This is a genomic window from Massilia sp. (assembly GCF_046293535.1).
Classification (GTDB): domain Bacteria; phylum Pseudomonadota; class Gammaproteobacteria; order Burkholderiales; family Burkholderiaceae_D; genus Telluria.
In genome coordinates this window covers 1-56,299 of record NZ_JBKBOV010000015.1, presented here as the reverse complement: position 1 = coordinate 56,299, position 56,299 = coordinate 1, and the positions used below count along the sequence as shown (strand labels likewise).

Here is a 56,299-nt window from a genome sequence, read left to right as displayed (position 1 = left end):
TTTTTTCTTCGCACGGTATACACGTCGGTTTTTTTTGCAGGTATAGTCTCCTTATCCCATTGCCTTCGGGCATCAAAACAATACCAAACGTACACGTTTGGACTACAAAGCGGCCGCCACGCGCCGCACGCCGATCCCGCGAGAGACCACGCCGGCACGGCTCCCAGAAGTACCGCTGTCCGACAACTTTGCTAAAGATCAAACGATGCCGAATTTCGCCCAACTTCAGATTGCTTTCAAGAACGCATTCAAGAGTATCTACGTCCGCATTTCGCTGGCGGCGCTGCTCGGTGTGATTGCGGCGGTAGCAATCTGGAAATCGACCGTGCCCCAGAATCCGAATCCTGTGGTGCAGTCACAAAATATTGCCGAGATCACCGAACTGGCTGCCCAGAAAGAGCGCCTGGAATACCTCCTGATCGCCAAGCCGCTGTCGGAGTCGCCGCGCTACGTCTACAAGTTCAAGGATGCCGACGCGATCCACGTGGTCAAGGTGCCGAGCACCTCGCACCTGTCGCTCGAGCGCGAGGTACTGCTGAAGAACGCGATCCCGTATTCGATCGCCAAGGACGACTACCTGGCCAGCCACAAGGCCGTGATGGACGACGGCGCCACCGCGCTTGATACCGCCGGTACCTTCCTGAAAAATTACGGCCTGACCATCGGCGTGCTGCTGCTGGTCCTGTACCTGCTCAAGTTCGGCGTGCCGGGCATGGGCATGAGCGCCTCGGTCATCACCCCGGACAAGCTCAAGGGCAGCATGGACGACCTGATCGGCATGGACGACATCAAGCAGGAAGTCCTGCACCTGGAAGACATGATCCGCAACCGCGACGAATACCAGTCGCACAACATCGACAAGCCCTTCAACGTGATGCTGACCGGTCCGGCCGGCACCGGCAAGACCAAGCTGGTCGGCTACCTGGCCAAGCGCCTCGACATGCCGCTGATCTCGGCTTCGGGTTCGGCGCTGGAGTCGGGCTACGTCGGCGGCGGCTCGAAGGCGCTCAACGCGCTGTACAAGAAGGCTTGCGCCAAGGGCAAGTGCATCATCTTCCTGGATGAAGCCCAGACCCTGTTCATGCCACGCGGCCGCAGCGAAAAGAAGTGGGAAGACGATACCGCCAACACCCTGCTGGGCCTGCTGGACGGCGTGAAGAGCGACAAGGGCCAGGGCGTGATCTGGGTGGTCGCCTCGAACTTCGACGACTCGAACACCGAGATGGACGAAGCGATGCTGCGCCGCTTCTCGGTCAAGATCAACTTCCGCCTGCCGAACAAGGGCGAGCGCAAGGAATTGCTGCGCAGCTTCCTGGCCCGCAAGAAGGAAGGCCTGGTCGACTGGAGCGACACCAACCTGGACCAGGTGGCGGAAATCACCCAGAACCTGAGCCCGGCGTTGCTGGAAACCGTGGTCGAGCGCGCGTCGATGCTGTCGATCCAGGAAAAGACGATCATCAACACGAACCTGCTGTTCCGTGCCTATGAGCGCGCCACCATCGGCCTGACCGACCGCGCCACCACGGCCGAGAAGACCAAGCAGCGCGAGCGCATCGCCCTGCACGAACTGGGTCACTTCTTCATGCAGATCGATCCTTACCTGCGCGCCGGCATGAGCCTGGCCGAAGTGAAGGAAAAGTCGCACCTGCTGAAGATCAGCACCGAGGCGGTGTCGAAGATCGGCGCGCTGGGCTACGTGCTGCAGTCGGGCCAGGACATGTCGCTGCGCACCCTGGAAGAACTGGAGCGCGACGTGATCGGCCTGTACGGCGGCGTGGCGGCTGAAGAACTGTTCTACGGCCCGCGCGGCATCTCGGTGGGCAGCCAGAACGACATCGAGAAGATCACCAAGATGCTGAACCTGATGGTGGGCCGCCTGTCGATGTACTCGCGCTCCAAGCTGGATTACAGCCAGCTGCAGAAGGACATGGGCGGCGAGCACCTGCTCCACCTGGTGGAAGAAAAGGCCGACGAGCTCTACAGCTACACCCTGAACGCGATCCGCGACTACAAGCTGGTGATCGAATCGCTCAAGGACACCCTGATGGAAGAGTATGTGCTCTCGAAAGACGCGGTGTTCGCGCTGCTGGAAGAGCGCAGCGAGCTGATCAACTCGCAGCTGCTCGGCCGCCATGCCAACCTCAAGCTGTGCGTGGAAGAGGTCGTAGCGGCCTGAGTCTGAAGATTTTTCCTTGCTGTTATTCAACCCGCCGTGCGCAAGCCCGGCGGGTTTTTTTTATGGCTGAGATCTGGTGGCCTAAAGACCGTCATTCCGGCGAAGGCCGGAATCCCATTTCCTTCGCAGTCCACTACCGCTTGCGTGCACCCGCCGAAGTGACCCAACGAACTTGGATCCCGGCCTTCGCCGGATGACGTTGGTGGAGATAAGGGGGGCAGAGTGCCGGACTTCGATATTGCCGCCCGGCCTACACTTCAATGCGCCGCCGCCCGCTCCTCGAGCGTCTCCATCACGTGCCGCGTCATGCTGGCCGCCAGCTCCTGCTCGCCGACGAATACCTTGCCGCCGGTCTCCTCGCGCAGCAGCGCCGCCTCGCCCTCGTTGTGCGAGCGCACCACCACCTTGACCGCGGGGTTGAGCATGCGTGCGATCTCCACCATCCGGCGTACATGGAAGGTATCGGGCGTCGCGATCACCAGGAGGGCCGCGTGCGTGATGTGGGCCTGGATCAGCACCGCCGGCTCGGCCGCGTTGCCGGCCACCGCGGGAATGCCGCGCCCGCGCAACTGCTCGACGACCTCGCGGTTCTGCTCCGCCACCACGAAGTGCACGCCGCGCGCCGCCAGGTCGTCGGCGATGCGGCGGCCGACGCGGCCGAAGCCCACCAGCACCACCTGTCCGTTCAGCTTCTCGCGTCCCGTCTCCATCGGCAACTCGGCCAGCGGGTCGGCCGGGCGCTCCAGCTTGCGCGCCAGTTCGGGCCTGGACTGCAGCCATTTTTCCAGCGGCGAGGCGAGGCTGAACATCAGCGGGTTGACCGCGATCGAGATGATGGCGCCGGCCAGGATCAGGTTCTGGCCCAGGCTGGGGAGCAGTTCCAGCTGCATGCCCAGCGCGACCAGGATGAAGGAGAATTCGCCGATCTGGGCCAGGCTGGCCGATACGGTGACGGCGGTGTTGATCGGATAGCGCAGCGCCAGCACCAGCACGAAGGCGGCCAGCGACTTGCCGAACAGGATGATCGCCACGGTCGCCAGCACCTCCAGCGGGTACTGCACCAGCACCATCGGGTCGAACAGCATGCCGACCGAGACGAAGAACAGCACCGAGAACGCGTCGCGCAGCGGCAGCGATTCTTCCGCCGCGCGGTGGCTCAACTCGGACTCGCGCAGCACCATGCCGGCGAAGAAGGCGCCCAGCGCGAACGACACGCCGAACAGCGCCGACGAAGCGAAGGCGATGCCGACCGCCGCGGCGATCACGGACAGCGTGAACAGTTCGCGCGAGTTGGTCTTGGCCACCTTCCAGAGGAACCACGGGAAAATCTTGCGCCCGACCACCAGCATGAAGGCCACGAAGGCGCCCACCTGCAGCAGGGTCTTGCCCAGCGCCGGCCACAGTTCGGCGCCGGCGTCGCCACGGCCGCCCAGCGGTCCGGCCAGGGCCGGGAGCATCACCAGCACCAGCACCATCACCAGGTCCTCGACCACCAGCCAACCCACCGCGATGCGGCCGTTCATGGAATCGAGCACGCCGCGCGCCTCCAGGGCCCGCAGCAGCACCACGGTGCTGGCCACCGACAGCGCCAGGCCGAACACCAGTCCGGCACCCAGGCCCCAGCCCCACCAGTGGGCCAGGCCGATGCCCATCGCCGTCGCCACCCCGATCTGCAGCAGCGCGCCGGGCAGGGCGATCTTCTTCACGTCGAGCAGGTCGCCCAGCGAGAAGTGCAGGCCGACGCCGAACATCAGCAGCATCACCCCGATCTCCGCCAATTGGGATGCCAGCGCTACGTCCGCGACGAAACCCGGCGTGGCGGGGCCGATCAGGACGCCGGCGGCAAGGTAGCCGACCAGCGCTGGCAGTCGAAGACGTATGGCGAGCATGCCGAACACCAGGCCGAAGCCCAGCGCCGCGGCGATGGTGGTGATCAAACTGAGTTCATGGTGCATCCGTGCGGCCCCCGTGGCAAATTGACAAACCCACGAGTATACGCGACGGACAAGTGCTCAGCGGTATTTTTGGACGACTTTGCGGCAATTAGCGGCAAATCACAGCACGGTTGCGAGGGATAGCAGCACTTTGTGCAGGGAGGCGCGCACCGCGGCGTACTGTTCCGGACGCGCATTGCGGTCCAGCCGGAACAGCATCAGCCCCTGGATCTGCGCCACGATCAGCACCGCGCGCTCCATGCAGCGGGCGTCGTCGATGTCCGGATTCAGGCCGTGGATCAGGCCATACACCGCCTTGCGCTCGCGCCCGATCATCTTGCCCATCAGGCTGGAGGCGAAAGGATGGCGCGAGGCCAGCGCCCAGATCTCGAAGAAGATCGCATGCATGGTGGGCTCGGTGATCTCGTCGAGGAACATGTCGACCGTGGTGAGGAAACGCTCCACCTGCGGCCGGCCGGCCATCGCCACCGCGATCCGGTCCATCTTGGCCTGGAACTCGTCCATCGTGGTCAGGAGCAGGGCTTCGAGCAGTTGCTCCTTGCTGCCGTAGTAATGCTGGAGGTTCGACAGGCTCATCCCGGCTTCCTGGGCCACGCGCCGCATCGTCAGCCCGGCATAGCCTTCGGCGGCCAGCAGGCGGCGCGCCACCAGCAGGATCTCGACCGCGCGCCCGAAGCCTTTCTCGGTCGTGGTGGAGGCTTTGTTGCGCAGGGCATTATCGATCGAATCGTCGGGAATGGGAGGCATCGCACGATTATCGCAGAGGCATACCGCTCATGGTACGACTGACCTATAATTGAGCAATAGTAGGTCGCTCGACCTAGTCAAGAAACAGGAGACAGGATGCGGAAGGTGTATGTCAGCGGCGTCGGGATGATCCCCTTCGCCAAGCCGGGCGCAAGCAGCCCCTACCACGAGATGGGTGCGCAGGCGGCGCGCGCCGCGCTGGAAGACGCCGGCGTCGTCTACGACCAGGTGGAGCAGGCCTATGCGGGCTACGTCTACGGCGATTCGACCAGCGGCCAGAAAGCCCTGTACGCGGTGGGCATGAGCGGCATCCCGATCGTCAACGTCAACAACAACTGTTCGACCGGCTCGACCGCGCTGTTCCTCGGGCGCCAGGCGATCGCCAGCGGCGCCGCCGAGTGCGTGCTGGTGCTCGGCTTCGAGCAGATGAGCCCCGGCGCGCTCGGCTCGGTGTTCACCGACCGCCCGACGCCCTTCGACGCCTTTGACGAGGTCACCGACCGCCTGGTCGGCAAGCCGGACATCCCGCTGGCGCTGCGCTACTTCGGCGGCGCGGGCCTGGCGCACATGGACAAATATGGCACGCCGCTCGAAGCCTTCGCCCGCATCCGCGCCAAGGCCAGCCGCCACGCCGTGAACAACCCGCTGGCGCTGCTGCGCAAGGAGGTCACGGCCCAGGACGTGCTCGATGCCCCCGCGATCTGGCCGGGCGTGATGACGCGCCTGATGGCCTGCCCGCCGACCTGCGGCGCCGCAGCGGCGCTCCTGGTGTCGGGCGAGTTCGCGCTGCGCCACGGACTGCGCCACGACGTCCACATCGCCGCCCAGGCCATGACCACCGACCGCCCCAATACCTTCGAGGGCGGCGACATGATGCGCCTGGTCGGCTACGACATGAGCCGCTCTGCCGCGCAGCAGGTGTACGAGCAGTCCGGCCTCGGCCCGCAAGACCTGGACGTGGTGGAACTGCACGATTGCTTCGCGCACAACGAACTGATCACCTACGAAGCCCTGGGCCTGTGCCCGGAAGGCGGCGCCGACAAGTTCATCCGCGAGGGCGATAACACCTATGGCGGCAAGGTGGTCACCAATCCGTCCGGCGGCCTGCTCTCGAAAGGGCACCCGCTGGGCGCCACCGGCCTGGCCCAGTGCTACGAGCTGACCCACCAGCTGCGCGGCACTGCCGAGGCGCGCCAGGTCGAGGGCGCGCGCGTGGCGCTGCAGCACAACCTGGGCCTGGGCGGCGCCTGCGTCGTCACCATGTACCGCAACGGCTGAGGAGACGCGCATGGATATCACGTCCCCCTGGATGAACGATGAACTGGCCGCGTTCCGCGACGCCGTGCGCCGCTTCGTGGCTGGCGAGATCACGCCGCACCAGGATGCCTGGCGCGAGCAGCGGCACGTCGACCGCGACCTGTGGCGCAAGGCCGGCGAGATGGGCCTGCTGCTGGCCGACATCCCGGAAGAATACGGCGGCGCCGGCGGCAGCTTCGCCCACATGGCGGTGGTGTTCGAGGAGCTGTCCTACGGCGGCGACACCGCTTTCGGCATCCACGTCCACGCCATCGTCGCGCACTACCTGCTGAACCAGGGCACGGAGGAGCAGAAGCGCAAGTACCTGCCGCGGCTGGCGAGCGGCGAGATGATAGCGGCGATCGCCATGAGCGAGCCGGGCGCCGGCTCGGACCTGAAAGGCATCCGTACAAGCGCCGTGCGCGGCCTTGATGGCTACCGCGTGAGCGGCTCCAAGACCTTCATCTCGAACGGCTACATGGCCGACCTGATCCTGGTGGTGGCCAAGACCGACCCGGGCGCGGGCGCCAAGGGCGTCTCCCTGCTGCTGCTGGAAACGAAGGACAACCCGGGCTTTCGCGTCGGCCGCATCCTGGACAAGGTCGGCCAGAAGGGCCAGGACACCTGCGAGCTGTTCTTCGACGAGGCCCATGTGCCTTTGGAAAACGTGCTGGGAGGCGAGGAGGGCAGGGGCTTCGCCCAGCTCATGACCGAGCTGCCCTACGAGCGCACCATCCTGGGCGTATGCGGCGTGGCCGCCATCGAGCGCGCCCTGCAGCTCACGGTCGAGCACACGCGCGAGCGCAAGGCCTTCGGCCAGGCCCTCATCGAGATGCAGAACACCCGCTTCGTGCTGGCCGAGATCAAGACCGAGGCGACGGTCGCGCGCATCTTCATCGACCGCTGCATCGAGGACATGCTGGCCGGACGCATGGACACCGTGCGCGCCTCGATGGCGAAATACTGGATCTCGGACCTGCAGTGCAAGGTGGTGGACCAGTGCGTGCAGCTGTTCGGCGGCTACGGCTACATGCTGGAATACCCGATCGCCCAGATGTACGTGGACGCCAGGGTGCAGCGCATCTACGGCGGCGCCAACGAGATCATGAAAGAAATCATCGCCCGTTCCCTCTGAAGGAGATCTCAACATGGCAGGACCATTGTCAGGAGTACGGGTGGTCGAGATGGTCGGCATCGGCCCCTGCCCGTTCGCCGCGATGATGCTGGCGGACATGGGGGCGGAGGTGATCCGCATCGACCGCAAGGCCAGTCCCGGCGCGGACACGCCCTACCCGGTGCTGGGCACGCGCCACGACGTGATGGCGCGCGGGCGCCGCTCGCTGGCGCTCGACCTCAAGAAGGCGGCCGGGCGCTGCGCCGCGATGCGCCTGGTGGAGCAGGCCGACGTGCTGCTCGAAGGCTTCCGGCCGGGCGTGATGGAGCGCCTCGGGCTGGGCCCGGACGACTGCCTGGAGCGCAATCCGAAGCTGGTCTATGGCCGCGTCACCGGCTGGGGCCAGACCGGGCCGCTGGCGCAGGCGGCGGGGCACGACATCAATTACGTCGCCCTGTCGGGCATGCTGTACGCGACCGGGCGCGCCGACAGCCCGCCGCCCCCGCCCCTGAACCTGGTGGGCGACTTCGGCGGCGGCGGCATGATGCTGGCCTTCGGCGTCGTCTGCGCGGTGCTGGAGGCGCGCAAGTCGGGGCAGGGCCAGGTGGTGGATGCCGCCATGACCGACGGCGCTGCGCTGCTGGGCGCCATGATGTACGGCCTGCGCAGCGCCGGCAGCTGGAGCGGCCAGCGCGAAGGCAACCTGCTCGACGGCGGCGCGCCCTTCTACGACACCTATGCCTGCAGCGACGGCAAGTTCATCTCGATCGGCGCCATCGAGCCGCAGTTCTTCGCCACGCTATTGAAGCTCACCGGCCAGGGCGATCCGCTGTTTACCAAGCGCTGGAACAAGGCGCACTGGCCCGAGCTGCGGCAGCGTTTCGCGGAGCTGTTCCTCACGAAGACGCGCGACGAATGGTGCCGCCTGCTGGAGGGCACCGAGGTGTGTTTCGCGCCCGTGCTCGACCTGATCGAGGCGCCGCGCCACCCGCACAACGCGGCCCGGCGCACCTTCGTGGAGATCGACGGCGTCACCCAGCCGGCGCCGGCGCCGCGCTTCAGCCGCAGCGCCCCCGCCACCCCCGGCGCGCCGCGCAGCCCGGGGGAGGACAGCGAGGCGATCCTGGCCGACTGGGGTTTTACTGCCGAGTCAATCGAAGCGCTGAGAGCCAGCGAAGTCATATAGCATTCGTAGGGTGGGCGGGAAACCCGCCCACCCTACGAAACCCGGAGCCTATGACGAAAGAAGCCGAACTGCGGCGATCGAAGATGCTGGCGCTCGCGTTCTTCGCGGGCGCGGCCTCGCTGTTCGTGCTGACCCTGTTCCTGCCCCAGAACTGGTGGACCGGCCTGCTGCGCGCCTTCTCCGAAGCCGCCATGGTCGGCGCCCTGGCCGACTGGTTCGCGGTGGTGGCCCTGTTCAAGCGCGTGCCGATCCCGATCGTCTCGCGCCATACCGAGATCATCCCGAAGAACAAGGAGCGCATCGCCGACAACCTGGCGCTGTTCGTCCATGAGAAATTCCTCGACACCGAATCGATCCTGCGCCTGATCCGGCGCCACGACCCGGTGCAGAAGGTGGCCGACTGGCTGGTCAAGCCCGCCAATACCGAGCTGCTGGGCCAGCACCTGGTGCGGGTCGGCATCTGGATGCTCGACTTCATCGAGGACAGCGCGGTGCAGGGTTTCATCCGGCGCGCCGTGCACGCCATGGTGAACAGCGTCGATTTGTCGAAGTCGGCCGGCACCATCCTGGAGAGCCTGACGCGCGACGGGCGCCACCAGGAGCTGCTCGACGAAGGCATCACCCAGCTGGCGCGCCTGCTCGACAATGCCGAGACCCAGGCCACGGTCGCGCAGGGCATCGTCGACTGGCTCAAGGAAGACTACGCTTTAATCGAGAGCATGCTCCCCTCCGAACTCATCGGGCGCAAGGGCGCCGGCCTGGCCGTGCGGCTCGCCTCCGGCATCCTGAACAAGGTGGCAAGCGATCCGTCCCACCCCTTGCGCCAGCGCTTCGACGCGTTCACCCAGGAATTCATCGAACGCCTGAAGCGCGATCCAGCGTTTGCCGCCAGGGCCGACGAGATCAAGGCCTATCTGCTGGGCGACGAGACGCTCAATGGCTATCTCGCCACGCTGTGGGACGAGCTCAAAGGCTGGGTGAAGAAGGACCTGAATAGCGAGGAATCGAGCCTGCGCCGGCGCCTGGTGGCGACCGGGGCCTGGGTCGGCAAGGTGCTGGCCGAGGACCCGCAGCTGCGCGCTTCCCTGAACGAGAACCTGGAATCGGCCGCGCGCGGCATTGCCCCCGAGTTCGCCGGCTTCCTGACGCGCCATATCGCCGATACGGTGAAACAATGGGACAATCGCGAGATGTCCGGGCAAATCGAACTCAACATCGGTAAGGACTTGCAGTACATTCGCATCAACGGCACCATCGTCGGTGGCCTGATCGGCGTCACCCTGTACCTGCTGTCACAGGTGCCTGCGCTGTTTTGACCGAACGGTAAAAGAGAGGGTCGCATGCAAGAACTCGCACTGAACGCCTGGCTGGCCGCCAACCCGGAGGTCGTCCAGATTCCCGGCCGCGACCTGTTCATCATCGCCAGGTACCTGGTACCGATGGACGCGACGCTGGCCCAGGGCTGCCTGGTCGCCGCCGGCATCCCCGCCGTGCTGGCCGACGCCCACCTGATGCAGACCGACCTGCTGCTGGCCCCGGCCCTGGGCGGCGTGCGCATCCTGGTGCCGTCGGATTACCTGCAGCAGGCCGGCGCCGTCCTCGAAGGCCTGGCGCGCGGCGACTATGCGCTGGACGAATCCTTTACGGCTGAGTAGAACCCCTGCTTGCGTGAGATACCGAACGTTACAGGGGCGGGCGGGAGCGTAGCCTTTCATCGTGGACCATCCCACCATGAAAAGGAGAATCATCATGCCTCAAGGTGATAAATCGTCCTACACGGACAAGCAGAAGCGCCAGGTCAAGCACATCGAGGAAGGCTACGAGCAGAAGGGTGTGCCGAAGAAGGAAGCCGAACGGCGCGCCTGGGCCACCGAGAACAAGATCTCGGGTGGCGGCAAGAAGCACTGAGTCGATCCCGAAAAGCAAACGGCCCGGTTCGCGAGAACCGGGCCGTTTGTGTCTGGTGGTGATAGGTGGACTTGAACCACCGACCCCAGCATTATGAGTGCTGTGCTCTAACCAGCTGAGCTATATCACCGCAACGGCAGGCATTATCGATGCCGGCGCGCCGCCTGTCAAGGCTGGACGCCGATCTGCGACGCAAAAATCTCGCGCCAATGTCATTTTTCCAACTGACTGAGCTTGTGCATCAGCTCGCCCGTCGGGTCCGTACCGAGGCAGTCTATCACGATCCGCTCCGGCATCGCGCGCAGCCAGGTGATCTGGCGCTTGGCCAGCTGGCGCGTGGCGATGATGCCCAGTTCGCGCAGCTCCGCGCGGTCGATCTTGCCGTCGAGGTAGTCCCAGGTCTGGCGGTAGCCGACGCAGCGGATCGAGGGCAGGGCTGGCGATAAATCTCCGCGCGCGCGCAGGCGCGCCACTTCCGCCACCAGTCCCGCGTCGTCGCGCTCGCCCAGCATGGCGTCGAAGCGCTGGGCGATGCGCGCGTGCAGCACGGCGCGGTCCGAGGGCTCCAGCGCGAACGAGATCAATTCGAACGGCAGCTCGGGCTTCTCGCGCTTGCCCAGCAGTTCGGACATCGGCTTGCCAGTCAGGGCGATGATTTCCAGCGCGCGGTTGATGCGCTGGGCGTCGTTGGGTTTCAGGCGCTCGGCGGTCACCGGGTCGAGCGTGCGTAACTTTGCATGCATGCCGGGCCAGCCGATGCTGGCCGCTTCCGCATCGAGCCGGGCGCGCAGCGCAGGATCGGCGGTCGGCAACTCGTCCAGGCTGTCGGTCAGGCCTTTAAAGTACATCATCGTGCCGCCCACCAGCAGCGGCAGGGCGCCGCGCGCGCTGATCTCGCCCACCAGGCGGATCGCGTCCTCGCGGAACTGCATCACCGAATAGGCTTCCAATGGATCGATGATGTCGATCAGGTGGTGCGGCACGGCGGCCAGCTCCTCGGGGCTGGGCTTGGCGGTGCCGATGTCCATGCCACGGTAGACCAGGGCCGAGTCGACCGAGATGATCTCGACCGGACGGGTCCTGGCAATGGCCAGCGCGGCCGCGGTCTTGCCGGACGCGGTCGGGCCCATGATGGCCACGGCCATCGGTTTTTTCATGCTCATCATTCGATTACTGGCCGCGCAGGAAGAGTTTGTCGAGTGCCGAGATCTCGAGCTGGACCCAGGTCGGGCGGCCGTGGTTGCATTGGTCGGAGCGCTCGGTGATTTCCATCTGGCGCAGCAGCGCGTTCATCTCCTGGGTCGAGAGGATGCGGTTGGCGCGCACCGCGGTGTGGCAGGCGAGGGTGCCGAGCAGCTCGTTGCGGCGCTCGATCAGCACGCGCGAGCCGCCGTATTCGCGCACGTCGCGCAGCACGTCGCGCGCCAGCGTCTGGGCGTCGGCGTTTTTCAGCAGGGTCGGCACGGTGCGCACGGCCAGCGTGGTGGGCGAGAGCGCGGCGATGTCGAAGCCGAGCGTCTTCAGGATGTCGCCATGGTCCTGGGCGGTGGCCACCTCGATGGCGTCGGCGTAGAAGGTGACCGGGATCAGGAGCTGCTGCACTTGCAGTTCCTCTCCCTCGGCGCGGGCGTCGAGCGCGTTCTTGATCTGCTCGTAGAGGATGCGTTCGTGGGCCGCGTGCATGTCGACCAGCACCAGGCCCTTGGTGTTCTGGGCCAGGATGTAGATGCCGTGCAGCTGGGCCAGGGCGAAGCCGAGCGGGAAGTCTTCGTTCGACAGCGGGCGGTCCGAGCTTGATATCGGCACGCCGACCGGGGCCTCGGCCCTGGCCGGACCGCCGGCGGCGAACAGGGCGCCGTAAGCCTCGGTACGCTGCGCCACGCCGCCAGTCGAAGGCGCCGAACGTGGATCGTCCCAGCGGCTGCCCGGCGCGAACGGCGAGGGCGAGAAGCTGGGCGCCAGCTGCGCACCGAAGGAGGTCTGCTCGTGCGGGCGCGGCGCCCATACCGGCGTGCCGGTGGGCCGCACTTCGGCGGCGGAGATCGGCGCCGGCGCGCTGCCGTGGGCGGTGGCCGAGGTTTGCGCCAATGCGCGCTGCACCGCGTGGAACACGAACTGGTGCACCGCGCGGCTGTCGCGGAAGCGCACTTCGATCTTGGATGGGTGGACGTTGACGTCGACCAGGGCCGGGTCGAGGTCGAGCGACAGCACGTAGCAGGGGAAGCGGTCGCCGTGCAGCACGTCCTGGTAGGCCGCGCGCACCGCGTGCACCAAGAGCTTGTCGCGCACGAATCGCCCGTTCACGTAGAAGAACTGGCCGTCGGCGCGCGCCTTGGAGGCGGTCGGCAGGCCGACGTAGCCGTGCAGGCGCAAGGGGCCCGCGGCTTCGTCGAGGGCCAGGCGCGCCTCGGCGAAATCGCTGCCGAGGATCTGGCCGCTGCGCTTGGCCGCTTCGCTCACGTTCCAGTGGTCGATGGTGCGGCCGTTGTGCGTCAGGCTGAACGCGACGTCCGGGCGCGACAGCGCGATGCGGCGCACGACTTCGGCGCAGTGGCCGTATTCGGTCTGTTCGGACTTCAGGAACTTGCGGCGCGCCGGCGTGTTGAAGTACAGGTCCTGCACGTCGATCGTGGTGCCGAACGCGCCGGAAGAGGGCGCCACGGTGCCCTCGTGCGAGCCGACGATTTCCCAGGCGTGCGCCGCACCCGGCGTGCGCGAGGTGATGCGCACCGCGGCCACCGAGGCGATCGAGGCCAGCGCCTCGCCGCGAAAGCCGAGCGTGCCGACGTGTTCGAGGTCGTGCAGCGAGGCGATTTTCGAGGTGGCGTGGCGCGCCAGCGCCAGCGGCAGCTGCTCCGGCTCGATGCCGCGGCCGTTGTCGGTGATGGCGATGCGCTTGACGCCGCCTTCTTCCAGGCGCACGGTGATCTGGGTCGCGCCCGCGTCGAGGGCGTTTTCCAGCAATTCCTTGACCACGGCAGATGGCCGCTCGACCACTTCGCCGGCGGCGATCTGGGAGATGAGCTGGTCGGGGAGTTGCTGGATCGGGCGATGGGTGGGAGCGGGCGCGTTCATCGCCAAATTATATCGCGCGCGCGCTCAACTTATGGATGCTTAGTGGCGACGCATGCACTGTTTGAACGCGTGGGCGGGAAACCCGCCCACCCTACCGCTCCCGCACCGGAATCGGCGCGTTGCACAGGTCGATCTTGCCGGCCGCGACCTTGGTCCACGGGCCGCCGCGGTTGCGCTGGGCTTCGACCACGGCCTGGTAGGTGGCGCTGTCGGTACGCATCACTTCCAGCTTGCTGCGTTCGGCTTCGGGCACGTCGGCGGCCAGGCGCACCAGCTTGAGCGGCATGCGCTGCTCCGGCTGCTCGTAGAAACCGGCAGCGCCAGTGCCGCGCGGCTGGCTTGAAAGCAGCGGCATGCCCTGCACGACCCGTCCCACCACGGTGATGTTGCGGTCGAGGTGACGCGGCGCATGGCCGGTGACGACGTACAGCTGCGAGCCGTTGCCGGAGTCGGCCCCGGTGTCGCGCGCCACGCCGATCATCGCGGGGCAGTGCACCAGCCAGGCCTGGCCGCGGCCTGGGTCACGCGCGGCCGGGAAGCCATTCACGTGGCCGACCTGGGGCGCATACACGTCGCCGTCTTTCAGGCGGGTGAAGCTGCCGACCGACGCCATCGGCGCGGTGAACTCGGCCTTGACGGTCCTGGCGGCCTTGAACGGCTTCGGGTTTTCCTCGTCCGGGTCGCCCCACTGCACCACGAAGCCGTCCTGCGAGCGGATGATGAACAGGTCGTCGAAGTACTTCTCGCGCACCAGGGCGCGGATGTTGGCCGCGGTGGCCGGCGCGAAGCGCGGGGCCAGTTCGATGACCACGCGGCCGGTCGGCAGGTCCATGTACAGCGTGTTTTCCGGGTCCAGCGCGCGCCAGTCGGCCGGCTTGGATGCCTTGACCACGTCGGCCAGAGAGGGTTTGGGCGGCAATTCCTTTTCCGGCTTGGCCGTGGCGGCGCAGACGCTGCCGGCGGCCAGCAGGGCCAGGGCGGCGAGGGTCAAGCCCGAGCTTGTGAACGATGCGGTGAACGAAGCGGTCATGCGGTCTCCAGGTGTTATCGATTGCTTATCCCGACGATTGTGCGGGAATGTGGCCGCAAGGTAAAGCCGCGGCAGGGCGGCGCCTCTGCCGGGGCGGTAACTGGTGGTATGATGCGCGGCTAACCTCTAGGAAGATGATGGATCTGATGCAGTTATTCGACATGCTCCTGCATGTCGACAGGACGCTGGGCGCGCTCCTGGCCCAGTACGGAACCTATGTGTACATCGTGCTCTTCGCGATCGTGTTCTGCGAAACCGGCCTGGTCCTCTTCTTCTTCCTTCCCGGCGACACCCTGCTGTTCATCGCGGGCGCCTTCTGCGCCACCGGCGAGATGAATTTCGCGCTCCTGATGGCGCTCCTGATCACGGCCGCGGTGACGGGCAATACCGTGAACTACTACGTCGGGCGGGCCATCGGCCACCGCGTGTTTACCCACAACTACCGCTGGATCAACAAGGACGCGCTGCGCCGCACCCACGACTTCTTCGAGAAGCACGGCGGCAAGACCATCATCGTGGCGCGCTTCGTGCCGGTGGTGCGCAGCTTCGCGCCGCTGGTGGCCGGCGTGTCCGAGATGACGCTGCCGCGCTTCCAACTGTTCAACATGACCGGTGCGGTCTTGTGGGTGGGCAGCCTGGTCACTGCCGGCTACCTGTTCGGCAATGTCCCGGTGGTCAAGGAACACCTGACCGAGATCGTGTTGGTGGGCATTTCGGCGGCAATGGTGCCGCTGGCGATCGGCGGTTTGTACAAATTCGGCCGCAACCTGCTGAAGCGCTAGGTAAGACCACGGCTTGTCATCCTGGCAGCGCCACGATTTTTTCGGGGCGTTCTTGTTCCAGCGCACTCAAGTTTGTCGTATTTATTGCCGATAAGCATGAGGACAGACACTCCCTGGATTCTCATGCGCCACCTCATCGCCCTGTTGGCTTGCAGCCTCGTCATGGCTTCCGCAAGCGCGAGCGACCCCGCTCCCACGCCCACCGACGGCAAGACGGCCAGCGTCAAGGCCATCCTCGAAGGCAAGCCGGCTCCCGGCTCGGTCAAGCCGGACATGAAGGCCCTGGCGGCCGCCGCCGATGCCCGCGCCGCCGCTGCCCGCCCTGCGCCCGCGGCGGCCGAAGACGAACAATCCGAAGTCGACCTGTCGGTGCGGATCGCCGAGCGCCTGGCCCAGTTGCGCGAGCAGCAGGCGGCGCGCGCCGCCGCGGCCGCGCGGGCGCGCAAGGCGGCCGAAGCGAAACGCCGCAAGGAAGCCGAAGCCGCGATCGCCGCCGCCAACAAGCCGAAGAACGGCACCCACTGGAGCTACGAAGGCGAATACGGCCCGGCCAATTGGTCGAACATCAACTCGAACTGGGCCAAGTGCAATACCGGCAAGCGCCAGTCGCCGATCGACCTGCGCGACGGCATCAAGGTCGACCTCGAGCAGATCGCCTTCGACTACCGCCCGAGCTCGTTCAGCGAGATCGACAACGGCCACACCATCCAGGTGACGGTCGGCGGCGGCAACTTCCTCACGGTCGGCAACATGAGCTACGAGCTGCAGCAGTTCCACTTCCACCGGCCCTCGGAAGAGCGAATCAACGGCAAGGGCACCGAGATGGTGATCCACATGGTGCATCGCAGCTACGAGGGCAAGCTGCTGGTGCTGGCCGTGCTGCTCGAGCGCGGCAAGGCCAACCCCATGATCCAGACGGTGTGGAACAACCTGCCGCTGGAAAAGCACCAGGTGGTGTCGCCGTCGATCCTGATCGACCCGAGCGAGGCGCTGCCGGAGAAGCGCGAATACTTCACCTACATGGGTTCCCTGAGCGAGCCGCCCTGTACCGAGGACGTGCTGTGGATCGTCATGAAGCAGACCATGCAGGCGTCGCCGGCGCAGATGGCCTTGTTCTCGCGCCTGTATCCGCTCAATGCGCGGCCGATCCAGCCGAGTAACGGACGGATGATCAAGGAGTCGAACTGACGGTTGCTGGTTGGTCTGCCGGCAAAACTGGGTTCCCGCCTTCGCGGGAACGACGGCGTTTGAGCTTGCCACTACGATATGAGCCGTCATCCCGGCGCAGGCCGGGATCCCAGTTCGAAGCGCACCACCAGCGCAAAAAAGAAGCCCGGCATCGCCGGACTTCATCATTTCAGCTGACGCGGTAAGTCCCGGTCCAGCTTTGCCCCGCCTCCAGCGTCACCGGATCGAGCACGGCCGGCTCGATGCACACGAAGCGCTGGTACTCGTCGTTCTCCATGTCCGGCAGCGCCGCCGCATCCACCGCGCCCGGGTTCCACACCACCGCATCCGTGAAGCCGCTCTGCTCCAGCACCAGCACGCCGCTGCTCGTGGCCAGCTGGGCGCGGCCCGCCACGTGCGGGTACACCGCGTCGAGCTTGTCGAGGATCGAGATCTCGTCCGAGGAGATGCCCTCGATGCGCACCTCGCACACGTCCGGCACCAGGTGGTAGGTGTGCAGCGCCGCCGAGAAGGGGAAGGGCGCGGCGCCCAGGTTGCGCACCGTGAGCGCCATGTCCAGTTGATTGGCGCGCACCGCCACGCGCAGGCACAGCGCGAAGGTGTGCGGCCAGGCGTCGGCGATGCTGGTGGGCAGGTCGCCCGCCGCCAGGTCGAAATTGGCCCAGGCGGCGCCGTCTTCCAGCCCGCTGTCTTCCAGGCGCCAGTTGCTCACCCGGGCGAAGCCGTGGCGCATGCCGCTGCCCTGCTGCGCGAACTGCGGGAAGATCACCGGCACGCCGCCGCGGATGGCCTTGCTGCCGTCGAGCGCCGACTTGTCGCTCATGAACATGCGTTCCCGGCCGTCCGCGCCCTTCCACGAGACCAGGTGGGCGCCGTACAGGGTGATGGTGGCTTCGGCGCCGTCCGGCGCCTGGATCCGGATCGCAGGCAACTGCCCGACGGTGGTATGGGTGGCTAGGGTCATGGTCACTGAGGGTCAGGTCTGCCGGCTCTTGGCCATCGGCGGGTTGTCGGCGAAGTAGCGCTTGATGCCCTTGGTGATGGCTTCAGCCAGCTGGTTCTGGTAGCCCTCGTCCTTCAGCTTGGCTTCTTCCTGGGGGTTCGAGATGAATGCAGTTTCCACCAAAATCGACGGAATGTCAGGCGCCTTCAGCACTGCGAAGCCGGCCTGCTCGACCGAGGCCTTGTGCAGGCGGTTGATCCCGCCGATCTCGCGCAGGACGGCCTTGCCGAGCTTGAGGCTGTCGTTGATCTGGGCCGTGGTCGACAGGTCGAACAGCACGCTCGCGATCTGCTTGTCCTGCGCCGCGAAGTTGGCGCCGCCGACCAGGTCGGCCTTGTTCTGGTCGTTCGCCAGCCAGCGCGCCGCGCTCGAGCTGGCGCCTTTCTCGGACAGCACGAACACCGAGGAGCCGCGCGCGGTCGGCGAGATCCAGGCGTCCGCGTGGATCGACACGAACAGGTCGGCCTGCACCTTGCGCGCCTTCTGCACGCGCTGGCCGAGCGGCACGAAGTAGTCGCCGTCGCGGGTGAGCATGACGCGGGTGTTGGGCAGTTGCTCGAGCTTGGCCTTCAGGCGCTTGGCCACGGCCAGCACGATGTCCTTCTCGCGCGCGCCGGACGCGCCGATCGCACCGGGGTCTTCGCCGCCGTGGCCCGGGTCGAGCGCGATGGTCACCATGCGCACCACCCTTTGCGGCGCGGCCTTGGCGCCGGCGCTCGACGGGGTCGGCTGCACCGGTTGCGGCGGCGGGGTGCCGTCCAGGGCCGACATCTCGGATTCCATCTTGGCGATGGCGTCCGGGACGGCCCCGGTCTGGGCCGGCGGCGTGGCGGGCAGGGGCGAGGCCGGATTGGCGCTGCCGGCAGCCGCCGAGGTCGGCGCCTCGCTGAACCAGTCGCCCTTCTCGATGAGCGCGGCGATCGGATCGACCGGCCGGGTCGGGTAGAGGTCGAAGATCAGGCGGTGCTGGTAGCCGGCCACCGGGGCCAGCGTAAACACTTCCGGCTTGATCTCTTCCTTCAGGTCGAACACCAGGCGCACCACGTTCGGGCGGTTCTGGCCGACCCGCACCTGTCCGATGTAGGGGTCGTTCGGCTCGATCTTGGCGACCAGGCTCTTGAGCGTGTTGTTCAGGCCCAGGCCATCGATGTCCACCACCAGCCGCGGCGGGTCGGCCAGGAGGAAGTGCTGGGTCTTGAGTTCGCTGTCGTTTTCCAGCGTCACGCGCGTGTAGTCGGCCGCGGGCCAGACACGCACGGCCAGGATCTGGGCGGCGCTGGCCGGCAGCGGTGCGATCACGGAAAGCAGCAGCGTGCCGCCGGCCTTGAGGAGGGTGCGGCGCTGCGGCGAGTTGGCGAGGTCGGGATTCAAGCCGGAGGCGGGACGTAAGCGAGACGGTCGAGACATAGCAGGCCCAATTCAGACAACGCCTGCAATTCTACCTCACGGCCGAGCCCGCTGACCTCGAGCAACACGCGGACGTCGGGTGAGGGCAACACCGGCGCGCCTTTTTCGGGCCATTCGACGATGCAGATATTCCTGCCGTCGAAGTCCTCGCGAAAGCCCGCGTCCAGGAATTCCTCGGGGCTGGCCATCCGGTACAGGTCGTAGTGGATGATGTTCACGATCTGGCCGTCGAGCTCGACGCGGTAGGGCTCGGACAGCGTGTAGGTGGGGCTCTTGACCGTGCCCCGGTGCCCGGCCGCCTGGATCAGGGCGCGGGTCAGCGCCGTCTTCCCGGCGCCGAGATCGCCGTGCAGGTAGATCACCAGGCCGGGCTGGAGCGCGCGCGCCAGCGCCGCGCCCAGCGCGGCGGTGGCGGATTCGTCGGGAAGATAGGCTTTGAAGGGCTGCATCGAATAAAATACGGGGTTGATTTGCGCTTGAAGCGCCGCGTTGTCCATCTGCCATGCCGACCTCCCCACCCGACCTGCACGAACTTGCGCGCACCATCAAGACATGGGGCGCCGAACTCGGTTTCGCCGACGTGCGCATCGCGGACGTCGACCTGGCGCATGCGGAAGCCGGCCTGCAGGCCTGGCTGGACGCCGGCTGCCATGGCGAGATGGATTATATGGCAAGCCACGGCATGAAGCGTGCGCGCCCAGGCGAACTGGTGCCGGGCACGGTGCGCGCCATCGTCGCGCGCATGGACTACCTGCCGCTGTCGCGCGGCGCAGACTGGCGCGCCGAGGAGCACGCGCGCCAGCTGGAACCGGGCGCCGCCGTGGTCTCGGTGTATGCGCGCGGACGCGACTACCACAAGGTGCTGCGCAACCGCCTGCAGCAATTGGCCGAACGCGTGAAGGCGGCGGTGGGCGAGCTGGGCTACCGCGTATTCACGGATTCGGCGCCGGTGATGGAATTGCCGCTGGCGGAAAAAGCCGGCCTGGGCTGGCGCGGCAAGCACACCCTGCTGCTGTCGCGCGCGGCCGGCTCCACCTTCTTCATCGGCGAGATCCTGGTCGACCTGGCGCTGCCCGTCGATCCGCCCACGGGCGCCCATTGCGGCCAGTGCCGGGCCTGCATCGAGGTCTGCCCGACCCAGGCCATCCTCGGCCCCGGCCGGCTGGACGCGCGGCGCTGCATTTCCTATCTCACCATCGAACTCAAGGGCAGCATTCCGGAAGAACTGCGTCCGCTGATCGGCAACCGCATCTACGGCTGCGATGACTGCCAGTTGGCCTGTCCCTGGAACAAGTTCGCGCAGCGCGCCTCGCTGCCCGACTTCGACGAGCGCAACGGCCTGGGCGAGGCCGGACTGGTCGAGCTGTTCGGGTGGGAAGAGGAGGAATTCAACCGCCGGATGGAGGGCAGTCCGATCCGGCGTATCGGCCATGAGCGCTGGCTGCGCAACCTGGCGGTGGGACTGGGAAATGCCGCCGCCAGCGCGGACTTCAAGGGCGATGCGGCGATCGTGGCGGCCTTGCGCTCGCGTGCCGTCCACCCGTCAGGCCTGGTGCGCGAGCACGTGGCCTGGGCGCTCGCACAGCACGGCGCGCTTACTCGATGCGCTTGAGGCGCAGGCCGGACCAGTCGCCATCGATCGAGATCATGGCCACCGCGGTGATGCCGTTTTCCTTGGCATAGGCATTGATCGAATCGCGGTTGATGTCGGTGGCCTTGGACGCCGTCTGCTTCAGGTAGGCGATCCACAACGAACCTTTTTCTCCCAGCTTTTCCTTGGCCACCGGCAGGTATTGCTCGAGCTCCTTGCGGTTGAGCGCGAACATCAGGATCACGTCGAAGGGACCGTCGCCTTCCTTGACGAGTTCCGCGGGCATCTGCGCCGCCACGCCGGGGTTGGCCTGGCCGTTAAGGATCAGCATCGATTTCGCCGTCCTCAGGAACATCTTGTCTGCAACTGTTTTTTCGCTCATGAGAATTCCTAAATACAATAGCTCCGCAGCCGACACACGATGCGTGGTCGCGCTGCGTTCCGGTTCATTTTACAAGGCTTCCTTCAAATCGCTGGGACGCTTGCCGCGCGAAAAAGAAGGAGAACAAGGAGCAATTGAGGGCAGTGTGACTAGATGCAAGATGTAGGGTGGACGGCGATGCCGTCCGCGCGTTCAGCGACATTCTGCATGGCTGCGTCGCAATGCATGGACGATGTGAACGCGCGGACGGCCAAGCCCTGCGGAATGCCGTGCTATTTCAGAAGCCCGGCCAGCTCGACCGCCGTCTTGACCTGCATCTTGTCGAAAATATGCGCGCGGTGCACCTCCACCGTGCGCATGCTGATCCCGAGCTTGTCGGCCACCACCTTGTTCAGCATGCCGGCCAGGATCAGGTCCAGCACTTCGCGCTCGCGCGCCGACAGGGTCGCCAGGCGCGCCTGCACCGCGGCGGCATCGCGCGCCTTGCGCGACGCGACCAGCGCTTCCTCGACGCGGTCCATCAGCACGTTGTCGTTGAAGGGTTTTTCGAAGAAATCGAAGGCGCCGCGCTTGAGCGAGTCGACCGCCATCGGCACGTCGCCGTGGCCGGTCAGGAAGATCACGGGCAGGCGCGCGCTCAGGCCGTTTTTTACCAGCTGGTCAAACACGGCGATGCCGTTCATGCCGGGCATGCGCACGTCCAGCAGGACGCAGTCGCCCCGGGCGCCATCCGTGACCGGCGTGGCGGACGCGGCGACGGCGGCGAGGAATTCCTCCCCGCTGGCGTAGCCGCGCGCTTCCAGGCCGCGCGATTGCGCCAGCCAGGCGAGCGCGTCGCGGATGACGTCTTCATCGTCGACGATGTGCAGCATGTGGTGGTCTCCGTCCTCGGTATTCTCGGTCAATCGGCGGCAAGGGGCCGCACCCGGATTCTAGCCCAGCGCCCCGCTCGCCGCTTGCGCCGGCAGCGAGAACGTAAAGACGGTGCCGCCGCCCGGGTTCGGCGCATGGGCCAGGGTGCCGCCGTGGAACTCGATCGCGGTGCGGCAGATCGACAGGCCCATGCCCATGCCGTCCTGCTTGGTCGAGTAGAAGGGCGAGAACAGCCCGGCCGCCACTTCCGGCGCGATCCCGTGGCCGCGATCGATCACCGACACCGCCACCACGCCGTCCGCGTGCGCCGCGCCGATGCGCAGCACGCGCTGGTCGGGCCGGGTATCGGCCATCGCCTCGATCGCGTTGCGGGTGAGGTTGAGCAGCACCTGCTCCAGCATCACGCGGTCGGCTTCCACCTTCGGCAGTTGCGGCGGCAATTCGACGCGCAGGATGACACCGGCCTGGCGCGCCTGCAGCTCGACCAGCGCGCGCACGCCTTCGACCACGCTGTGGATGGTGACCGGCTCGCGGCGCGGTTCGCGCTTCTTCACGAACTCGTGCACGCTGCGGATGATCTGGCCGGCGCGCTGCGCCTGCTGGCGCGCCTGCTCCAGCGCGTGCCGCAGCATGCCGGCGTTGACGGGCTCGCCCGACTTGCCCGTGCGTTCCAGCACGTTGATGGCGCCCGCCGTATAGCTGGAGATCGCCGCCAGCGGCTGGTTCAGCTCGTGCGCCAGCATCGAGGACATCTCGCCCATGGTGGCCAGGCGCGCGCTGGTTTCCAGCTTTTCCTGCTGCTGGCGGTTGAGTTCCTCGGCGCGCTTGCGCTCGGTGATGTCCTGGATCGAACTCATCCAACCGGTCTGGCGGCCGTCGGCATCCACCAGCGGCGCCTCGTAGACCAGCACCGGCACCCGCACGCCGTCGGGGCGCTGGAACACGGTCTCGAACTGGGGCGTGATGTTGCCCGACAGGACGCTGGCGAAGCGCTCCTCGTAGTCGGCCATGACTTCTGGCGCCCAGTAGGGCATGGGCGGCTTCTTGCCGACCAGTTCTTGCGCCGGCAGGCCGACGATCTCGCAGAAGGCCCGGTTCACGTAGGTCACGCGCCCTTCCAGGTCGCGCGCCCGCAAACCGGTGATCAGGGAGTTTTCCATCGCGGTGCGGAAGGCCATCTGCTGGCGCAGCGCCCGTTCCGCCGCCAGCGTGCGCGAGATATGGCGCCACAGCGAGCCCAGGCTCAGCACCAGGCCCAGGGCCAGCACGATGACCGAGCCCACCAGCAGATTCGGCAGCAACTGGGGCGCGCGCTTGACGCTGTCGGTGGACAGCACCACCAGCGCGCCCGGCAGGTCGAGCTCGCGCCGGTGGGTGTACACGCCGCGTCCCGGACCGCCGGCGGCGCGCCGGGCCACCGGGTCGTCTTCGCGGTCGAGCAGGGTCAGGGCGTTGTCCTGCGCGAACCACCAGGGCACGGCTTCGTCGAGCAGGGTCTGCAGGCTGTAGGTGGCCACCAGGCTGCCGGCCGGCTTGCCGCCGGCGTACAGCGGCAGGTAGAAGTCGAGCACGCCCGGGGTGGCGTCGCTGGCGCCATAGGGTTCGCTGTAGCGGCCGCGCCGGGTCGCGCCGGCCACCTCGGCTGCCAGCCGGGTGGGCGCGGGCAGGGCGGCGGGCGGCTCCAGGCCGTGGCTGGCCAGTACTTTGCCATCGGCGTCATACCAGACGACGCGCACCAGTTCGGGGCCGTTCTCGAACATCTGGCGCAAGCGCGCCTGCAAAGCCTGGGCTGAAGGCGGCCGCGCCACCAGGTCGGCGCCCAATCCGGCCAGCGCCTCCTCGCTGCGCGCCAGCTCGAAGCGCAGGGTTTGCTCGACCCAGAGCGTGTCGGCGATCAGCTGTTCCTGGCGTTCGGTCGCCTCCATCTGGCGCGCCTGCCAGGGCAGCCAGATCAGCACCGCCAGGAACAGCAGCACCAGCAGCACCGGCACCAGCCAGCGCCAGGAGCGCGCGCGCTGGGCGTCAGGCTGCTGGGCGAACGGGAATTTCATCGAGGCTCCATATTTCGTTACACTGTCGGGCCATCAGGTGCCTTATTGTGGAAGTCCACGATGGCGCGCCGGGGGCAAGCCTCGCAGACTGGCCCCATCCATCATATTCCCAACCCCGTCAGGATGAACCGAAACGCTCGCCAGATCCGCTTCCTCGCCGCCGCACTGCTCGCCGTCGCGGGCAATGCCGCATGGGCGCAGGCGCCGATCGTCATCAAGTTCAGCCACGTGGTGGCGCCGGACACGCCGAAAGGGCGCGCCGCCGAGCGCTTCAAGGTGCTCGCCGAGCAGATGACGCGCGGCCGGGTGAAGGTGCAAGTCTACCCGAACAGCCAGCTCTACAAGGACCGCGAGGAACTCGAAGCGCTGCAACTGGGCGCGGTGCAGATGCTGGCGCCCTCGCTGGCCAAGTTCTCGCCGCTGGGCGTGAAGGAATTCGAAGCCTTCGACCTGCCGTATATCTTCCCGTCCAAGCAGGCGCTGTACGCGGTGACCGAAGGGCGCATCGGGCGCGGCCTGCTGCGCAAACTGGAGTCGAAGGGCATCACCGGCCTGGCCTTCTGGGATAATGGTTTCAAGGTCATGTCGGCCAACAAGCCGCTGCTGTCGCCGCATGATTTCCGCGGCCTGCGCATGCGCATCCAGTCTTCCAAGGTGCTGGACGTCCAGATGCGCGTGCTGGGCGCCCAGCCGCTGGCGCTGGCGTTCTCGGAAACCACGCCGGCCCTGCGCGACGGCGTGGTGGAAGGGACCGAGAACACGCCGTCGAACATGTTTACCCAGCGCATGCACGAGTCGCAGAAGCACCTGACGGTGTCGAACCACGGTTACCTGGGCTATGCCGTCATCGTCAACAAGAAGTTCTGGGACGGCCTGCCGAACGGCATCCGCAAGACGCTGGAAAAAGCCATGATGGAAGCGACCGCCTACGAGAAGACCATTGCCCAGCGCACCAACGACGCCGCGCTGGAAGCGATCCGCCGCGCCGGCACCACCACCATCCATACGCTCACCCCGCAGCAGCAGGCCGAGTGGCGGCGCGCCATGCAGCCGGTGTATGCCCAGATGGAAGAGCGCATCGGCAAGGACGTGGTGCAGGCGATCCGGCGCGAAGCCGGCAAGAGCGCCAAATGACAGCGTCATGACACGCTTGCGAACGCTCATGCGTTTTTCGCATATCTAAAATAATTTTTTGTAATGTGGCCAAAAAGATACGCTTGACCGAAAAGCTTGCGTTATGATGGGGCCTTCTCGCACCCACATGGTGCGTGCGCGAACAGAACACACACGGTTTTGGGGAGCATAGAGAAAATCACGGTAATCCATACCGGAGAACAATCGAGGAGACACACGTTTTACAGAAGCCGTTAGCACAGCTAAACGGCCGGGGACGTGACCCGAATTGGAGCGCACCTCAGGGTGCGCTTTTTTTTCGTTCGCGTTTCCCCATGGGGTGGCAGGGCGCCATCCCAGCGGTTAAGATGGTGGAATGAAGACCGACCAGGCAAGCAACTTGTTCAACGCCATCGTCCCGGCGCCGTTCGGCGCCATCGGGATCCGCACCAGCGACGGCCGTGTCCGTGAACTGGTCTATCTCCAGCCCGCATTCCAGGAAAAAGCCGCCGACAACGAGGTGGCCGGCCAGGCGGCCGTGCAGGTGGCCCGCTACCTGGAAGACCCCGATTTCCGCTTCGAACTGCCCCTGTTCGAGGCCGGCACCGCGTTCCAGCGGCGCGTCTGGTCCGAAATCGCCGCGATCCCGCGCGGCAGCGTCAAGACCTATGGCCAACTGGCCAAGACGATCGGCTCGGCCCCGCGCGCGGTCGGGCAGGCTTGCGGCGCCAATCCCTTCCCCTTGATCAACCCTTGCCACCGCGTGACGGCATCCGGCGGCCTGGGCGGCTTTTCGAACCAGGACGACGAGAACGGCTTCCACCTGTCCGTCAAGCGCTGGCTGCTGCGCCACGAAGGCGCCACCGCATCCCCATGGCAGCAGCAATCGATCTGGGACTGATCGACGAGTTCTGCGACACCCTCTGGTTGGAACAGGGGCTGGCCAAGAATTCGCTCGACGCCTACCGCCGCGACCTCAAGCTGTTTGCCGGCTGGCTGGAAGCCCGGCGGCCGCAACGCGCCGGCCTGCTGGCCGTGCAGCCCGAGGACATCGCCGCCTATTTCGCCGAGCGCCACGCCGACACCCGCCCCAGCTCGGCCAACCGGCGCCTGTCGGTACTGAAACGCTTCTACGGGCTGGCGCTGCGCCGTAACCAGATCCCGCACGACCCCTGCCTCAAGATGGCCTCGGCGAAGCAGCCGACCCGCTTCGTGCATACCTTGAGCGAAAGCCAGGTCGAGGCCTTGCTCGCAGCGCCCGACGTGTCCACGCCGCTGGGCCTGCGCGAACGCACCATGCTCGAGCTGATGTATGCGAGCGGCTTGCGGGTGTCGGAACTGGTGGCCCTGAAACTGGTCGAAGTCAGCTTGAACGACGGCGTGCTGCGCATCACCGGCAAGGGCAGCAAGACCCGCCTGGTGCCTTTCGGCCACGAGGCGCGCACCTGGCTGGAACGCTACCTGCGGGATGCGCGCGGCATCATCCTGAACGGGCAGGTCGACGATGCCTTGTTCGTCACCGGCCGCGGCGGGGCGATGACGCGGCAGATGTTCTGGATCCTGATCAAGAAACATGCGCAAAGGGCCGGGATTCAGGGACCGCTGTCGCCGCACACCCTGCGCCACGCCTTCGCCACCCATTTGTTGAACCATGGCGCCGACCTGCGCGTAGTGCAATTACTGCTGGGCCACGCCGACATTTCGACCACACAGATCTATACGCATGTTGCGCGCGAGCGCCTCAAGCACCTGCACGCCCAGCACCACCCGCGGGGTTAATTCAAGCCGCTTTGCACGGAGTCGGCCATAATGGGCCTGCAGCAGCGATCATCGCCCTCCACATCCATTGGCAACGAGGTGAACATGGCACGAACGAATTTCCAGTACGAAAAGCGGCAGCGCGAACTCGAGAAGAAGCGCAAGGCGGAAGAAAAGGCCAAGCGCAAGCAGGAAGCCAAGCGCGAGGCGGAGGAAAGCCCCGTCGCCGGCCAGGCCCCGGCGCAGCAGGACGAGGCGGCCCCGCAGGACGCCGCCTGAAGGCGCGTTCGCGGGGCGGTATTCTTCGCGCGCGGGCTCCGTCCTGTCGGCAGGGTGGAGCTCCTTGCGCATGATGTCAATATAGCCAGGCGCCCCCACCGCATCCACCCGGATGCGACAGGCGGTCGAAGCGCGGGTCTGGAATGCGTCCGGCGTGCGACGAAATGCTGGCGAAGCCGGCCTTTGCGTGCCCGCAAACGCCGCGCCGGTGGGCAGGGAAGAATGACGGGATTGTCATGGAACTCATGACTGTTTCCGTTTGAAAAGGATTCTTCCGTGAGCGAACAAGCGCGCGACCCGACCGGCTGGCCCAGTGGGCCAGGCGGACTGGACCTGCCCGCCGATCCCGTCCGCCACGTCCAGGACCGTCTGGAGCCGCCGCCTGCGCCGCCTCCCCCGGCTGCCGTGCCCAACGCCGATACCGTCGAGCCCGATGACCCCGGCCGCCAGGCGCTCGACTGGCTCTACCGCTTCGTGACGGCGATCGAACTGGCGCCGGCGGTGGCCGTGCACTCGCGCGACAGCGCCGGCATCGTCCGTTTCTGGAACCATGCCTGCGCCCAGCTGTTCGGCATCCCGGCCAGCCATGCGCTGGGCAAGCCCTTCCGCGAACTGGTGTCCCACCTCGACCAGCAGCACGAATTCGACAGCGCCATCGCAGGCATCTGGCGCGACGGCCTGGCGCCGGCGCCGCGCGACTGGCGCGTCGAAACCGCCGCCGGCCGGCGCCTGTGGCTGCATTCGAACCACTTCCCGGTCAAGCGCGACGGCCACACGCAGCAGGTGTTCTGCATGGAGGTCGACATCACCGCGCGCAAGCAGGTCGAAGACAACCTGAGCCAGGCGGCGCGGGTGTTCGAGAACGCGCACGAAGCCATCATCGTCATGGATGCCGAATACCGGGTGCAGGCGGTCAACCAGGCGTTTGGCGCCATCACCGGCTTCGCGGCCACCGACATCATCGGCGCCACGCTGGCCAGCCTGCCCTGGGGCGAAGACAAGGACAAGGCGGACGGCGGCGGCGGCTTCTACGACACCATCTGGTCGCAGCTCGACGGCCAGGACCGCTGGCAGGGCGAGCTGTCCGCGGTGCGCAAGAACGGCGAGCACTACACCGCCTGGGTGGCGCTCACCACCATCCGCGACCCGCATGGCGCCGCCAGCGGCTACATGGCCACCCTGTCCGACATCAGCGAGCGCAAGCGCGCCGAAGCGCAGGTGCGCCACCAGGCCGAGCACGACACGCTCACCGGCCTGCCCAACCGCGCCCTGTTCCTCGACCGCATGCACCACGCGCTGGCCACCTGGCGCCGCCAGCGCGACAGCTTCGCGCTGCTGTTCCTCGACCTCGACCGCTTCAAGGCCATCAACGACAACAATGGCCACCAGACCGGCGACGCGGTGCTGCGCGAAGTCGCCGCGCGCCTGCGCGGCTGCGTGCGCCGGGTCGACACCATCAGCCGCCTCGGCGGCGACGAATTCGTCGTGCTGCTGGCCGACATCGGCGGGGTCGACCAGGCCGCGCACGTCGCCAATGCCGTGATGGGGGCGGTCTCCCGTCCGGTCGAGGTGGCCGGGCGTGCGCTGACGCTGTCGGCCTCGATCGGCATCGCCATCTGCCCCACCGACGGCAGCGACGTCGACACGCTGATGCACCATGCCGACGTGGCCATGTACCACGCCAAGCAGAACGGCCGCAACAGCTTCCGTTTCTTCAGTCCCGAGATGAACGCGCGCGTGTTCGAGCGCGGCGAGATGGAAAAGCGCCTGCGCCAGGCGCTCGAGCGCGGCGAATTCGTGCTCGAGTACCAGCCCGAGCTCGACGTCGGGTCCGGCAAGGTGATCGGCATGGAAGCGCTGATCCGCTGGCGCCATCCGCAGCGCGGGCTGCTGCTGCCGCACGAGTTCCTGCCGGTGGCCGAGGAATGCGGCCTGATCGTGCCGATCGGCGAATGGGTGCTGCTTGAAGCCTGCACCCAGGCGCGCGCCTGGCGCGAGGCCGGCCATGCGGCGCGGGTGGCGGTGAACCTGTCCGACATCCAGTTCCTGCATGGCCGCCTGCTCGATACGGTGGACGCGGCGCTGGCGCAATCGGGCCTGGCGCCGGCCTGGCTCGACCTGGAGATCACCGAGGGCGCCATCATGCGCGGCGACCACGTGCTCGACGGCACCGTGAAGTCCCTGCGCGAACGCGGGGTGCAGCTGACCATCGACCGTTTCGGCACCGGGGTCTCCAGCCTGTCGTCGCAACGCCGCTTTCCGCTGTCGAAGCTCAAGATCGACCGCAGTTTCGTGAGCGACATCGAGCACGATCCGGTCGACGCGGCCCTGATCCCGGCGATCATCGCGGTGGCGCGCAGCCTGCGCCTGCGCGTGGTGGCCGAAGGCGTCGAGACCGAGGAGCAATTGCGCTTCCTGCGCCAGCACGGCTGCGACGAGTACCAGGGGTTTTATGCGGCGGGAGCGAGCGCCCGGCCGGATTTCAATCCGGCAGTGCGTTGATTACATCCGCACGGGCACCGGCCAGGGGTCCATCTGCTCTGCGATCTTCCTGGCCGCGCCGCGCACCAGCAGTTCCCGCAACATCAGGGGCGCCAGCGGCGCCAGCATCATGAAGGCGGAGCGCATCGGCTGAAAGCCGAGTACGCTCGGTTCGATGGCGTAGGCCAGCCCGATCGCCGCGATCCACGCCACGCCCGCCAGGATGAACCAGGGGGAAAACCCGACCGCCAGCCTGGCCTTGCGCACGATTTCCGTTTGCAATCCCGGCGGCAGGCGCCGCAGGCTGCGGCTCTGGTAGAGCGGCGCCACCGGCATGCCGGACGGGTCCGGAAAGCCGAACTTGCTGGCGCGGGCCTGTTCGAGCAGTTCATCGGCAATGCGCTCGGCCTGGGCTTTCGACAACACTTGCTTTCTCCTCCAAGAGTGGTTCTGGAAAGAGTTTAGCGGCCTGGCGGCGCCAAACATGCGCGAAATGTCACGGCCGCGACCAGGCCGCTCAGCGTTCCCCGCCGCCGGCCTGGCCGGCCTGTGGATACAGGCGGATGCGCGCCAGCACCTGCCCGTGGTCCGAGGCTTCCGGCAGCCCGAGGTTCAGGTGGTCGTTCAGGTACACCACGTCGACCACCTCGCCGATCGCATTCGGCAGCACCGGATTGAATTCCTGCGACACCAGGATATGGTCGATGGTCGAGTGCCGGCTTTCGTGCACGATCGAGAAGCCGACGCTGCGCAGGTTGTCCTGGTGCATGTGCAGGCGCGCGGCGTCGAACATGCGCTCGCCCAGTGGCGCGCCCTCGCCCAGCACGATCTCGGTGGTCACCGAATCGGCGACGTCGTTGAAGTCGCCCAGCACGATGCGCGGACGCCCCTTGTCGCGGGCCATGTCGGTGAGCAGCACGCGCAGGGCGGTGGCCTCGGTGCCGCGCCGGATCAGCGAGCGCAGGCAGGCGAGGGCGTACAGGTTCGGGTCTTCGCCGGTGTCGCTGCTGCGGTAGTCGGGGCGGCGCGACTTCAGGTGCACGACGATCACGTCGATGACGATGCCGGGCGCCAGTTCGACCTCGGCATGCAGGGGCGCGCGCGTAAACCGGTCCGGGTCGCGGCTGCCTGGCGGCATGGCCACGTTGTCCGGAAACATGCTGATGGCGCGCGGATGGTTCAGGACCGGCAGGCGCGAAACCAGGGCCACGCTCGGGGTCAGGCGCGGCGCTTCCGGATCGGGATCGAAACCCAGGTGCACCGCTTCGCGGAAGCGCCGGGTGCGCGACAGCACTTCGCGCAAGGTGGCCTGCGAGAAGATTTCCTGGAAGCCGATCACGTCCGCATTGAGCAGGTCGATCTGGTGCGCGGTCCAGTCCAGCTTGGCTTCGTATTCTTCCGGCGTGCAGGGCGTCAGGTTGTCGTAGCAGCGCATGCCCGGCGGGGCCAGGTTGAAGGTGTTGAAGGTGGCAAAGCGAATTTCTTGCTGCATAATAGAAACCCCTCATGTTCGTCTTAAGCGTACCACGCATGGCCAAGAAAGAGCACGTTTCTGAGACACCCGCGACCCAGTACCTGCGCAAGCACGGCGTGGCGTTTACCGAGCATCCTTACGAGTACGAAGAGCACGGTGGCACCGCCGTTTCATCGCGCGAACTGGGTGTGCCAGAGCACAATGTCGTCAAAACCCTGGTGATGCAGGACGAGGCGGCACGCCCGCTGATCGTGCTGATGCACGGCGACCGCAAGGTCTCCACCAAGAACCTGGCGCGCGCGATTCCCTGCAAGTCGGTCGAGCCTTGCAAGCCCGAGGTGGCGCAGCGCCATTCCGGCTTCCTGGTCGGCGGCACCTCGCCGTTCGGCACCCGCAAGGCGATGCCGGTGTACGTGGAGGAATCGATCCTCGCCCTCGACAAGATCTACATCAACGGCGGCCGCCGCGGCTACCTGGTCGGCATCGCCCCAAGCGTGCTGACCGGGACGCTGGGCGCGAAGCCGGTGCAGTGCGCGCTGGCGGAGTGATTGCCAAAGAGCATGTCCAATGTGTATAGTCCGTGCGCCTGAGGTCAATACCGACAAACAGAAAGAGACATGAACACCCTGATCGCCACCATTGCCGCCTACCTGATCGGCTCGATTTCCTTTGCCGTCGTGATGAGCCGCGTCTTCGGCCTGTCCGACCCGCGCACCTACGGTTCCAAGAACCCGGGCGCCACCAACGTGCTGCGCAGCGGCAGCAAGAAGGCCGCCATCGCGACCCTGGTCGGCGACGCCGCCAAGGGCTGGCTCGCGGTCTGGCTGGCGGTCAAGTTCGGCCCCCAGTACGGGCTCGACGACGGTGGCATCGCCCTGGTCGCGATCGCCGTGTTCCTGGGCCACCTGTGGCCGGTCTTCTTCAAGTTCGTGGGCGGCAAGGGCGTGGCGACCGCGCTCGGGGTGCTGCTCGGCATTAATGTCTGGCTGGGACTGGCGACGCTGGCGACCTGGCTGATCGTGGCCTATGCCTTCCGTTATTCCTCGCTGGCGGCGCTGATCGCATCGATCTTCGCGCCCTTCTACTACGGCCTGCTGTTCGGGGCGGACGAGATCCTGTTCGCGGTGGCGGCGATGAGCGCGCTGCTCCTGTACCGGCATGGAAGCAATATCGCGAACCTGATGGCGGGCAAGGAGTCGAAGATCGGCAGCAAGGCCAAGGGCGCGGTCAAGAAGTAAGCCGGCGGCTTGCCCGCAGAATTTGGTTCCCGCCTGCGCGGGAACGACGTGCCAAAGGGGCTGTCGAAAGTGGCGCTATTTCGCCCTCCAGCCTTGAAACCGTCATTCCCGCGCAGGCGGGAATCCAAGTTCGTTGCGCACCACAATACTCCCTCCTATCACGCCCCAACGCACATCGCGTTACCATATCGCCACCAGGCACCTGAGGTGCCGCAACGAACCAGAAAGGTGGCACCTCCATGAGCAAACAACTCCGCATCGATTTCGTCTCCGACGTCTCCTGCCCCTGGTGCGCGATCGGCCTGAGCTCGCTCGAGCTGGCGCTGGCCCGGGTCAAGGGCGAAGTCGCGGCCGACCTGCATTTCCAGCCCTTCGAACTGAACCCGAACATGGGGCCGGACGGCCAGGACATCGTCGAGCACATCACCGAGAAATACGGCGCCACCGCGGAGCAGCAGGCCAACAGCCGCGAGATGATCCGCCAGCGCGGCGCGGACGTCGGCTTTAGCTTCGACATGGAGCGGCGCGGCCGCATCTACAACACCTTCGATGCCCATCGCCTGCTGTCCTGGGCCGAGGAAGAAGGCCGCCAGCGCGACCTCAAGATGGCTTTGTTCGAAGCCTATTTCACCCACTGCCAGGACCCGAGCAATCACGACGTGCTGCTCGATGCCGCCGAACGTGCCGGCCTGGACCGCGAGCGGGCCCAGCGCATCCTGGAGTCCGATGACTACGCCGACGAGGTGCGCGAGCGCGAACAATTCTTCCAGCGCGCCGGCATCCATTCGGTGCCAGCCGTCATCATCAACCAGCGCCACCTGATTTCGGGCGGGCAGCCGCCGGAAGTGTTCGAGCAGGCGCTGCGCGAGATCGCGGCGCGCGCCGACGCCTGAAATTTACTTCAGGTCGAGCACGACCGGCTGGTGGTCCGAGGCGGCGGTCTCGGACTGCACGTCGACCGTCACCACGCGCGGCGCCAGGTCCTCGGTGACGAAGAAGTAATCGTAGCAGTCCGGCTTGGCCGGCCACGGATAGCCGTGCAGGCCGGTGGTCGGGGCGCGCGCCACGCCGCCGTGGGCGACACGCCAGGCGTCCAGGAAGGCCGGGGCATCCTCGATCGGCGCCAGCATGGCCTGGTAGTCGTCTGAATCCGGAGTGAAATTGAAGTCGCCGCAGAGGATGCCCGATGCGGGACGGAAGCCCAGCTGGAAGGGCGCATCCAGGCTCGGGTCCGGCTGGAAGACGCGGGCGCGGGCGCTGGCTTCGGCATGCAGTTCGCGGATGCGCCTTACCTGCGCGCTGCGCTGCAGCGCGGAGTAGTACTCGAGGTGGGTGGTCATCAGGCGCAGTTTGCCGCTGGGCGCGTCGATGACGGTTTCCATCAGGCCGCGCGGCATGCCGGCCGGGTTCTCCGGGTCGGCCGGCCAGGGCAGCAGGTGGCGGTGCACCTGCGAGATGCGGTAGCGCGAGAGGATCAGGTTGCCGAACAGGCGCGGCGAATTGTTCTTGTAGAGTTCGCTTGGGGCATGCTCCATCGCGTGGTAGCCGCCGAAGGCGCCGCTCAATTGCTTGAACTGGTTGGCGGTGGCGCTGCCCTCCAATTCCGAGTGATTGGCCGCTACTTCCTGCAGGCACACGACATCCGGATTCAGCCGTCGCAGGACGTCGATGATCGCATGGATGCGAATCCGGCCGTCCTTGCCACAACCCCAACGAATGTTCCAACTAACTACGCGCATTGCAAACCCTCCGTGAATCTTAACCGTCGGATATTGCCACCGTTTGGCAAGGGGCGGTCACACGGTAGGATCGATGTCAGGCTTGCAAGTTCAATCTTGAAAACAAATGTAAAAGGCCTTGTCAGGCGGCTTCCAATTCATCGAGAGGCCAGCGTGGACGCACGTTGAAAGCGTAGTCGCGCTGGGCCAGGTCCGGGTTGCGTTCGAGGCGCATGGCGCCCGCGAAGGCGATCATGGCGCCGTTGTCGGTGCAGAATTCCAGCTCCGGATAATAGACCTTGAACTTGCGTTTGGCGGCCGCGGCATTGAGCGATTCGCGCAGCTGGCGGTTGGCGCCGACGCCGCCGGCGATCACCAGGCGCTTCAGGCCCGTGTGCTTCAGCGCGTTGACGCACTTGGCGGTCAGGACCTCGACGATGGCGTCGACGAAGCCGCGCGCGATGTTGGCCTTGTCCTGCTCGCAGATGTTGGCCACCACTTTTTCCTCGTGGTTCTTCACCACCGTGAGCACGGCGGTCTTCAAGCCCGAGAAGCTGAAGTTGAAATCCTTCGAATGCAGCATCGGGCGCGGCAAGGTGTAGGCAAGCGGGTCGCCGAACTCGGCCAGGCGCGAGATGGCCGGACCGCCCGGATAGCCCAGGCCCAGCAGCTTGGCCGACTTGTCGAAGGCTTCGCCGGCGGCATCGTCCAGGGTCTCGCCCAGCAGGGTGTAGCGGCCGACGCCGTCCACGCGCATCAGCTGGGTGTGGCCGCCCGAGACGAGCAGGGCGATGAAGGGGAACTCCGGACGCTCGCTGGCCAGCAGCGGCGAGAGCAGGTGGCCCTCCAGGTGGTGCACGCCCAGCACCGGCTTGTCGAGGGCGAGGGCGAGCGAGCAGGCCACCGAGGAACCGACCAGCAGCGCGCCGGCCAGGCCCGGGCCCTGGGTGTAGGCGATGGCGTCGATGTTCGAGGCGGGAATGCCGGCCCTTTTCAGGACCTCTTCCAGCAAGGGCAGGGCGCGGCGGATGTGGTCGCGCGAGGCGAGTTCCGGCACCACGCCGCCATACTCTTCGTGCATGGCCACCTGCGAGTGCAGGGCATGGGACAGCAGGCCGCGCTCGGTGTCGTACAGAGCCAGGCCGGTTTCATCGCAGGAGGATTCGACGCCGAGAACAATCATGGGAAGCAAGCGGAAGGTAAAGCGGAATCCGCCATTGTATCGTAGGGCGGACGGCTCCGCCGTCCGCGCGTTCAACCAGCGCCAGAATGGACGATGCGTCAATTCATCCGTGATTTGGACGCGCGGACGGCATAGCCGTCCACCCTACAAAGCATTACGGACGCTGCAGCAGTTCCTTGTGCGCGCTGCGCAGCATCGTTTCGGTCTCTTCCCAGCCGATGCAGCCATCGGTCACCGAGCAGCCATACTTCAGCTGCGATAGGTCTTCCGGAATCGCCTGGCTGCCGCTGACGATGTTCGATTCGATCATCACGCCCACCAGCGAGCGGTTGCCGTGCCTGATCTGCTGGATCACGTCCGACATCACCAGCGGCTGCAGTTCCGGCTTCTTGTAGCTGTTGGCATGCGAACAATCCACCACCAGGTTGGCCGGCAGCCCGGCCTTCTGCAGGGCCTGCTCGGCGATCGCCACCGACACCGAGTCGTAGTTCGGGCGGCCGCCGCCGCCGCGCAGCACCACGTGGCCGTAGGCGTTGCCGCTGGTGCGCACGATCGCCACCGTGCCCTGGCCGTTGATGCCCAGGAAAGCGTGCGGGTTGGCCGAGGACAGCACGGCATTGATCGCGATGGAAACGTCGCCGTCGGTGCCGTTCTTGAAACCGACCGGGGTCGACAGGCCGGAGGACATCTCGCGGTGGGTCTGCGACTCGGTGGTCCGGGCGCCGATGGCGGTCCAGGCGATCAGGTCGCCCAGGTATTGCGGCGAGATCGGGTCGAGCGCTTCGGTGGCGGTGGGCAGGCCCAGTTCGCACACGTCCAGCAGGAAGCGGCGCGCGCGTTCCATGCCGACGTCGACGCGGAAGGAGTCGTCCATGAACGGGTCGTTGATATAGCCCTTCCAGCCGGTGGTGGTGCGCGGCTTCTCGAAATACACGCGCATCACCAGCACCATCGTGTCCGCCACTTCGGCCTGCAAGGCCTTGAGACGGCGTGCATAGTCCAGGCCGGCTTCCGGATCGTGGATCGAGCAGGGGCCGACGACCACGAACAGGCGCTTGTCCTTGCGGTCGAGGATGTTGCGCAGGGTTTCGCGGCCGCCCATCACGGTGGCGAAGGCACGGTCGCTCAGGGGCAGCTTGGCGTGGAGTTCGGTCGGGGTCGGCATCTGCCCGAACGAACTGACGTTGGTGTTTTCAATGGCAGGCGTGTTGATCATGGCGCGGTGGTGTCTACAAGGAATTTTCCCAGTGTAGACCGAAAATGCTGCACTTGCACACGGATACCCAAAAAACCGGACCGGCGCGCACGGGTCGCGCACAGGCGTTGTATGCTTGCGCCATGGACAAGAACATGGACGAGAAGATGGAAAGCTTCGCCGCCGCCCCCTTCATCAAGGAAATCGGCCGCGGCGTGAAAGGCGCGCGCAGCATGTCGCGCGAAGATGCCCGCGCCCTGTACGCGGCCATGCTGGAAGGACGCGTTTCCGACCTCGAGCTGGGCGCGATCCTGCTGGCGATGCGCATCAAGGGCGAGTCGGTGGAAGAACTGGCCGGCTTCATGGATGCGGCGGAAAGCGCCTTCGCGCCGCTGCCGAGCCCGCCGGGCGAATACGCCCCGGTCCTGATCCCGAGCTACAACGGCGCGCGCAAGCTGGCCAACCTGACTCCGCTGCTGGCCCTGCTGCTGGCGCGCGAGGGCGTGCCTGTGCTGGTGCACGGCGTGCGCAAGGATCCGGGGCGCATCACCACAAGCGAGATCCTGCTCGAGCTCGGCCTGGCGGAGGCGGGCACGAGCGCCGACATCCTCGCTGCCTTCGCCAATCGCCGTCCCGCCTTCATCCCGATCGAGAACCTGGCCCCGAGCCTGGCCCACATGCTGTCGCTGCGCCGCATCCTCGGTGTGCGCAACTCGACGCATACCCTGGTCAAGATCCTGCAGCCCTTCGACGGCCCGGCGCTGCGCCTCGTGTCCTATACCCATCCGGAGTACCTGGAGACGCTGGGCGCCTATTTCGGCAGCGCCGCCCCGCCGGCGCGCGGCGACGCCTTCCTGATGCGCGGCACCGAAGGGGAGACCGTCGCCAATCCGCACCGCGCCCAGCGCATCGACTGGTTCCATGGCGGCAAGCGCAGCCTGCTGGTCGAACGCGACGCGCCGACCGACCAACTGGCCGAGGTTCCCGAAACGCGCGATGCCGCCGCCACTGCAGCCTGGATCGCGGCCGCCTTGCGCGGCGAGGTCCCCATTCCGCCGCCGATCGCGGCCCAGGCCGCGCATTGCCTGCGCGTGGCGCGCGCCTTGCACGGCAGCTAAGCCTCACAGGCTCATCCTTTGATACGAAAGCCACCCTCGCGGTGGCTTTTCTGCGTTTGATTCGCGCCAACAGCGTTGGATCACAACAACATTTTGTTACGGAAAATGAACATTTCGACGCGAGTGACATGAATTCTTGTCAGAAACCTTCGTGGGCCAAAATCGTCCCGATCTGCCATGAATAGAGCGTAACTGCACCGATGTTCCGTCAATCCCCAGTGCATACCTGTCAATACAAGTGCAGGATTAACAATTATTGATGAATTTGACAACTGGAATCTTACAGTTGGTCTACAGAAACAGTGATTTAGCGCAAAAAGCCGCTATTATTTTCTTGCAACATAGCAAAACGATACCGAACTTCCGCGTAGATTGTTTCAAGCTTGTTATCGCCGGGTGAGGTGTCGTAAAAATGAAATCGTCCGGCTCGCAGGATGCCGCTCCGTCACACACTGAAGGAAGACCAGAATGACCACGCACTCCCGCTTCACCCGTCACCATCTGCCGCTGGCCGCGCTCGCGCTGGCCATCAGCGCCGCCGCCGGCAGCGCCGTCGCCGCCGTCGCCACCGCCACCTCGACCAGCACCGTCATCGCCCCGATCAAGATCGAAAAAGCCGCCGACCTGGCATTCGGCAGCTTCGCCGCGAGCGCCACGCCGGGCACCGTCACCGTCAGCACCAACGGCACCCGCAGCGCGACCGGCGGCGTGACGCTGATGGGCAGTGGCGCCACCGCGGCCAAGTTCGACGTCACCGGTAGCGGCACGCTGACCTACTCGATCTCGTGGGTCGGTTCGTCGACCTCGCTGACCTCGGGTTCGGACAGCATGACCTTCACTCGCGTCGCCGACCTGACCGGCGGCGGCGCCGTGACCGGCGACGTGACCAGCGGCGCCCTGACCGCGGGCGCACAGTCGATCTACGTCGGCGGTGTGCTGACCGTGGGCGCCGACCAGGCGGCCGGCAACTACAGCGGCACGGTCAGCGCCACCGTCGAGTACAACTAAGCGCGGGTAGCGGCGCAAGAGGTTCCAGCAGCCATGCAGGTACGCCGCACCCTGTCACGCCTGCCCGCCGGCACGATCGTGCTGGCGGCGCTGTGCGCGATCGGCCCGGCACATGCCCAGCAAATCGTGCTTAGCAACACGCGCAGCCTCGATTTCGGCCGCTTCGTCGCCAACACCGGCGGCACGGTCGCGATCAGTCCGGCCGGGCTACGCTCCCGTACCGGCGGCGTGGTCCTGCTCAATTCCCCCACGGCCGGCCAGGCCGGCTTCAATGTCGGCAAGAGCAGCAACGGCAGCAACAACAAGGCCGTCATCATTTCCCTTCCCGCCGCCGGTACTACCCGGCTGAGCAGCGGCGCCAACAGCATGGCGGTGGGCAGCTTCGTCAACACGCCGTCGTCGATCCTGTCGGTGCCGAACGGCGGGATGACGCTGGCGGTCGGCGCCACCCTGACCGTGGCGCCGAACCAGCCGCCGGGGAATTACTCCGGCACGTTTTCCCTGACAGTCAATTTTCAGTAGGCCATCCTATGTTTTCCCAGCTGTTTGCCCCTGCCGCCGGACCTCGCCCGGCCATCCTGCTCCTTGCCGCCAGCCTGCTGCTCGCGCTGTGCTGGCCCGCGCGCGCGGAACTGATGCTGCACCCGACCCGCGTGGTCTTCGACAAGAACATGCGCGCCGCCCAGGTCGAGCTGATCAACAGCAGCGCCAAACCGGCCACCTACCGGATCACCCTGGTCAACCGACGCATGACCGAGGCCGGCCAGTTCGAGGTGGCCGACACCGCGCTCGAAGGCGAGCGCTTCGCCGACAGCATGCTGCGCTATTCGCCGCGCCAGGTCACCCTGCAGCCGGGCACCGCGCAGACGGTGCGCATCATGCTGCGCAAGCCGGCCGACCTGGCCGAAGGGGAGTACCGCTCGCACCTGCTGTTCGACAAGCTGCCCGAGCCCGATGCCAGCACCAGCATCGAGAACCGCGGCGAGACGGGCGGGCAGATCGGCGTCATGCTCAATGCCCTGGTCGGCGCCTCCATGCCGGTGATCGTGCGGCATGGGAATCTCGACGCCAGGGTCGGCCTGGCCGGGCTGAGCCTGCAAAAGGACAAGGCGCGCGCGCCCCAGCTGGCGCTGCGCTTCGAGCGCGACGGCGCCAGCTCGGTGTACGGCGACGTCAGCGTGACCTTCACCCCGCGCAACGGCAAGCCGCACACCGTGGCGCAGGTGGGCGGGATCGCCGTCTACACCCCCAACCGCGTGCGCCAGGCCGTGCTGCCGCTGCAGCTGCCGGCGGGCGTGACGCTCGGCGGCGGCACCCTCGAGGTCGCCTTCCGCGAGCGCGCGGAAGCGGGCGGCAAGCTGCTGGCCCAGGCCAGCCTGGCCCTTCCTTGATGCCGGGATGCCGTAGCGCGAAGGAGTGAAGGTGCAGGTGTTCCGTGCCGGCGCGCTGGCCGCCGGCTTGCTGTTGTTGCCGGTGGCGCTGCCCGCCGCGCCGGCGCTGGCCGCGCCATTGCAGGCATCCGAGTCCAACCTGGTGCTGCTCGAAGTCAGGCTCGGCAACCAGGTGCTGTCCGACGCGGTCAACGGCTACGAAATCGGGCGCGAGGTGTTCCTGCCGCTCGGCGAACTGGCGCGCCTGCTGACCCTGGCCATCCGCGTGACGCCGGGCGAAGGGCGGGCCAGCGGCTATATCCTGAGCGAAGACCGGGTCTTCAGCCTCGACGTGCCGGGCCGCGAACTGCATGCCGGCGGCCGGGTCGAGGAGATCGACCGCGCCCAGTTCAAGCTGCAGCCCGACGAGATCTACGTGGCGAGCAAGCTGCTGGCGCGCCTGCTGCCGGTGGACCTGGACATCGACATGCCGAACCTGGCCCTGAGGGTCCGCCCGCGCGAGCAGTTGCCGCTGCAGGCCCGGCTGGCCAGGCGCGAACGCGGCGGCCAGGCGGGCGCGGCGGGCGGCTACGCCGACCCGGGCTATCCGCGCCTGGCCACGCCCTACCGCCTGGCCGGCGTGCCCGTCATCGACCAGACCCTGGGACTGTCGACCAGCAAGGTCGGCGGCCGGCGCCAGTCGGAAGCCTGGTACAGCGGCTACCTGACCGCCGACCTGCTCGGCATGGAGGCCTCGCTGTATGCCAGCCGCAACCGCCACGATCCTTCCGCGGGGGCGCGCCTGACGCTCGGACGCAACGACCCGGACGCCGGCCTGCTCGGTCCGCTGCATGCGCGCACCGCGCTGTTCGGCAGCGTACCGCTGCCGGGCGTGCCGAACATCTCCTTCAGCAGCCCGACCGGCGACGGGGCGGTGCTCAGCAACCGGCCGCTGAACCAGCCGACCAGCTTCGACCGCCATACGCTGCAAGGGGCGTTGCCGCCCGGCTGGGACGTCGAGCTGTTCTACAACGACGCCCTGGTCGGCTTCCAGCAGTCGCGCGCCGACGGCAAGTACAGCTTCGAGGACCTGCCGCTGGCGTATGGTCCCAACGAGTTCCGGCTGGTGTTCCACGGACCGCTCGGACAACTGCGCGTCGAGCGCCAGAATTTCCTGCTGGAGCAGTCCGCGGTGCCGCGCGGCGCCCTGTTCTACGACCTGGGCGCGCACCGCGACCTGTTGGGGCGCGAGCGTGCCCTGGCGCAGTTCGAGTGGGGCGTGAACGAGCGCTTCAACCTGCTCGGGGGCTGGCAGCGCGTGCCGGGCTTCGACGGCAGCGTGCGCAGCTATGCCAACGCCGGCCTGCGCGGCTACTGGAACAGCCTGATCGCGACGGTGGATGCGGTCAAGGCGCAGGACGGCGGCGCGCTGGCGCAGGTGGGCCTGAAGACGCGGGTGGGCGGCGTCGCGCTGTCGGCCAGCCATGCGCGCTTGAGCCGCTTCCAGAGCGAGTTCTTCACCGCATCGGCCGACCCGGTGCGGGTGCGCGACGAATTGCGCGCCGAAGGCGTCATCGGCGCCGGCAGCGCCTTCTACCCGGTGGCGCTGCAGCTGCGGCACGACCGCCTGGCCTCCGGCATGCGCAACGTCGAGGTGCAGGGGCGGGCCTCGGTCTACCGCAACGGGGTGGCCCTGACCAAGGGGCTGCGCTGGCAATCCTTCGGCGGCATCGAACTGGCCGACGGCCTGTTCCAGGCCAGCCGCCGGGTGGCCGGCATCGGCCTGAGCGCCCAACTGCAGTACAGCATCTTGCCGGAAACCGCGCTGGGCAGCGCGGCCCTGGCGGCCGACGTCAACCTGAACGACGGCTACATGTTGAACCTGGGCCTGGTGCGCACCTTCCAGGAGCGCGAACTGCGCGCCAGCGCGGGCCTGAACAAGAGCCTGGGCAGCTACGGGCTCGGCATCAACGGCTTCTATTCCAACCGCCACGACTACGGGCTGGGGATGCAGTTCTTCATGGCGATGGGACTGGAGCCGCGCAGCGCCCGGGTGATGACCGACGCCCAGCCGATGGCGGGCATGGGCGCCGCCTCGATCCGCGTGTTCCTCGACAAGGACCTGAACGGCATCATGGACGGCAGCGACGAGGCGATCGGCGGGGCCGGCTTCATCGTCAACGGCGCCAACTACGCGGTCCGCACCGACGCCAGCGGCATTGCCTACCTGCCGCGCCTGCCCACCCACCAGAACACCGACATCGGCCTCGATCCCGACACGCTGGACGACCCGCAATGGCAGCCGCGGGTGCCGGGCGTGCGCATCGTGCCGCGTCCCGGCAAGGTGAGCCAGATCGAATTCGCGGTGAACCTGACGGGCGAGGTGGACGGCACCACCTACCTGTACGCCGACGGCAAGCGGCGCGCGATCGGCGACCTGAAGCTGGAACTGGTGGATGCGTCGCGCAAGGTGGTGGCAAGCATGACCAGCGCCGCCGACGGCTATTTCGTCATCGGCGGGATTTTCCCGGGCGAGTATTTCCTGCGGGTGTCGCCGGAGCAGCTCAAGCGGCTGGGCTTGACGGATACGGGCATGCACATCATCACCATCGCCCGGGACGGCACGGTGCTGAACGGGCGCGACCTGGACGTGCGAACGGCCGACGGGGGCTAGCTTTCCGCCATGCCCCCGAAGCGTATACAATGGCCGGTTTGGCGATTCGCGGGACACGGTAACGGGGCATGGCAAAACACTATGATGTAGCAGTAATCGGCGCGGGCGCCGCCGGCATGATGTGCGCGGCGGTGGCGGGCCAGCGCGGCAGGCGCGTGGTGCTGCTCGACCATGCCACCCGCCTGGCCGAGAAGATCCGCATCTCCGGGGGCGGGCGCTGCAATTTCACCAACGTCGGCGCCGGCCCGGCCAACTTCCTGTCGCAGAATCCGCATTTCTGCCGCAGCGCGCTGTCGCGCTACACGCCGCTGGACTTCCTCGGCCTGGTGAAGAAACACCGCATCGCCTGGCACGAGAAGCACAAGGGCCAGCTGTTTTGCGACGACGCGTCCGAACGGATCATCGAGATGCTGCGCGCCGAGTGCGCGGCGGGCGAGGTCAGCTGGCGCATGCCCTGCAAGATCGGCAGCATCGAAGCGGTCGGCGGGGGCGGAGCCGGCTTCCACATCACGCTTGATACCGGCGACATCACATGCGACAGCCTGGTGATCGCCACCGGCGGCTTGTCGATCCCGAAGATCGGCGCCACCGACCTGGGCTACCGTATCGCGAAGCAGTTCGACCTGCAGATCGTCGAGCCGCGCCCTGGCCTGGTGCCGCTGACCTTCGACGGCCCCAGCTGGGAAGCCTTCGCCCCGCTGGCCGGCATCGCGCTGGAAGTGGAGGTGAGCACCGGGGGCGGCGGCAAGGGCAAGGGCAAGGCGCAGCGCGGCCACTTCCGCGAAGACCTGCTGTTCACCCACCGCGGCCTGTCGGGGCCGGCGATCCTGCAGATCTCGAGCTACTGGCAGCCGGGCACCCCGATCGTGCTCGACCTGCTGCCCGAGATGGACGTGGCCGAGGAGCTGATCGCGATGAAAACCACGGTCCGGAAGCAGCTCGGCAACGTGCTGGCGCAATGGTTGCCGGCGCGCCTGGCCGACGGCCTGCTGCTGGCCAACGGCTTCGCCCCGGACGCGCGCCTGGCCGACATGGCCGACGCCAAGCTGCGCAAGCTGGGCGACGCCATCAACCGCTGGGCCATCGTGCCGACCGGCTCGGAGGGCTACAAGAAGGCCGAGGTGACGCTGGGCGGCGTGGACACGCGCGAGTTGTCGCAGCAGACCATGATGGCGAACAAGGTGCCGGGCCTGTATTTCATCGGCGAGACGGTCGACGTGACCGGCTGGCTGGGCGGCTACAACTTCCAGTGGGCATGGGCTTCGGGCTACGTGGCGGGCAGCAGTGTGTAAGCTGTGGCAATTGCGGAACAAATTGATAAACCCTTCCAATGCACGTCAATCGGTGCTAGAATTTCGTTCTTCCCTAAATCCAACGGTTTGATTTTTACATGACCACTATCCGCCTTAAAGAAAACGAGCCGTTCGAAGTCGCTATGCGTCGCTTCAAGCGCACTATCGAAAAAACCGGTCTGCTGACTGAACTGCGTGCTCGCGAGTTCTACGAAAAGCCAACTGCAGAGCGCAAGCGCAAGCTGGCCGCCGCAGTGAAGCGTCACTACAAGCGCATCCGCAGCCAACAGCTGCCGAAGAAGCTGTACTAATCAGACTGCATTGACGGCTTGCCCCGGCGACTTTAGTCCCGGCGAGTCGCTGAGCGTCCGCAAGCCCGCTCCGGTTATGCCGCGGCGGGTTTTGTCGTTTATATCCATTCACTTAGCTCTACCAGACGGAGACAGCATGAGCCTGAAAGCACAAATCACCGAGGACATGAAAGCCGCGATGCGCGCCAAGGAAAGCACCCGCCTGGCCACCATCCGCCTGATCCTTGCCGAGATCAAGCGCAGGGAAGTCGACGAGCAGATCGAGCTGGACGATACCCAGACCCTGGCCATCGTCGAGAAGATGATCAAGCAGCGCAAGGATTCGATCACCCAGTTCGAAGCCGGTGGCCGCGCCGACCTGGCCGACATCGAGAAAGCCGAACTGGCGATCCTGTCGACCTACATGCCGGCCGGGCTGTCGGACGAGGAAATCGCCGCCGAAGTGGCGGCGGCCGTGGCCTCGACTGGCGCCGCCGGTCCGCAGGACATGGGCAAGGTGATGGGTGTGCTCAAGCCGAAGCTGGCGGGGCGTGCGGACATGACCGTGGTGTCGGGGCTGGTGAAGAAGGCGCTGTCCGGCGGCTGAGCATGTTGTGCTTGACCGCGTGGGCAGGGAACCTGCCCACCCTACGGTATACCGCTTTTCGTAGGGTGGGCGACTCGTGATCTGGTCCACCGGACCAGATCACCCCACGCGGTCGATCAGCTTGAGAATGGCCGCGACGTGTTCTGCACAGCCGACCCCATCCAAACGGATGCCTTGTCATAAATCAATTTGCAGTCACCGCTGCGGTATAGTCTGAGTTGAGACAAACACTGAGTACCTCCTAGTGATTCCGCAATCCTTCATTACCGATTTGCTCAATCGTGTCGACATCGTCGACATCGTCGGCCGCTACGTCCAGCTGAAAAAGGGCGGCGCCAACTACATGGGCCTGTGCCCGTTCCACAACGAAAAGTCCCCCAGCTTCACCGTCAGCCCGACCAAGCAGTTCTACCACTGCTTCGGCTGCGGCGCCCACGGCACCGCGATCGGCTTCCTGATCGAATACTCCGGCATGGGCTTCGTCGATGCGGTCAAGGACCTGGCCCAGAACGTGGGCATGGTGGTGCCGGACCAGGACGACAAGATCCCGCCGCAGCAGCGCGCCGCCCAGCAGGCCCAGTCGCTGGCCATGACCGAAGCGCTGACCCAGGCCTGCGCCTACTACCGCGCCCAGCTGCGCGAAGCGCCGAACGCCATCGCCTACCTGAAGAACCGCGGCCTGACCGGCGAGGTGGCGGCCCGCTTCGCCATGGGCTATGCGCCCGGCGGCTGGGACAACCTGCGCTCGGTCTTCCCCGACTACGACGCCCTGGCCCTGGTCGAATCCGGCCTGGTGATCGACAAGGTCGACGAGGACGGCAACAACAAGAAACGCTACGACCGCTTCCGCGAGCGGATCATGTTCCCGATCCGTAATACCAAGGGGCAGGTGATCGGCTTCGGCGGCCGCGTGCTCGACGGCGGCGAACCGAAATACCTGAACTCGCCCGAAACCCCGCTGTTCCAGAAAGGCCTGGAACTGTACGGCCTGTTCGAGGCGCGTCAAAGCATCCGCGACGCCGGCTACGTGCTGGTGACCGAAGGCTACATGGACGTGGTCGCCCTGGCCCAACTGGGCTTCCCGCAGGCCGTGGCGACGCTGGGCACCGCCTGCACCAGCACCCACGTGCAAAAGCTGCTGCGCCAGACCGACACCGTGATCTTCAGCTTCGACGGCGACAAGGCCGGCCGCCGCGCTGCCCGCCGCGCCCTGGAAGCCTGCCTGCCGCAGGTGACGGACGACAAAACCATCAAGTTCCTGTTCCTGCCGCAAGAGCACGATCCGGACAGCTTCGTGCGCGAGCACGGCGCCGAGGCGTTTGAACAGGAAATCATTGATGCGATGCCGCTGTCGCAATTCCTGCTGCGCGAAGTGACGCTCGAACACGACCTGGACACGCCGGAGGGCAGGGCGCACGCCCAGCACGAGGCCAAGCCGATGCTGCAGGCGATGGCGCCGACCGCCCTGCGCCTGCAGATCGTGCGCGGGCTGGCGAACCTGACCGAATCCTCGTCGGCCGAGATCGAATCGCTGTTCGAACTGTCTAAGCCCGTATCGGTGGTGCGCCGCGCGCCGCCGCGCCAGGGCCGTCCGAAACCGGTGGGGCTCGAGCTGCAGATGCTGCGCATCCTCGTGTCGCACCCGCACCTGGCGCTGCTGCTGAACGAAGAAGCCCTGGCCTCCTTCGATTATTTCGGCCTGGAAGCCGCCGACGCGCTGCGCCACCTGGTTCACCTGGCCCAGGGCCTGGGCGAGTACGGCACCTTCGCCGCCTTGTCACAAGGCTTAAAAGAAGTGACGGCAGAATACGACAGTTTGATCTCGGAAATTGCCGCCGAACCGGAATCGGACGTTGAGGCAGACCGTATCTGGCTGCTTAGTGCTGTGCGCCAGATCAAGATGGACTCGTTAAAACAAGAACTTAACCAGTTGTTTTCTTCTGGGCTGTCCCCAGATCAGGTGAGTACTCGCTATCGTGAAATCGTTGCCCAGCAGGAGCTTCTGGCTCGCGAAGATGCTGCGGCGATGACACCCCGTTAATGGCCGCCGGCAAACTCGAGTGTGGTCATTTGTGCAACTTGGAAAAATAGGGGTGCGTGCTATAATAAAACGCTAACTATTGCAACTGTTGAAACCATTTTTCGTTTCAATCGGGGCGTGGAGTTTCAGTTAGCGGGGCAACGGTTCGTTGCCTGCAGGGTGATGTAAGGTAACAAAAAACTTTATCTTTAACCATCGTAAAGTTAGTCGTTGTGACTTCGAAAGCGCCTGTGCCAACCAAGAAACCCGAAACCAAAGTGGCTGCAAAGACCACGCGAGCGTCCGCCAAGGTGGACAAAGGCCAAGACCAGGCCGAGGTTCGTACGGCGAGCCCGGCACCGGTCAATGCGACGACCGATGCGGCCGCACTGGCCGCCATCGACACGTCCGGTTACGTCCTGCCAACCGTCAAGGTGCCGGGACGCCGTGGCCGCAAGCCCAAGGAATTCACGCCCGAGAACGACGAGATCGCCGCCCTGAACGCGGTCGAGCGCGCCGAGCTGAAGGCCGCGGACAAGGCCAAGGCCAAGGACCGCAAGGCCAAGGAGAAGGCGCTGCTGAAGGACGCGTTCTCCTCGGATACCGAAGCGAGCGAAGAAGAGCTCGAGATCCGCCGCAACAAGCTCAAGGCCCTGATCAAGTCGGGCAAGGAGCGCGGCTTCCTGACGTATTCCGAGATCAACGACCACCTGCCGGACAACATCGTCGATCCGGAAGCGATCGAAGGCATCATCGGCACCTTCAACGACATGGGCATCGCCGTCTACGAGCATGCCCCTGACGCGGAAACCCTGCTGCTGTCCGACAACGTCCCGAACGTCACCAGCGACGACGAAGCCGAGGCGGCCGCCGAGGCGGCGCTGTCGACCGTCGACTCCGACTTCGGCCGCACCACCGACCCGGTGCGCATGTACATGCGCGAGATGGGCTCGGTCGAACTGCTGACCCGCGAAGGCGAGATCGAGATCGCCAAGCGCATCGAGGACGGCCTGAAGGACATGATCCAGGCCATCTCGGCCTGCCCGGTGACCATCGCCGAGATCATCGACGCCGCCAACAAGATCGACAAGGACGAGATCAAGATCGACGAGATCGTCGACGGCATGGTCGATCCGGAAGAAGACGAACAAACCTCGCCGACCGCGGTGGCCCCGACCTCGACCGACGACGAGGACGAGGACGCCGACGAAGAGGAAGAAGCCGAGGAAGAGGAAGAAGAGACCAGCAGCGCCTCGGGCGCGGCCGGCTACTCGGCCGAGCAACTGGAGGCCCTGAAGGCCGCCGCCCTCGAGAAGTTCGGCAACATCGCCGAGCAGTTCGATAAGATGCGCAAGGCCTTCGAGAAGGACGGCTACAACAGCAAGGCCTACGTCAAGGCGCAGGAGGCGATCTCCAACGAGCTGCTGGGCATCCGCTTCACGGCCAAGGTGGTCGAGAAGCTGTGCGACACCCTGCGCGGCCAGGTGGACGAGGTGCGCCACATCGAGAAGCAGATCCTCGACGTGGCCGTGAACCGCTGTGGCATGCCGCGCGCCCACTTCATCAAGGTCTTCCCGGGCAACGAAACGAACCTGGACTGGGTGGACGGCGAAGTGAACGCCGGCCACGCCTACAGCGCCATCCTGGGCCGTAACATCCCGACCATCAAGGAACTGCAGCAACGCCTGATCGACCTGCAAGCCCGTGTCGTGCTGCCGCTGCCGGACCTGCGCAACATCAACCGCCAGATGGCCGCCGGCGAAATGAAGGCGCGCAAGGCCAAGCGCGAGATGACCGAGGCCAACCTGCGCCTGGTGATCTCGATCGCCAAGAAATACACCAACCGCGGCCTGCAGTTCCTCGACCTGATCCAGGAAGGCAACATCGGCCTGATGAAGGCGGTGGACAAGTTCGAATACCGCCGCGGTTATAAATTCTCGACCTATGCGACGTGGTGGATCCGCCAGGCCATCACCCGTTCGATCGCGGACCAGGCGCGCACCATCCGTATTCCGGTGCACATGATCGAGACCATCAACAAGATGAACCGGATCTCGCGCCAGATTCTGCAGGAAACCGGCGCCGAACCGGATCCGGCGACCCTCGCCATCAAGATGGAAATGCCGGAAGATAAGATTCGCAAGATCATGAAGATCGCGAAGGAGCCGATTTCGATGGAGACGCCGATCGGCGATGACGACGATTCGCACCTGGGCGACTTCATCGAGGACAACAACACGCTGGCGCCCTCGGACGCCGCGCTGCACGCCTCGATGCGCGGCGTGGTGAAGGACGTGCTCGATTCGCTGACCCCGCGCGAAGCCAAGGTGCTGCGCATGCGTTTCGGCATCGAGATGTCGACCGACCACACGCTGGAAGAGGTCGGCAAGCAGTTCGACGTGACCCGCGAGCGCATCCGCCAGATCGAAGCGAAGGCGCTGCGCAAGCTGCGCCACCCGTCGCGCTCGGACAAGCTGAAGAGCTTCCTCGAGGGCAGCAGCTGATTGTTGTAGTCTGAGCTTGACGGACCTGTACTAAACGCAATATCCTCTCGCCACTCTACTTCACGGTACCGCGCCGCTGAAGCGGGTGGCGAGCGTTTTTCCAGCTTGTCACTGTCCCGATTTCTGGGCCTCTAGCTCATGCCTGGTTAGAGCAGCGGACTCATAATCCGTTGGTGCCCGGTTCGACTCCGGGGAGGCCTACCAAAATATCATCGTAAAATCAAGGGCTTATGTAGCCATCGCTGTGGCCCCTGATTCCCTTCCGGTGTAACACGCTGGGCCGTGTAACGGCTATGTAAGTAAATTCTCTCAACTGTACATCCTGCCTTCCTAAGGCTCGGCTGCGGGTGTTACTCCGTTTGCCCGTTAGTGGCAGCGGGTTATTGGCGTTGGCCGACAGTTACCACTATCTTCAGGAATTTATCGGCGGGCGCTCGTGCCCCCAGCGTCTTGTCGGCCATCGCATAGCATAAATTTGCCAAGTCAACCAAGGCCTGTGCTCGAGCTTGAGGTGTGGTTTCTCGAAGCGTTATACCTACAAGCGACATTAAACGCTCGTCACTCAGGCCGTGTTCTGAGGCGTCGTTGCCTATGTTGTGCAACCAGTTGTCAAAAGCGCCGTCGTCCATATCAGTCAAATCGTTGGGCATAGGACTCGTTTTGAAGTTGATAGTGGTCCGATTGTAGGATGGCAATTTTGTGCTGCAAGTCGGCTTTTCTGCGCTTGCTGTGACCTTGGAACTTTGCAGCAGACGTCATTTTCACTACGGCTGCGCAGGCTGAGATATGATGCTGAAATGAAATTTCAGCCACCAACAATAAATGATTGAAGATAACCGAACACTACGGTGGGCAAGTACGAAAGTGCTAGACGTCGAAAAAGTTGTAAACGAGTTTGTTAAATGAATGATCACGAAATCACATTGGGCCAGCTCGAAGGCCATCTATGGGAGTCCGCCAACATCCTGCGTGGCCCGGTAGATGCTGCTGACTTCAAGACCTACATCTTCCCGCTGCTGTTTTTCAAGCGCATTTGCGATGTCTGGGACGAGGAGTATCAGGAGATCGTCGATGAGACAGGCGACGAGCAACTTGCTTGGTTTCCGGAGTCACACCGCTTCCAGATCCCCGAGGACTGTCACTGGAACGATGTTCGCAGCAAGGCTAGCAATGTTGGCGCTGCACTGCAGCGGGCCATGCGGGAGATTGAGAAAACGAACCCAGATACCCTGTATGGCGTGTTCGGCGATGCTCAGTGGTCGAACAAGGAACGGCTGTCGGATGCCTTGCTTAAGGACCTGATCGAGCACTTTTCAAAGCTGCCGTTTGGCAACAAGAACGTCAATTCAGACCTGCTTGGGGATGCCTACGAGTACCTAATCAAGAAATTCGCTGACGCTACCAATAAGAAGGCAGGCGAGTTCTATACCCCACGCAGCGTCGTGCGGTTGATGATCGACATGCTCGATCCCAAGGAAGCCGAGACCATCTATGATCCGGCTTGCGGAACAGGCGGCATGCTGTTGGCTGCCGTGCAGCACGTCAAAGAGATGCACGGTGATGTGAAACGCTTGTGGGGAAAGCTGTACGGTCAGGAAAAGAACCTCACCACGTCATCCATCGCCCGGATGAACTTGTTCCTTCACGGCATAGAAGACTTCCAGGTAGTGCGCGGTGACACGCTGCGCAACCCAGCGTTCTTTGAGGGCGACCGGCTGGCAACCTTTGACTGCGTGATCGCCAATCCGCCATTCTCCCTAGAAAAGTGGGGCGAGGATCTGTGGTTGAACGATCCCTTCGGACGTAACTTTGCTGGCCTACCTCCGTCATCCAGTGGCGACTTCGCATGGGTGCAGCACATGGTCAAGTCGATGGCCGATGTTACTGGCCGAATGGCTGTGGTACTGCCCCAGGGCGCCCTGTTCCGCAAAGGGGTAGAAGGGAGTATCCGCCAGAAACTGCTGGAAATGGATCTGGTCGAGGCCGTCATCGGTCTAGCACCGAATCTGTTCTACGGGACAGGGCTTGCCGCGTGCATCCTGGTGCTGCGCAAGCGCAAGTCGGCCGAGCACAAGAAGAAGGTGCTGATTGTGGATGCGTCACGGCTGTTCCGCCGAGGGCGTGCGCAAAACTATCTGGAGCCAGAGCACGCTGCGGAAATCCTGAGCTGGTATTGCGGCTTTGCCGATGTGCAGGATGCGGTTCGCGTGGTCAGCCTTGATGAGATCCAGGCCGAGGACTGGACGTTGAACATTTCGCGCTACGTCCTGCCGCCACTGCAAGAAAATATACCGCCGTTGCCCGATGCGATTGCCGCTTTCAAGGACGCGCTCATCCGCTGCCGCGAGGCCGAAGAGAAGCTTGCGCAGGTTATGACCGAAGGGGGATGGCTGAATGATTAACAGTCATGCAGAAGCATCACCCGATTGCATAGAGCGATTGACTACATTTCTTGCACAGCTTTGTAGCTCGAATGACGAGGGCGGATTTGTTAGGCAGGTGGCGTTGGGCAATGCGCGTTGGCTATCCGTTGAAAAATGTCTAAGCGAGCCAAAGCGTAAAGAACTTCAGGATATAGCGTTCAACTCGTCCGTTGGGTTTTTTAGCTCGTGTAACTTGAAGGCTCATTATGTGCTTGACGAAGATTTCATTGACGGAGGAAGTGCATTGATAGTTTTCGCGCTCGTTGGCAGCACGTGGAACCATGTAATCAGGGTTCGGGAGCAGAACCTCTTTGTTTCCGTTGATGCGTGGCTGGCGGAGGAAAAGTTATGAGTCGCATCAGCCAACAAGAGCTGGAAAGTTACCTGTGGGGTGCGGCCGTGCGGCTGCGCGGCCTGATCGACGCGGGCGACTACAAGCAGTTCATCTTCCCGCTGCTGTTCTACAAGCGTGTGTCAGATGTGTGGGACGAGGAGTACCAAGCGGCGCTGGCCAATTCCAATGGCGACCTGTCCTATGCGCAGTTCGCTGAGAACCACCGCTTCCAGATCCCCGCTGGCGCCCATTGGAACGATGTGCGGCAGACACCGAAGAACGTGGGCGCAGCCATTCAAAAAGCCATGCGTGCCATCGAGACGGCAAACCCGGATCTGCTCGATGGCATTTTCGGCGATGCCCCTTGGACCAACCGCGAGCGTCTGCCCGACGAAACGCTGAAGAATCTGATCGAGCACTTCTCGACCCAAACTCTATCGGTGGCCAATGTCCCTGAAGACGAGCTGGGCAACGCCTATGAATATTTGATCAAAAAATTCGCGGACGACTCCGGCCACACGGCCGCCGAGTTCTACACTAACCGGACCGTTGTCCACCTGATGACGCAACTCCTGGCGCCGCAGGCAGCCGAGTCGATCTACGACCCCACGTGCGGCACTGGCGGCATGCTGATTTCGGCGCTAGACGAAGTGAAGCGCTCCGGCGGCGAATATCGCACTCTCAAACTTTACGGGCAGGAGCGGAACCTCATCACCTCGTCCATCGCCCGCATGAACCTGTTTCTCCACGGTGTGGAGGACTTCGAGATCATTCGCGGTGACACCCTGGCTGAACCTAAGCACATCGAAGGCGACCACCTGCGCCAGTTTGATGTGATCCTGGCCAATCCGCCGTACTCAATCAAGCAGTGGAACCGCGAGGCCTGGAGTAGTGACAAGTGGGGCCGCAATTCTCTGGGCACGCCGCCGCAGGGCCGCGCAGATTATGCGTTCCAGCAGCACATCCTGACCAGCCTCACCGCCAAAGGACGCTGTGCGGTGCTCTGGCCACATGGCGTGTTGTTCCGCAATGAAGAACAGGCGATGCGCGCAAAGATGGTCGAACAGGACTGGGTGGAAGCCGTCATCGGTTTGGGTCCCAACCTGTTCTACAACTCCCCGATGGAGTCGTGCATCGTGATCTGTAACCGCAAGAAGGCCGCCACGCGCAAAGGCAAGGTGATCTTCATCGACGCAGTGAACGAAGTGACCCGAGAACGTGCGCAGAGCTTCCTCAAGCCCGAGCACCAGCAGCACATCCTGTCGGCCTATAAGGTATTTGCTGACGAGCCCGGTTTTGCGAAGGTGGTCACGCTGGCTGAGATTGCCGCGAACACGGGCAACCTTTCCATCCCGCTGTATGTGAAGCGTATGGCCACAGCACCTGACACGCATGCAGATGGTCAGGTCGTCACACTGCGCTCCGCCTGGGGCGAGTGGCAGTCCGACGGCCGCGCGTTTTGGCAGCAGATGGATACGCTGGCCGAAACTCTGGACGGTCTGATCGAGCCAGAGGCCTCCCATGCGTAGTGCAGCGGATTTGCTGGAAGAGCTCAACGCGGTGGACGAGTCCACCCGCATCGAGGCTAAGCGGGCGAGTGAGCCGGGCAAATCGGTCATGCAGACCGTCATTGCCTTTGCTAACGAGCCGGGGCTGGATGGGGGCTATCTGCTGCTCGGTGTGGACTGGTCCATCAACGACAAAGGTGATACCGTCTATTGCGCCGCGGGGCTACCCGATCCAGACAAGGTGCAGCGTGATCTAGCCTCGCAGTGCGCCAGCATGCTTAGCGTCACGCTGCGACCTGAGATGCAGCTGGAAACCGTGGACGGCCATACCGTGCTTGTGGTTTACGTGGCGGAGGCCGACGTCACCCACAAGCCGGTTTATCTGAAGGCCACTGGCTTGCCCCGGGGAGCCTACCGCCGCATCGGTAGTACCGACCAACATTGCGTGGACGAGGACCTCTGGGTGCTGCGTGGCGAAAGTCAGCCCAGCCATGGCCCCGATGCCAGCTTGCTGCCCGATGCCCGGCTGGATGACTTTGATCCTGCCGCCATCGCTGCCTACCGCCGTGACCGGGCTCGCATCAACCCGCAAGCGGAAGAACTCGCCTATGGCGACGAGGACATGCTCGAAGCCCTGGGGGCCGTGCGCCGCGTCGACGGCGCCTTGCAACCCACGCTGGGCGGCATCGTCTTGTTCGGCAAACCCTTAGCTCTGAGGCGGCTCTTGCCGATGGTTCGCATCGACTACATCCGCGTGCCAGGCAACGAGTGGGTAGAGGATCCAGAGAATCGCTTCCAGTCCATCGATATCCGCAAGCCGCTGTTGCTGGCCCTGCCGCAAGCCGAGGCCAGCATCATCGACGAGCTGCCCAAGGGCTTCCGTTTACCCGAAGGCCAGTTGCACAGCGTGCAGGAGCCTATCCTGCCGCGCAAGGTCATCCGTGAGGCCTTGGCCAATGCGGCCATGCACCGCAGTTACACCGTGCATAGCCCCACGCAGATCATTCGGTTCAGCAACCGCATTGAGGTGCGCAACGTGGGTTACTCGCTCAAGGCCACTGAACAACTGGGGTCCCCGGGCTCACGCTTGCGCAACCCCGTCATTGCTGCGGTGCTGCATGATCTGCACTTGGCCGAAGCCAAAGGCACGGGCATCCGCGCAATGCGCCGCCTAGCTGCCGAGGCGGGGCTCACGGCCCCCGAATTCCATTCGGACCGGCCGGCCAACGAATTCAAACTCACGCTCTTCTTGCATAACCTGCTGACAGAAGATGACCACGCCTGGCTGCGTGCCTTTGCCGGCGGGACAGTGAACGGGGACGAAGCCAAGGTGCTGATCTACGCTCGAGAGACCGGGGCCGTGGACAACAGCGCCTGCCGCGACTTCTGCGGCCTGGACACGCTGGCCGCCAGCCAGGTGCTGCGCCGCCTGCGCGACCGCAGCCTACTGGACAAGGAAGGCTCGGGTAGCCGGACCTATTACGTGCTGGCTCAACCGGAAACCGCGCTCGCCGTGGCCTCCGCACAGTTGCCGCTGGACATGGAGACGGCGCCTTCTCCGGGCATTTTGACGACTGTGCCCGAGGTGATTGCCCTCCCTCGGACCGAAGAGGAAGCTTGCAACCCAGAGCTTGCAACCTTACCACCCGAACTTGCAACCTTGCTTGCAACCTTGAAGGACCGGGCCAGCGCAGGGGCGCTGCGTCACGTTATCGTGCACCTGTGCGCCTGGGCCCCGCTGACCGTGGAGCAGCTTGCAACCTTGCTGGGCAAGGACCGAGACTACCTGCGCAACAAGCACCTTACTCCCATGGTGCGCGACGGACAACTGCGCTTCCGCTACCCGGAAAGCGCCAAGCACCCACACCAAGCGTATGTGGCCCCGGCGGATACAGAAGAACAACCATGATTGAAAAGGCCTTGAAACCCGGCCACCGCAGGTGTCGTTCGGTAAACGTCGCGTCTTTCTTGCAGCAGACGGACGCACTTGTGGAAATGCTGAATGGACTGATTACGGAGGACATCGAGCGTGTCTGATAACAAGAATTTGAAGCCGGGCTGGAAGATCTGGCGCTTCGATCAGATGGCGGCCAACGTTAATGCCCGGATCGACAATCCGTCCGAGTCCGGTATGAAGCACTACGTTGGCCTGGAGCATCTTGATGCTGACTCGCTCAAGATTCGTCGCTGGGGCACGCCGGACGACGTGGAGGCCACCAAGCTAATGTTCAAGAAGGGCGACATCATTTTCGGACGCCGTCGCGCCTATCAGCGTAAGCTCGGCGTGGCTGAGTTCGATGGCATTTGTTCAGCCCATGCGATGGTTCTGCGCTCCAAGCCTAACGTTGTGCTCGACGATTTCCTGCCGTTCTTCATGCAAAGCGATCTGTTCATGAATAGAGCTGTTGAAATCTCGGTAGGTTCGCTATCACCCACAATCAATTGGAAAACGATGGCTGTTCAGGAATTCGCGCTGCCGCCGATGGATGAGCAGAAGCGACTCGTTGAACTCATAGGATCAATTGCCTCGCTTGAAGAAGAATTAAGGACCGCCGAACAGGAAGTCGATAGACTTCAGAAAGCTGCAATGCAGGACTTGCTCGATGCCGATCTGAATGGTTGGCCCCAAAAGCCAATTGGAGACGTATTCAAAGTTACGACAGGTGGAACACCGAGCCGAAGCAACGCCACGTTTTGGAACGGTGATATACCGTGGGTCAAAACTGGAGAGGTTAATTACTACATCATTGAGTCAACGGAAGAGCGCATAACTGCCGATGGTTTGAAAGGATCTGCTGCGAAACTGTGTCCTCCAAATTCCGTCTTGGTAAAGTGGACCCATCGGTCAAGACAGTTTTTCAGCGAGTTTAAGCTGTGTCGTTTACTCTCACTGCAGCTGGTCGGCGCTGCCCCGTGATACCCCTTCCTCGCCGCTGGAGAGCCTTATC

At 65.1% G+C, this 56,299-nt stretch carries 49 protein-coding genes and 2 tRNA genes; 33 read left to right on the top strand and 18 right to left on the bottom strand.

Annotated elements, in window-relative coordinates:
- The first annotated feature begins 205 nt into the window (after positions 1–205).
- Entirely contained in the window at positions 206–2,176 is a 1,971-nt protein-coding gene (locus ACK4S9_RS10620) for an AAA family ATPase (protein ID WP_409725227.1), read from the top strand.
- A 257-nt stretch (positions 2,177–2,433) separates the two neighbouring features.
- On the opposite strand, the gene ybaL is transcribed toward ACK4S9_RS10620, so the two are convergent.
- Together ybaL and ACK4S9_RS10610 are read right to left on the bottom strand one after the other, a co-directional pair.
- On the bottom strand, positions 2,434–4,131 hold the full coding sequence (gene ybaL / locus ACK4S9_RS10615) for a YbaL family putative K(+) efflux transporter (RefSeq protein ID WP_409725224.1): 1,698 nt from the start codon (positions 4,129–4,131) through the stop codon (positions 2,434–2,436).
- A gap of 99 nt (positions 4,132–4,230) precedes the next feature.
- Positions 4,231–4,878 carry a TetR/AcrR family transcriptional regulator gene (locus ACK4S9_RS10610; protein WP_409725221.1) on the bottom strand — a complete coding sequence of 216 codons (648 nt, stop codon included), beginning with the start codon at positions 4,876–4,878 and terminating at the stop codon, positions 4,231–4,233.
- 96 nt (positions 4,879–4,974) lie between these two features.
- On the opposite strand from ACK4S9_RS10610, the gene ACK4S9_RS10605 reads away from it, so the two are divergent.
- The 6 genes from ACK4S9_RS10605 (at position 4,975) to ACK4S9_RS10580 (ending at position 10,382) form a co-directional block, all read left to right on the top strand.
- The gene (locus tag ACK4S9_RS10605; protein WP_409725219.1) at positions 4,975–6,156 is read left to right on the top strand and encodes a lipid-transfer protein; all 1,182 of its coding nucleotides are present in this window, start codon (positions 4,975–4,977) and stop codon (positions 6,154–6,156) included.
- A 10-nt stretch (positions 6,157–6,166) separates the two neighbouring features.
- Positions 6,167–7,309 (top strand): acyl-CoA dehydrogenase family protein, encoded by a 1,143-nt coding sequence (locus tag ACK4S9_RS10600; protein ID WP_409725217.1) that lies wholly within the window; start codon positions 6,167–6,169, stop codon positions 7,307–7,309.
- A gap of 13 nt (positions 7,310–7,322) precedes the next feature.
- Complete coding sequence (locus tag ACK4S9_RS10595) at positions 7,323–8,474, top strand: CaiB/BaiF CoA transferase family protein (RefSeq protein ID WP_409725215.1); 1,152 nt, start codon at positions 7,323–7,325, stop codon at positions 8,472–8,474.
- Positions 8,475–8,524: 50 nt separating this feature from the next.
- Complete coding sequence (locus ACK4S9_RS10590; protein WP_409725212.1) at positions 8,525–9,790, top strand: DUF445 domain-containing protein; 1,266 nt, start codon at positions 8,525–8,527, stop codon at positions 9,788–9,790.
- 24 nt (positions 9,791–9,814) lie between these two features.
- Positions 9,815–10,129, top strand: coding sequence for a putative signal transducing protein (locus tag ACK4S9_RS10585; RefSeq protein WP_409725209.1), 315 nt, complete (start codon positions 9,815–9,817; stop codon positions 10,127–10,129).
- 94 nt (positions 10,130–10,223) lie between these two features.
- The gene (locus ACK4S9_RS10580) at positions 10,224–10,382 is read left to right on the top strand and encodes a hypothetical protein (RefSeq protein ID WP_409725206.1); all 159 of its coding nucleotides are present in this window, start codon (positions 10,224–10,226) and stop codon (positions 10,380–10,382) included.
- Positions 10,383–10,435: 53 nt separating this feature from the next.
- Here ACK4S9_RS10580 and ACK4S9_RS10575 read toward each other — a convergent pair.
- The 4 genes from ACK4S9_RS10575 to ACK4S9_RS10560 all read right to left on the bottom strand — a co-directional run bounded on the left by ACK4S9_RS10575 (position 10,436) and on the right by ACK4S9_RS10560 (position 14,487).
- Positions 10,436–10,512 (bottom strand) — tRNA-Met (locus ACK4S9_RS10575).
- Between the two features lie 82 nt (positions 10,513–10,594).
- Positions 10,595–11,548, bottom strand: a complete 954-nt coding sequence (miaA, locus tag ACK4S9_RS10570) for a tRNA (adenosine(37)-N6)-dimethylallyltransferase MiaA (RefSeq protein WP_409725203.1) — start codon at positions 11,546–11,548, stop codon at positions 10,595–10,597.
- Between the two features lie 4 nt (positions 11,549–11,552).
- Complete coding sequence (gene mutL / locus ACK4S9_RS10565) at positions 11,553–13,457, bottom strand: DNA mismatch repair endonuclease MutL (RefSeq protein ID WP_409725200.1); 1,905 nt, start codon at positions 13,455–13,457, stop codon at positions 11,553–11,555.
- Positions 13,458–13,548: 91 nt separating this feature from the next.
- A complete protein-coding gene (locus ACK4S9_RS10560; protein ID WP_409725197.1) occupies positions 13,549–14,487 on the bottom strand; it encodes a peptidylprolyl isomerase in 939 nt (312 codons plus the stop codon).
- A gap of 137 nt (positions 14,488–14,624) precedes the next feature.
- Here ACK4S9_RS10560 and ACK4S9_RS10555 point away from each other — a divergent pair, with 137 nt between their 5' ends.
- Entirely contained in the window at positions 14,625–15,269 is a 645-nt protein-coding gene (locus ACK4S9_RS10555) for a VTT domain-containing protein (RefSeq protein WP_409725195.1), read from the top strand.
- Positions 15,270–15,392: 123 nt separating this feature from the next.
- On the top strand, positions 15,393–16,457 hold the full coding sequence (locus ACK4S9_RS10550) for a carbonic anhydrase (protein ID WP_409725192.1): 1,065 nt from the start codon (positions 15,393–15,395) through the stop codon (positions 16,455–16,457).
- A 169-nt stretch (positions 16,458–16,626) separates the two neighbouring features.
- Here the strand turns inward: ACK4S9_RS10550 and ACK4S9_RS10545 are convergent, their stop codons facing one another.
- From ACK4S9_RS10545 to tsaE, 3 genes are read right to left on the bottom strand one after another with little or no spacing between them, the layout of a single operon-like run.
- Positions 16,627–17,421 carry a D-hexose-6-phosphate mutarotase gene (locus ACK4S9_RS10545; protein WP_409725189.1) on the bottom strand — a complete coding sequence of 265 codons (795 nt, stop codon included), beginning with the start codon at positions 17,419–17,421 and terminating at the stop codon, positions 16,627–16,629.
- A 12-nt stretch (positions 17,422–17,433) separates the two neighbouring features.
- The gene (locus ACK4S9_RS10540; protein WP_409725187.1) at positions 17,434–18,867 is read right to left on the bottom strand and encodes an N-acetylmuramoyl-L-alanine amidase; all 1,434 of its coding nucleotides are present in this window, start codon (positions 18,865–18,867) and stop codon (positions 17,434–17,436) included.
- Entirely contained in the window at positions 18,828–19,316 is a 489-nt protein-coding gene (tsaE, locus tag ACK4S9_RS10535; protein WP_409725325.1) for a tRNA (adenosine(37)-N6)-threonylcarbamoyltransferase complex ATPase subunit type 1 TsaE, read from the bottom strand. Before tsaE ends, ACK4S9_RS10540 begins: the two co-directional genes overlap by 40 nt.
- Positions 19,317–19,369: 53 nt before the next feature.
- Here tsaE and queG point away from each other — a divergent pair, with 53 nt between their 5' ends.
- A complete protein-coding gene (gene queG / locus ACK4S9_RS10530) occupies positions 19,370–20,479 on the top strand; it encodes a tRNA epoxyqueuosine(34) reductase QueG (RefSeq protein ID WP_409725185.1) in 1,110 nt (369 codons plus the stop codon).
- Here queG and ACK4S9_RS10525 read toward each other — a convergent pair.
- The 3 genes from ACK4S9_RS10525 to ACK4S9_RS10515 all read right to left on the bottom strand — a co-directional run bounded on the left by ACK4S9_RS10525 (position 20,463) and on the right by ACK4S9_RS10515 (position 23,764).
- Positions 20,463–20,789, bottom strand: coding sequence for a DUF3052 family protein (locus ACK4S9_RS10525; protein WP_409725182.1), 327 nt, complete (start codon positions 20,787–20,789; stop codon positions 20,463–20,465). The genes queG and ACK4S9_RS10525 overlap by 17 nt on opposite strands.
- 323 nt (positions 20,790–21,112) lie before the next feature.
- Positions 21,113–21,712: a response regulator transcription factor gene (locus ACK4S9_RS10520; protein ID WP_409725180.1), complete on the bottom strand. Its 600-nt coding sequence runs from the start codon at positions 21,710–21,712 to the stop codon at positions 21,113–21,115.
- A 60-nt stretch (positions 21,713–21,772) separates the two neighbouring features.
- Positions 21,773–23,764 carry a PAS domain S-box protein gene (locus ACK4S9_RS10515; protein ID WP_409725177.1) on the bottom strand — a complete coding sequence of 664 codons (1,992 nt, stop codon included), beginning with the start codon at positions 23,762–23,764 and terminating at the stop codon, positions 21,773–21,775.
- A gap of 123 nt (positions 23,765–23,887) precedes the next feature.
- On the opposite strand from ACK4S9_RS10515, the gene ACK4S9_RS10510 reads away from it, so the two are divergent.
- From ACK4S9_RS10510 to ACK4S9_RS10490, 5 genes are all read left to right on the top strand, one after another.
- Positions 23,888–24,898 carry a TRAP transporter substrate-binding protein gene (locus ACK4S9_RS10510; protein ID WP_409725174.1) on the top strand — a complete coding sequence of 337 codons (1,011 nt, stop codon included), beginning with the start codon at positions 23,888–23,890 and terminating at the stop codon, positions 24,896–24,898.
- A 355-nt stretch (positions 24,899–25,253) separates the two neighbouring features.
- On the top strand, positions 25,254–25,778 hold the full coding sequence (locus tag ACK4S9_RS10505) for a methylated-DNA--[protein]-cysteine S-methyltransferase (RefSeq protein ID WP_409725171.1): 525 nt from the start codon (positions 25,254–25,256) through the stop codon (positions 25,776–25,778).
- Complete coding sequence (gene xerD / locus ACK4S9_RS10500) at positions 25,751–26,656, top strand: site-specific tyrosine recombinase XerD (RefSeq protein ID WP_409725168.1); 906 nt, start codon at positions 25,751–25,753, stop codon at positions 26,654–26,656. The genes ACK4S9_RS10505 and xerD overlap by 28 nt, the downstream gene beginning before the upstream one ends.
- 84 nt (positions 26,657–26,740) lie before the next feature.
- Complete coding sequence (locus ACK4S9_RS10495; protein WP_409725165.1) at positions 26,741–26,914, top strand: hypothetical protein; 174 nt, start codon at positions 26,741–26,743, stop codon at positions 26,912–26,914.
- A 276-nt stretch (positions 26,915–27,190) separates the two neighbouring features.
- Complete coding sequence (locus ACK4S9_RS10490; RefSeq protein WP_409725163.1) at positions 27,191–29,416, top strand: putative bifunctional diguanylate cyclase/phosphodiesterase; 2,226 nt, start codon at positions 27,191–27,193, stop codon at positions 29,414–29,416.
- On the opposite strand, the gene ACK4S9_RS10485 is transcribed toward ACK4S9_RS10490, so the two are convergent.
- Positions 29,417–29,821, bottom strand: a complete 405-nt coding sequence (locus ACK4S9_RS10485; protein WP_409725160.1) for a hypothetical protein — start codon at positions 29,819–29,821, stop codon at positions 29,417–29,419.
- Between the two features lie 91 nt (positions 29,822–29,912).
- Positions 29,913–30,887, bottom strand: coding sequence for an endonuclease/exonuclease/phosphatase family protein (locus tag ACK4S9_RS10480; RefSeq protein WP_409725157.1), 975 nt, complete (start codon positions 30,885–30,887; stop codon positions 29,913–29,915).
- A gap of 38 nt (positions 30,888–30,925) precedes the next feature.
- Between ACK4S9_RS10480 and ACK4S9_RS10475 the strand changes: the two genes are divergently transcribed.
- From ACK4S9_RS10475 to ACK4S9_RS10465, 3 genes are all read left to right on the top strand, one after another.
- Positions 30,926–31,417, top strand: coding sequence for an aminoacyl-tRNA deacylase (locus ACK4S9_RS10475; RefSeq protein ID WP_409725323.1), 492 nt, complete (start codon positions 30,926–30,928; stop codon positions 31,415–31,417).
- Between the two features lie 69 nt (positions 31,418–31,486).
- Positions 31,487–32,107 (top strand): glycerol-3-phosphate 1-O-acyltransferase PlsY, encoded by a 621-nt coding sequence (gene plsY / locus ACK4S9_RS10470; protein ID WP_409725154.1) that lies wholly within the window; start codon positions 31,487–31,489, stop codon positions 32,105–32,107.
- Between the two features lie 239 nt (positions 32,108–32,346).
- On the top strand, positions 32,347–33,000 hold the full coding sequence (locus ACK4S9_RS10465; RefSeq protein WP_409725151.1) for a DsbA family oxidoreductase: 654 nt from the start codon (positions 32,347–32,349) through the stop codon (positions 32,998–33,000).
- A gap of 3 nt (positions 33,001–33,003) precedes the next feature.
- On the opposite strand, the gene ACK4S9_RS10460 is transcribed toward ACK4S9_RS10465, so the two are convergent.
- From ACK4S9_RS10460 to ACK4S9_RS10450, 3 genes are all read right to left on the bottom strand, one after another.
- On the bottom strand, positions 33,004–33,846 hold the full coding sequence (locus tag ACK4S9_RS10460) for an endonuclease/exonuclease/phosphatase family protein (protein WP_409725149.1): 843 nt from the start codon (positions 33,844–33,846) through the stop codon (positions 33,004–33,006).
- A 121-nt stretch (positions 33,847–33,967) separates the two neighbouring features.
- Positions 33,968–35,008, bottom strand: coding sequence for a tRNA (adenosine(37)-N6)-threonylcarbamoyltransferase complex transferase subunit TsaD (tsaD, locus tag ACK4S9_RS10455; protein WP_409725146.1), 1,041 nt, complete (start codon positions 35,006–35,008; stop codon positions 33,968–33,970).
- 154 nt (positions 35,009–35,162) lie between these two features.
- Positions 35,163–36,224, bottom strand: a complete 1,062-nt coding sequence (locus ACK4S9_RS10450) for a 3-deoxy-7-phosphoheptulonate synthase (RefSeq protein ID WP_409725144.1) — start codon at positions 36,222–36,224, stop codon at positions 35,163–35,165.
- A 122-nt stretch (positions 36,225–36,346) separates the two neighbouring features.
- Here ACK4S9_RS10450 and ybiB point away from each other — a divergent pair, with 122 nt between their 5' ends.
- The 11 genes from ybiB to ACK4S9_RS10395 all read left to right on the top strand — a co-directional run bounded on the left by ybiB (position 36,347) and on the right by ACK4S9_RS10395 (position 49,290).
- Positions 36,347–37,321 (top strand): DNA-binding protein YbiB, encoded by a 975-nt coding sequence (ybiB, locus tag ACK4S9_RS10445; protein WP_409725141.1) that lies wholly within the window; start codon positions 36,347–36,349, stop codon positions 37,319–37,321.
- Positions 37,322–37,789: 468 nt separating this feature from the next.
- On the top strand, positions 37,790–38,329 hold the full coding sequence (locus tag ACK4S9_RS10440) for a DUF4402 domain-containing protein (RefSeq protein WP_409725138.1): 540 nt from the start codon (positions 37,790–37,792) through the stop codon (positions 38,327–38,329).
- A 33-nt stretch (positions 38,330–38,362) separates the two neighbouring features.
- On the top strand, positions 38,363–38,851 hold the full coding sequence (locus tag ACK4S9_RS10435; RefSeq protein WP_409725135.1) for a DUF4402 domain-containing protein: 489 nt from the start codon (positions 38,363–38,365) through the stop codon (positions 38,849–38,851).
- An 8-nt stretch (positions 38,852–38,859) separates the two neighbouring features.
- Entirely contained in the window at positions 38,860–39,720 is an 861-nt protein-coding gene (locus ACK4S9_RS10430) for a molecular chaperone (RefSeq protein WP_409725132.1), read from the top strand.
- Between the two features lie 31 nt (positions 39,721–39,751).
- On the top strand, positions 39,752–42,373 hold the full coding sequence (locus tag ACK4S9_RS10425) for a carboxypeptidase-like regulatory domain-containing protein (protein ID WP_409725130.1): 2,622 nt from the start codon (positions 39,752–39,754) through the stop codon (positions 42,371–42,373).
- 68 nt (positions 42,374–42,441) lie between these two features.
- Positions 42,442–43,665, top strand: coding sequence for an NAD(P)/FAD-dependent oxidoreductase (locus ACK4S9_RS10420; protein ID WP_409725127.1), 1,224 nt, complete (start codon positions 42,442–42,444; stop codon positions 43,663–43,665).
- A gap of 98 nt (positions 43,666–43,763) precedes the next feature.
- On the top strand, positions 43,764–43,976 hold the full coding sequence (gene rpsU / locus ACK4S9_RS10415) for a 30S ribosomal protein S21 (protein WP_005665410.1): 213 nt from the start codon (positions 43,764–43,766) through the stop codon (positions 43,974–43,976).
- A gap of 136 nt (positions 43,977–44,112) precedes the next feature.
- Positions 44,113–44,562 (top strand): GatB/YqeY domain-containing protein, encoded by a 450-nt coding sequence (locus ACK4S9_RS10410; protein WP_409725120.1) that lies wholly within the window; start codon positions 44,113–44,115, stop codon positions 44,560–44,562.
- Between the two features lie 244 nt (positions 44,563–44,806).
- Positions 44,807–46,603: a DNA primase gene (gene dnaG, locus ACK4S9_RS10405; protein WP_409725117.1), complete on the top strand. Its 1,797-nt coding sequence runs from the start codon at positions 44,807–44,809 to the stop codon at positions 46,601–46,603.
- A 290-nt stretch (positions 46,604–46,893) separates the two neighbouring features.
- Positions 46,894–49,086, top strand: a complete 2,193-nt coding sequence (gene rpoD / locus ACK4S9_RS10400) for an RNA polymerase sigma factor RpoD (RefSeq protein WP_409725114.1) — start codon at positions 46,894–46,896, stop codon at positions 49,084–49,086.
- A gap of 125 nt (positions 49,087–49,211) precedes the next feature.
- Positions 49,212–49,290 (top strand) — tRNA-Ile (locus tag ACK4S9_RS10395).
- A gap of 176 nt (positions 49,291–49,466) precedes the next feature.
- Here ACK4S9_RS10395 and ACK4S9_RS10390 read toward each other — a convergent pair.
- Positions 49,467–49,736 carry a hypothetical protein gene (locus ACK4S9_RS10390; RefSeq protein ID WP_409725112.1) on the bottom strand — a complete coding sequence of 90 codons (270 nt, stop codon included), beginning with the start codon at positions 49,734–49,736 and terminating at the stop codon, positions 49,467–49,469.
- A gap of 252 nt (positions 49,737–49,988) precedes the next feature.
- Here ACK4S9_RS10390 and ACK4S9_RS10385 point away from each other — a divergent pair, with 252 nt between their 5' ends.
- From ACK4S9_RS10385 to ACK4S9_RS10370, 4 genes are all read left to right on the top strand, one after another.
- Positions 49,989–51,488, top strand: a complete 1,500-nt coding sequence (locus ACK4S9_RS10385) for an N-6 DNA methylase (RefSeq protein ID WP_409725110.1) — start codon at positions 49,989–49,991, stop codon at positions 51,486–51,488.
- Positions 51,489–51,857: 369 nt separating this feature from the next.
- Positions 51,858–53,372, top strand: coding sequence for an N-6 DNA methylase (locus tag ACK4S9_RS10380; RefSeq protein ID WP_409725108.1), 1,515 nt, complete (start codon positions 51,858–51,860; stop codon positions 53,370–53,372).
- On the top strand, positions 53,365–55,260 hold the full coding sequence (locus ACK4S9_RS10375; RefSeq protein WP_409725106.1) for an ATP-binding protein: 1,896 nt from the start codon (positions 53,365–53,367) through the stop codon (positions 55,258–55,260). Before ACK4S9_RS10380 ends, ACK4S9_RS10375 begins: the two co-directional genes overlap by 8 nt.
- A gap of 120 nt (positions 55,261–55,380) precedes the next feature.
- Positions 55,381–56,268: a restriction endonuclease subunit S gene (locus ACK4S9_RS10370; RefSeq protein ID WP_409725104.1), complete on the top strand. Its 888-nt coding sequence runs from the start codon at positions 55,381–55,383 to the stop codon at positions 56,266–56,268.
- Positions 56,269–56,299 lie beyond the last annotated feature (31 nt).

What these genes read in the sequence shown, in the direction of transcription:
- ACK4S9_RS10550 (WP_409725192.1), top strand. Translation starts at nt 15,393, where the DNA reads ATGCGCCACCTCATCGCCCTGTTGGCTTGCAGCCTCGTCATGGCTTCC.
- plsY (WP_409725154.1), top strand. Translation starts at nt 31,487, where the DNA reads ATGAACACCCTGATCGCCACCATTGCCGCCTACCTGATCGGCTCGATT.
- ACK4S9_RS10515 (WP_409725177.1), bottom strand. Translation starts at nt 23,764, where the DNA reads ATGAAATTCCCGTTCGCCCAGCAGCCTGACGCCCAGCGCGCGCGCTCC.
- ACK4S9_RS10540 (WP_409725187.1), bottom strand. Translation starts at nt 18,867, where the DNA reads ATGTCTCGACCGTCTCGCTTACGTCCCGCCTCCGGCTTGAATCCCGAC.
- ybiB (WP_409725141.1), top strand. Translation starts at nt 36,347, where the DNA reads ATGGACAAGAACATGGACGAGAAGATGGAAAGCTTCGCCGCCGCCCCC.
- ACK4S9_RS10520 (WP_409725180.1), bottom strand. Translation starts at nt 21,712, where the DNA reads ATGCTGCACATCGTCGACGATGAAGACGTCATCCGCGACGCGCTCGCC.
- ACK4S9_RS10595 (WP_409725215.1), top strand. Translation starts at nt 7,323, where the DNA reads ATGGCAGGACCATTGTCAGGAGTACGGGTGGTCGAGATGGTCGGCATC.
- ACK4S9_RS10460 (WP_409725149.1), bottom strand. Translation starts at nt 33,846, where the DNA reads ATGCGCGTAGTTAGTTGGAACATTCGTTGGGGTTGTGGCAAGGACGGC.
- ACK4S9_RS10525 (WP_409725182.1), bottom strand. Translation starts at nt 20,789, where the DNA reads ATGCTGATCCTTAACGGCCAGGCCAACCCCGGCGTGGCGGCGCAGATG.
- ACK4S9_RS10465 (WP_409725151.1), top strand. Translation starts at nt 32,347, where the DNA reads ATGAGCAAACAACTCCGCATCGATTTCGTCTCCGACGTCTCCTGCCCC.
- mutL (WP_409725200.1), bottom strand. Translation starts at nt 13,457, where the DNA reads ATGAACGCGCCCGCTCCCACCCATCGCCCGATCCAGCAACTCCCCGAC.
- ACK4S9_RS10555 (WP_409725195.1), top strand. Translation starts at nt 14,625, where the DNA reads ATGGATCTGATGCAGTTATTCGACATGCTCCTGCATGTCGACAGGACG.
- tsaE (WP_409725325.1), bottom strand. Translation starts at nt 19,316, where the DNA reads ATGCAGCCCTTCAAAGCCTATCTTCCCGACGAATCCGCCACCGCCGCG.
- ACK4S9_RS10585 (WP_409725209.1), top strand. Translation starts at nt 9,815, where the DNA reads ATGCAAGAACTCGCACTGAACGCCTGGCTGGCCGCCAACCCGGAGGTC.
- ACK4S9_RS10590 (WP_409725212.1), top strand. Translation starts at nt 8,525, where the DNA reads ATGACGAAAGAAGCCGAACTGCGGCGATCGAAGATGCTGGCGCTCGCG.
- ACK4S9_RS10375 (WP_409725106.1), top strand. Translation starts at nt 53,365, where the DNA reads ATGCGTAGTGCAGCGGATTTGCTGGAAGAGCTCAACGCGGTGGACGAG.
- ACK4S9_RS10385 (WP_409725110.1), top strand. Translation starts at nt 49,989, where the DNA reads ATGAATGATCACGAAATCACATTGGGCCAGCTCGAAGGCCATCTATGG.
- queG (WP_409725185.1), top strand. Translation starts at nt 19,370, where the DNA reads ATGCCGACCTCCCCACCCGACCTGCACGAACTTGCGCGCACCATCAAG.
- ACK4S9_RS10505 (WP_409725171.1), top strand. Translation starts at nt 25,254, where the DNA reads ATGAAGACCGACCAGGCAAGCAACTTGTTCAACGCCATCGTCCCGGCG.
- ACK4S9_RS10475 (WP_409725323.1), top strand. Translation starts at nt 30,926, where the DNA reads ATGGCCAAGAAAGAGCACGTTTCTGAGACACCCGCGACCCAGTACCTG.
- xerD (WP_409725168.1), top strand. Translation starts at nt 25,751, where the DNA reads ATGGCAGCAGCAATCGATCTGGGACTGATCGACGAGTTCTGCGACACC.
- ACK4S9_RS10510 (WP_409725174.1), top strand. Translation starts at nt 23,888, where the DNA reads ATGAACCGAAACGCTCGCCAGATCCGCTTCCTCGCCGCCGCACTGCTC.
- ACK4S9_RS10560 (WP_409725197.1), bottom strand. Translation starts at nt 14,487, where the DNA reads ATGACCGCTTCGTTCACCGCATCGTTCACAAGCTCGGGCTTGACCCTC.
- tsaD (WP_409725146.1), bottom strand. Translation starts at nt 35,008, where the DNA reads ATGATTGTTCTCGGCGTCGAATCCTCCTGCGATGAAACCGGCCTGGCT.
- ACK4S9_RS10435 (WP_409725135.1), top strand. Translation starts at nt 38,363, where the DNA reads ATGCAGGTACGCCGCACCCTGTCACGCCTGCCCGCCGGCACGATCGTG.
- ACK4S9_RS10605 (WP_409725219.1), top strand. Translation starts at nt 4,975, where the DNA reads ATGCGGAAGGTGTATGTCAGCGGCGTCGGGATGATCCCCTTCGCCAAG.
- ACK4S9_RS10610 (WP_409725221.1), bottom strand. Translation starts at nt 4,878, where the DNA reads ATGCCTCCCATTCCCGACGATTCGATCGATAATGCCCTGCGCAACAAA.
- ACK4S9_RS10495 (WP_409725165.1), top strand. Translation starts at nt 26,741, where the DNA reads ATGGCACGAACGAATTTCCAGTACGAAAAGCGGCAGCGCGAACTCGAG.
- rpsU (WP_005665410.1), top strand. Translation starts at nt 43,764, where the DNA reads ATGACCACTATCCGCCTTAAAGAAAACGAGCCGTTCGAAGTCGCTATG.
- ACK4S9_RS10600 (WP_409725217.1), top strand. Translation starts at nt 6,167, where the DNA reads ATGGATATCACGTCCCCCTGGATGAACGATGAACTGGCCGCGTTCCGC.
- ACK4S9_RS10450 (WP_409725144.1), bottom strand. Translation starts at nt 36,224, where the DNA reads ATGATCAACACGCCTGCCATTGAAAACACCAACGTCAGTTCGTTCGGG.
- ACK4S9_RS10410 (WP_409725120.1), top strand. Translation starts at nt 44,113, where the DNA reads ATGAGCCTGAAAGCACAAATCACCGAGGACATGAAAGCCGCGATGCGC.
- ACK4S9_RS10430 (WP_409725132.1), top strand. Translation starts at nt 38,860, where the DNA reads ATGTTTTCCCAGCTGTTTGCCCCTGCCGCCGGACCTCGCCCGGCCATC.
- miaA (WP_409725203.1), bottom strand. Translation starts at nt 11,548, where the DNA reads ATGATGAGCATGAAAAAACCGATGGCCGTGGCCATCATGGGCCCGACC.
- ACK4S9_RS10380 (WP_409725108.1), top strand. Translation starts at nt 51,858, where the DNA reads ATGAGTCGCATCAGCCAACAAGAGCTGGAAAGTTACCTGTGGGGTGCG.
- ACK4S9_RS10420 (WP_409725127.1), top strand. Translation starts at nt 42,442, where the DNA reads ATGGCAAAACACTATGATGTAGCAGTAATCGGCGCGGGCGCCGCCGGC.
- ACK4S9_RS10480 (WP_409725157.1), bottom strand. Translation starts at nt 30,887, where the DNA reads ATGCAGCAAGAAATTCGCTTTGCCACCTTCAACACCTTCAACCTGGCC.
- ACK4S9_RS10620 (WP_409725227.1), top strand. Translation starts at nt 206, where the DNA reads ATGCCGAATTTCGCCCAACTTCAGATTGCTTTCAAGAACGCATTCAAG.
- ybaL (WP_409725224.1), bottom strand. Translation starts at nt 4,131, where the DNA reads ATGCACCATGAACTCAGTTTGATCACCACCATCGCCGCGGCGCTGGGC.
- ACK4S9_RS10390 (WP_409725112.1), bottom strand. Translation starts at nt 49,736, where the DNA reads ATGCCCAACGATTTGACTGATATGGACGACGGCGCTTTTGACAACTGG.
- ACK4S9_RS10545 (WP_409725189.1), bottom strand. Translation starts at nt 17,421, where the DNA reads ATGACCCTAGCCACCCATACCACCGTCGGGCAGTTGCCTGCGATCCGG.
- ACK4S9_RS10580 (WP_409725206.1), top strand. Translation starts at nt 10,224, where the DNA reads ATGCCTCAAGGTGATAAATCGTCCTACACGGACAAGCAGAAGCGCCAG.
- ACK4S9_RS10440 (WP_409725138.1), top strand. Translation starts at nt 37,790, where the DNA reads ATGACCACGCACTCCCGCTTCACCCGTCACCATCTGCCGCTGGCCGCG.